Source organism: Chloroflexus sp. (assembly GCF_034434295.1).
Lineage (GTDB): Bacteria > Chloroflexota > Chloroflexia > Chloroflexales > Chloroflexaceae > Chloroflexus.
Map to the genome: position 1 here is coordinate 1 of NZ_DAOTZQ010000026.1, position 57,671 is coordinate 57,671.

Sequence of the window (57,671 nt, forward strand, 5' to 3'; positions counted from 1 at the left end):
CGGGTAGGTGTGCTCGTGTAGTGATCGGTGTGTGGATGTGTTTCCACAGGTGCGATTTGTGTGTAAGCCTGGAGAAAACTTTTACGTATCGCACAGCAAGAAGATTGTCCTATTCTGGAGTGTAGAACCTATTTCAAAAAACGTCTACGAGAAGGTATCTCGTTCGTTCGTGACCGACTCTATACGATCACACCCGGCATACCCGTGACCAGTAGAGTCAACGGCGTGCCACGCACCGGATTGTGAGCACGGCGGCTGCGGCAGCCATGCTGCCGCACTCCACACTGCGCAACACGTGCATGACGCACGGGCGAGACACTCAATCCAGCGAATGATTACACGAATGAAGCTGCTCTCCCCATACCAACGGCTTGGGAGCAGGATAGGCAGACTTTGGTGATTGGCAAGCGTTCATGCGCCTGGGTGACAGTCTGGGAGTACCTGGGATAACAGTACATGAGACGGATGCCGGTCGGTAGGATTTTCCAAACCCACCTGGTACAGCAGGTGTAAAGAGGGTTTCGGATAGTCGAGATTATCTCTTCCGCACTTTTAGCCACACGGCACAGGCATTGTCAGACGCAAAACACCACTGATACTCCTTGTCTTGCATGGTATACTCTCTAGTACAAGGAGTAGTAAAAATGCCATCAAAACAGTTGATTCAAACGTTGCAACGGCAGGCACATCCATTGGCCAATCCGCTGATCCAGCAACAGGTGCTGGCACAGGTACCGATACCTGCCTTCAATGAGACACTCCTGGCCTACGGTCTGGCCCCTTTACGGGCTGAGTCGCGCATTGACGTATTGCAGATCAATGTGGGACGACGCTGTAATCAGACCTGTCGTCATTGTCACGTTGATGCCGGCCCTGACCGCAAGGAGGTCATGCCGCCGGAGATTGTCGCCGCCTGTCTGGATGTGTTGGCGCACTGGCGGATTCCGACACTCGACATTACCGGTGGTGCGCCGGAGTTGCATCCCGCATTTACCGAGATCGTTCGTCAGGCACGTGCGCTGGGTTGCCATGTGATCGACCGCTGTAATCTGACGATTGCCCAACTGCCAAATTATCGCTATCTGCCCCGATTTTTTGCCGAACATCGGGTCGAGATCATTGCGTCGTTGCTGACCACCGATCCGGAGTCGACCGATGGTCAACGTGGTGAGGGGGTCTTTGCGCAATCGCTGGCGACGTTGCGCGAACTCAATGCGTTGGGCTACGGTATTGAGGGTAGCGGGTTGGTGCTGAACCTGATTGCAAATCCCACCGGCCCTTATCTGCCGGAAGCGCAGGAAACCCTCGAACAACGCTGGCGGCAAGAGCTGGCTACCCGTTATGGCATAGTCTTCAATCGCCTGTATACGCTCACCAATATGCCGATCAGCCGCTATCTGGCTCACTTGCAGGCCAATGGCGAGCTGGAATCATATATGCACCTGCTCGTTCAGGCGTTCAACCCGGCAACAGTGAATGGCGTGATGTGTCGCACCATGCTCTCGGTCGGTTGGGATGGGCGACTCTACGACTGTGATTTCAATCAGATGCTCGATCTCGCGCTGCCGCAGACCATTCGCGATGTGACCATCGCCGATCTGGCCGGACGCGAGATTCGCACCGCAGCACATTGTTACGCATGTACCGCAGCCGCCGGCTCCACCTGAACAGGCGCTATCGGCACGCCGTGAGCGTGCATCCAGCGCTCGTGATGATGGCTCGTCGCCCTGAGCCGGGACGGGTCAAGACCCGTTTGTGCCCGCCTTTGACCCCAGAGCAGGCAGCTACGCTGTATGAAGCGTTTCTTTATGATTTGACGGCGTTATTGCGGAGTGTACGCGGGGTACAGCCGATCATTGCGTATGCACCGGTAACCGCCGCCGATTACTTTGCCAGCCTTGCCCCTGACTTTGCTCATCGGCCACAGGTTGGCGCTGATTTGGGTGAACGGCTGGCCACCGTCACCAATGCGCTCCTGAGCGAAGGGGCACCGGCAGTGGTCGTGATCGGGAGCGATAGTCCTGATTTGCCGGTGGCCTTCATCGAACAGGCAATTGCTGAATTAACGCAAGGGGCCGATCTTGTGCTAGGGCCGGCCAGCGATGGCGGTTACTATCTGGTTGGGTTGCGCCGACCGATGCCAACCCTCTTCACCGGCGTCACCATGAGTACGCCAACCGTACTGCGTGATACGCTGGCCATTGCCGAACAACTGCGGCTACAGACCTCACTCCTGCCCCTTTGGTATGACATCGACACCTTTACTGATCTACACCGCTTGATCGCCAGTTCAGCCTCTCTGACCCACACCCGGCCACTATTGGAGCACGTGCTGGCACAGGCTGGAGGATGACGTGGTGGCAGATATATCCATCATTCCCCCACAAAACACACACTGCACACAAAGGTAGGCGCATGTTTCACGAGACATGAAGGTTGCCCCGGTTTCAATCCACTTCCGCAAGCGCAAAGCGGAGCCGGGGTACCGGTCGGTTCCATTCCGAGATAGTCTCCCCGATCACGGTACATCCCATGTAGCGATAGAAGCCGACGGCATGTGGATCAGCGTCCAACTCGATCTGCGCAATTCCATGCGCACGGCATTGGGCAACGGCATGGGTAAAGAGTATTCGCCCCACGCCCTGGCCGATCCAGGACGGGATCACCCAAAGGTCTTCGAGTATGGCCGGTGAGCTATCGACAATCAACCGATACCAGCCAATCGGCTGCCCCTGCTGATGAGCAGCAAAGACCAGATCGTGATCAATCGCCGCTGGGGTGATGATTGGCGAGGCGGCCCATTGGTTGATGAGATGGTCGGGATAGCCCCAATATCGCTTGGCAGCAACAGCAATTTGCTTGAGCAACGCTGCGTCACGCGGTTGAGCGCGTACAATGATTATTGTTGACATAGTTACTCCGGCTGAGGGGGAAAATCTGCTTTACGTGTAACACTCTACCATACTCAGATGCAAGCACGCAGGCCGTGCCTGTGACCGGTGGGTGCGAAAGCCTTACTTCTGCACGCCGAACTCTGCGACACGTGGCGCTGCAACCTGCTACCAGCGTGGACGAAGGCAATGCCCTCGCCGCCGATAATCCCAGAAACACTATCCTGCATCCGGCGCAAAACTCTTTGACAAAGCGAAGATTGTCTTGTCAAGATTGCGCAAAGAGGGCATAATACGACGAAAACCCATCGCGTAGCATAAAGGAATTGGACACGTCATGTCACCGTCAAAACTCACACACGGCCCGCAAACAGGTGAATTTATCGCCATGATGGCTCTCATGACCGCGCTGGTCGCTATGTCGATTGATCTGATGTTACCTGCCCTGGCCGATATTGGTGCCGATCTCAGCTCCCCACACGAGAACGCCAACCAGCTTGTCGTCACGATGGTCTTTCTCGGCCTGGCGATTGGTCAGCTTCTCTACGGCCCGCTGTCGGACAGCATCGGGCGGAAACCGGCGATTTACCTGGGATACGCCATATTTGGTGTTGGCTCGTTACTGGCCATCTTTGCCATCAATTTTCCCATGATGCTGATCGGGCGTCTGCTTCAGGGGTTGGGTGTGGCCGGGCCACGTGGGGTCTCAATGGCGCTCATGCGGGATCGCTTTGCCGGGCGAGCAATGGCACGGGTAATGTCATTTATCATGGTTGTCTTCATCGTGGTGCCTATCATCGCGCCGGCTATCGGCCAGGCCATCCTGTTTGTGGCTGCCTGGCGCATCATCTTCGTCATATTGTTGGTGCTGGGGATTGTATCACTGATCTGGTTTGCGCTTCGTCAGCCGGAGACACTTCCATCCGAGCGCAGAGTGCCGTTGTCGGTGCACCGAATGATTGGTGCGCTCCGCGAAGTACTGGCAAACGCCACCACACTCGGCTACACCCTCATGGCCGGAGCAGTGTCAGCCATTCTTCAGGCGTATCTCAATTCGTCACAGCAGATTTTTCAACAGCAATACGGTTTAGGCGTACTGTTTCCATTGTTTTTTGCCATCAATGCGCTGGCGATTGGTCTCGCTTCATTCGTGAATGGCCGCCTCGTCATGCGCTACGGCATGCGTCCGCTGGTAAAAGTTGCGCTGTTTGCGTTGTGCAGCATAGCCCTGCTCTTTGTTGGGATAGCTCTGCTCACCGCCGGGCAACCGCCGCTATGGATGTTGATGGCGTACCTGATCCCGTGTTTCTTCTGTCTAGGCATTCTCTTCGGCAACATGAACGCACTGGCGATGGAACCGCTCGGCCATATTGCCGGTGTAGGTTCGGCAGTGGTTGGCTCGCTTTCCACCTTCGTCGCTATTCCGCTCGGTGCGGTTATTGGGCAGGCGTACAACGGCACAGTGACTCCTCTGGCAATGGGTTTCGCAGTTCTGGCCTTGAGTGCGCTGCTCTTGATGTATTGGGCCAATCGCGATCAACCTGAGCCGGTGGTTGTTAGCGAAGAGTAGCACCTATTTCATAAAAGCTGTGCTGTCGTGCATCCAGACTGTCGCATAGACGCATGAATGCTTACCAATCACTAAGGACAGCATATCCTGCTTCCAGTCTGTCAGTGCGGCAGGAGAAGGCAATCCATTAAGCGAGTGATGGCACTGGAGATGGTCGTCAACCATGCTCCTGTCATACCGGCAGTCTGGGAGTATGTGCGTGACGAGCACATCCAGCATCTCTGTGACCAGCAGGGTGGACGGTGTAACACGCGCCTACTCGTGAGCACGGCTGGCGCGGCGGCCATGCTGCCGCACGCCAAACGACGCGCCACGATCCGCTCCTCGGCTCACGTCCCGTCTATGCACCACGTATCGTCATACCAGACAGCGGTGCGCTGCCGTGACCGGCGGCGAAACCGTTGCGCCCCGCACCTGATCGCCAGCACGGCTGGCGTGGCAGTATGGCTGCCGCACTTAAAACGACGTGCCTCGTTGTATTTTCATTAATAAAGCTATTGACATGTCTGTGCAAGGATGCTATTATGACTTTGCAAAACATTGACAGTACAGAGGCAGGAGAGCATGATGATTAAAGTAGGACGGCGCTGCCATATAGAGGGAGTAACGCCAGAGCAGGTATTCACAACTCTTTCCGATCCGGCACTGATCAGCCAGATTTTGCCTCGTGTACAGAAGACAGAGCTGTTTGATCGTGATGATGTTGCACGGCGTGCCCGTTTAGTCACCTATATGTCAATGGGTGGCTTGTTCGGCACGATCCGCTGTGAAGGTGATCTGACCTGGCAAGACAACCGCGAAATCGTCTTCACTGTGCGCACGCCGCTACCGGTCGAGACACGCTGGGTGCTAAGCCAGGCGGTCAATGGTACCGAGCTACAGGTTGTTATGGGAATTGACCTGACACCGCTTCTAGGCATGATGGCGTCGTTTGTACCGGAGAAGACCGTCGCCGATATGCTAGGTGCCGATCTTGAGACAGCACTGCGTGGCGTTGCCCGCCAGACTCGTCAGACATTAGCAGCTCGCGCCGCAGCCTAATCAATCCTGTCCCTGTCTCTGGTATAATCGCAGAGCACCACGCAATTGGTGCTCTGCGTTCTTTTTTGCCGCTCCGGCGAGTGCGTCGGGGGAGACTATGATTGACGTTGTGCAGATCGGGTTGGGATTTGTGCTCAGCATTGTGATCGGCGGTATTGCCTTTGCCCGTCGTTCACTAAGCGAAAGTGGCTGGTTGGGTGCTATATTAGTCGGGACATTGACGTTTGGTTTTGGTGGTTGGGCCTGGGGAATTACCCTGATCGTCTTTTTCGTCAGCAGTAGTCTACTCTCTCACTACAAAGAATCCCTTAAAGAACGGCGAGCAGCAGAAAAGTTTGCCAAGGGCGGCAGGCGTGATTTCTTTCAGACGATTGCCAATGGTGGGTTAGGTGCACTTTGCGCAGTTGCGTATGCCTTGAACGACCAGCCGGCGGTGTTACTGGCAGCGTTCGTTGGATTAATGGCAACGGTGACTGCCGATACCTGGGCGACCGAAGTGGGCGTACTCAGCCCGCACGAACCACGGCTGATTACGACGCGCCAGCCCGTACCACCGGGAACATCCGGCGGTGTTACCCTGATGGGTACCTCGGCGGCTGCCGCAGGTGGGCTATTGATTGGCATCACCATGTTTCTGCTAAGCAGTATCGGTGGTACGCCACCGTGGTGGATGATTCTGGCCGGCGTCCTTGGTGGTCTGGGTGGCGCATTGATCGATAGCCTGCTCGGTGCTACCGTACAGGCCATCTACGTCTATCCTGATGGGCGCGAGACTGAACGTCGAGTGGCCCGCGATGGTACTCCCAATCGCTTTTTGCGTGGCTGGCGCTGGATGGATAACGACCTGGTAAACCTGATCAGCTCAATTAGTGGCGCCCTGATCGCGGTTGTGATTGCGGCAATGATGGGGGGACTTTGACCGGCCGGTGACAGTGGGGTTGGCAAAGGATGTTTCACTACCGCTATACCATTCGCCGATACCACAACAGCGGTCGGTCAGGGCAAGAGAGAATAACGGTCGGGCCAATGATCTGGCTCTACCTGTAAAGGGGCGACACATACGTCATCTTACCCTTGCCGAACCCTGAACGTGGCGTGGTACGGATTGAGGTGGTGAACGCAGGGGATGCCACTGTAGGGGCGCATGACCGTGCGCCCCTACCCTGGACTTCTACGATAGTGTTCATTCCCTGTTTCTGGCTGATGTGACCGGTTTCATTTAGCGTCCACGTCGTAACAGCACCAGGCCGGCCCCAATCAACAGCACGGGGAATAGTAGTGAGAGATTTACCCCCAATTGCTCAAGCAGAATGATACCGCCCACACCGATCAGAATCATGCCGAGTAAACTCCAGTTACGACGACGCGACGGTGTCGTGGTCAGTTGTACTGTCTCACTGGTTGCCGGGCCGCCGATAGGCTGACCGGTAAGTGGATCGAAGCGATATGAGGGATCGGGCGCATATCCGACCCGTGCCTGCCCACTCACCTGACTCTGGCTGACAAAGGCTTCCTGCGGAGCGAAATTTGCCTCGCTACCTGTCGAGGAGAAGGGGGTCGGCGGATTCTCTCTTGGCATAATCAGCCACAGCACCAGATAGATCGGCAGGCTAATGCCATTGATGAAAAAGATCAGCACGAAGATTAAGCGCACAATGACCGGATCAACGGCGAAGTAGCGGGCCAGACCACCACACACACCGCCAATCATGCGATCTGTTCTGCTCCGGGTAAGTCGTGTCTGCATATATCGGCTCCTTCCAGCCAGGGCCAAAGAGTTGTGCCCACGTATTCTGCGAATTTGACGAAAGTTTTACCAAATAGTTGCAACCACGCCTGCTCGCTGTCACGAGATCGTATGCAGATAGCGACTCATCGCCATAGGAAACAGGCTCATGCCTGGTATCAACACACTCGTACAGGCACAACCCTGTTGTGGGCACGGCTGGTGAAGAGCAGAGGTTTTCTTCAGCACCTCATCAGTTACCCACCGTTCAGACTCCGTTCAGATTGTATTTGAGTGAACACGTCACGATACACCGGGAACGTATCGCGCCACAGCACCATCCGCACCAGACCAGGTGTCTGATGGGTGTGCAGATCATCGATGAGAGTCTGTAGTACCAGCGGTGCGGCGCGAGAGACCGGAAAACCGTAGATACCGGTGGCAATACTGGGAAAAGCGATACTGTGCAGACCATATTGACGGGCCAGCGCCAGGCTTGCGCGATAGGCGCTTATGAGCAGCCGGTCGGCTTCTGACGGTGCATAGTGGTTGAAAATAGGCCCAACCGCGTGAATGATATAGCGTACCGGTAGGGCAAAACCGGGTGTAATGCGAGCTTCGCCGGTTGGACAGGGAGCAACAGCATCACACGCCCGTTGTAGTTCAGCAGCTCCGGCAGCGCGAAAGATTGCACCGCAGACACCACCACCCTGCTGCAACTGTTCGTTAGCGGCATTGACAATCGCATCAACCTGTTGGCTCACAATATCGCCTTCGACCACCTCAAGACACGCCTGCCCAATACGTAATGATAGCGGTTCGTTCATCACCCATACTCCTCTCTGAACAGCCAGTTCTGCCGCATACCACATCAGGTACCGACAGAACTGCGAATACGGCAACAACATCCCTGCCCGTCTATCGTAGATTAGCCGTAGCAATCCTGCTATAATAGTTTTACAAGGTGCGTCAATTGTGATAGGATTCAGGATGATACAATAATACACTACAGGAGGAAAGAACCATCGAGACCGGAATGATTGCCCGCCGCATCGTCGAGCTGGTAGAAGACAAGCAGGCGCACGACATTGTCCTGCTGGACATCCGCTCGCAGACAACCATTGCCGACTACTTCATTATCTGTACCGCCGACAATGATCGGCAGATGCGAGCGATCATCGACCACATCGACGAGAAGATTTCAACCGAGCACGGGTTAAACCCGCGCTTTGAAGGGAGCGCCGATACCGGCTGGGTTGTGCTCGACTACCGCGACATTGTGGTGCACATCTTCAGCCAAAGCCAGCGTGAGTACTACCGGTTAGAACGCCTTTGGAGCAAAGCAATGCCGGTAGTCGTTGTGCAGTGAGGAAGCATATGGGCAAGGAGACTGCGCGGCGCAAAGCAGCGTCGCGACGCAAACGGTTCGTTCTGTTCGCCAGTGGCGCAGCGTTGGGCAGCGCGTTGGGCCTGATTGTTGGTTCAGTGCTGACATTCTGGATCGGCGAAGGCGCAGCGCGAGCGATTCAACGTGGTTTGCGCCGACTGGGAGGCGATGACGGACGACCGCATTTCGACCTGCTGATGCAGTAGTCAATACCAAAACGGGTAACGATGGGGTTGCCTGCGAGGAGTGCTCTCCGTTTGTCTGAGCATAGAGGCGACTCTGGCGTAGGTGTGCGCCAGAGTTGTTCATATATCTACGAGAGGAAGAGCCATGGATCTGGCAGGAAAGGTTGCGATTATCACCGGCGGCACGGGGGGATTAGGAGTTGCGGTTGTTGAACGTTTGTCAAATGCCGGCGCTACGGTTGTCGTCCCCTTCGTGAAAGAGGATGCTTTTCGGGCGCTTGCCGAACGTATGCCGGCAGTAATCGGTATACCGCTCGATCTCACCGATGAATCGGCAACCCAGGCTGCCTATCGCACGATTGCAACGACGCATGGTGGGATCGACATCTTGATCAACGCTGCTGGCGGCTTCGCCGGTGGCGAGCCGGTGCATCAGACGCCATGGGCGCTCTGGCAGGCGCAGCTTGATATAAATCTGAAGACGGCGGTGATTTCGTGTGCAGCTGCCATTCCCTACCTGATTGCCCGCGGCGGCGGGGCAATTGTGAATGTCAGCAGCCGGACTGCGACTCAGGCCGGTGCCAATCTGGCGGCCTATGCGGCGGCCAAGCGGGCGGTGCTGCAACTGACCGAAGCACTGGCGGCCGAATTACGCCCGCACGATATTACTGTCAACGCTGTATTGCCAAGTGTGATTGATACGCCGGCGAACCGCTCGGCAATGCCGAAAGCCGATTTTGGGGCCTGGGTGAAACCAGAAGAAATTGCTGCCGTCATTCACTTTCTCGTCAGCCCGGCAGCACGGATCATCAGCGGTGCCGCGATTCCGGTGTATGGGAGGGCGTAAGAGAGTTGACAACAGAGTCATCTTTCCCCTACAATCACCCGTAGCCCCGCCGCTTAGTGACCATGCTGTCAGCTCGATGTGGAAAGAGGTCAGTCATGGCACTTGATCCCCAACACCTGCTTCAGGAACTCAATGATCTGCGTCACCGTTATGCAATGCTGGTCCGGGCATTACGATTGATGATCTACGATTACGATGTGGTTAGTAGTGAGATTGTCTGGAGTGGCGAGACCGAGCATGTTTGCGGGCGGACATTGAGTGAATTGAGTGGTGGTATCGCGCAGTGGGCAGAATTGATCCATCCAGAAGATCGCGAGCGGGCGGTTGCATTACTAGGGGAAGCTGAAGCTCGCTTGAGCGAATATGATATTGAGTATCGCTTTCTCCACAAAGATGGTTCGTATGTCTGGATTCTGGATCGTGGCTATTTTCTCGCCGGCCCGGATGGGAAAGCGGTACGAATGGTCGGTATGATGCAGAATATCAGGGAGATCAAGGCCATCGAGTTCGAGCGCTTGCAGATGCAGGCAGAGATTATTGACGCGCAGGAGCGGGCCTTACGTGAATTAAGTACTCCGCTGGTGCCAATCAGTGATCGGGCCGTGGCTTTACCCCTGATCGGTACTATTGATCAGCGCCGGGCTAACCTGATTATCGAAACGTTGCTGGAAGGGGTGTCGGCACGCGGGGCTGAAATCGTGATTGTTGATATTACAGGGGTTGCGACGGTTGATACCTTTGTCGCCGATGCCTTGATTCGAGCGGCGCGAGCTGTGCGCTTACTTGGGACGCAGGTAGTATTGACAGGAATCAGTCCTGAAGTAGCGCAGACACGGGTTAGTCTTGGTGCCGATCTACGTATCTTTGAGACACGGGCTACGCTTCAAGACGGTATTGCACTGGCGATGAATGGAAGGCAACATTTTAGAGCTGGTGGACGAATGACGCGGTAATCGGGTAAGCCAGTCGTGTAGTTGTCGCACTTGTGGGGCAATGCAGTGGTACGCCTGGCAACTTGCTCCTTGCCGTCAGGCGGGCGGAAACTCTGTCTAAGAACATGCAAGCCCCTGCGGGGCTATCCACGAGCACACCCGGTCATACGGGCTGACGCCCTAGTTGACAACGTGCAAGCCTCTGCGGGGCTATGCAGTAGCACGCCCGGCCCCCACTTCTCGCCGTCAGGCCAGCCCCGGTGGGGCTTCCAGGAATCGAGGTAGGGTTGTAACCCGTCGCCTTATTGAACTCGTCGGTGCAGCATCCCACCAACCCACCGAACGCCCGGCAACTTGTCCTTTCTTAACTAATCAGGCAATGTTAACACCTGATCAGGCTCTATTTTCCCAACAATTTTGTGCTGCCGGGTGATCCGGTTTTCTGTTGGTTTTCATGACGATAATGGTTTTGCCTTAAAGCAAAAAATATTCATTTTTAGAACTAGCATGAGGTCAAAGCATTTGCTATAATGCAATCAATACCGAACACAATGAAGCTGTTCACGGTGTTATGCTGCTGAGGATTGCATCTTCGGCATTCGGCAGGCATCACTCAGTGATGATGCATTCACTGTTTCCATATTCGGGAGTAACCCATCTGCCATTGTGAGATAGGGTCGTGATAGATAATTGCAGCGCAGAGTCAATCTGACAGGAGTGTCATTGCTTACGGCGCTGACCGGTGCGCTGTGAGCTACTTGCTGTGTAGATCCTGAAGAGAATATCTTCATCACAGCAGGAGAGAGGAGAGTCGTATGTCTGATGCGAACAGAGCCGGTTCACAGCATGCGCGCACCATTATCAGCGAACTCGAACACTTTTTGCACGATTTGAAGTGCGATGATGGATTGAGCGACAATACCATCACCTCGTACCGGTGTGATCTGCGGACAGCCGGACTTGCTCTATGCCAGGAGCTGAGTGCTATCACGACGGCTGATATTCAGCAGTTCCTGGAGAGGCGTCAGGAGCAACCGGGCACGACGAACCGACGAATCGCCAGTCTGGGTCGGTTTTTTCGCTGGGCATTAGAGCGTGGCTACGTGACGCACAATCCGGTTGAACAGATTGATGGGCGTTTGCCTACCGAACATCGACCGCAACCGATTACCAACGAGGCTGAGCTACGCGCACTCGATCAGGCAATTGCTGCGGCACCACAGCCCTATCGCCTTATCTTTACAATGCTCCGTGAAATTGGCATCCGTACAGACGAGGTTTTGAACCTGAACGTCGGTGACGTGATACTTGAACCTGGACGTGAAATGCTTCTGGTTCAGGACAGTAAGAGTGGCAGCAAGCGGATGATTGTCTTGACCCCTGACGCGATGCCGCGCTCGCTGCGCGGATTGCGGTTGTGGGTGCGTGATATGGAAGATGCTGCTCCGGAGACACCGTTGTTCCGTTCCTCCCGCGGAACGCGGGTGTCGTATGATACGCTGCACCGCCGCTGGGTGGCCGTGTGCAAAGCTGCCCGTCTGATCGATATTGTTGATGGCCGCGAGCAACCCCGCTATACCTTGCACCATCTGCGTCACACTGCTGCCGCAGAACTGATCACATTCTACCCGGAACAGGTTGTGCGACGTATCCTCGGCCACCGCGATCCGCGTTCGACCCGCCGTTACAGTGAGCTGGTTCGGAATCGTTCTCATACCGCCGAACGACCGGTTAGCCTCCAGGTGCCATCACGGCGTGAGGCGATGTAGCGCCCCGACTGCGCCCGGTGATCGTTCGGATTGATACGGCGGCGTTCAGGCGCCGCCATTTGTTATTTCAAAAACTGCCGTAAGGCCTGGAAGGTTGACTCGTACCCTGGCCCACGCAGCATGTTGTGGTTGGTACCTGGAATCGTTGTCATCTGGACAAGATCGGCTGGCGCGGTAGCACGTAACTCGTCCTGGATCGCCGGTGGAATGATGGTGTAGGTAGGCTCGGCCAGGAGGATTAATACCGGTATCTGCACCCGGGCAATGCGGGGTACCAGTGTCCAATCGTCAGGTATGAGGAAGAGACCGGCTACCTGTTCGTACCTGCATTCGGCCAATGCCTGGGCTTTCCAGTAGTAATCACAGGGATGCCAGTCGGGATTCAACTCGCGTAAACGTGGGAGAGTCTCGGCGGGTGGTTGACCGACGCCAATGGTAAACTGGGGCAACAGTGAGGGTGCGACGGCTGCTTCCTGCCGAACGAGTGGATCGAGCAAGACAGCTCGCCTGATTGCGGTGCGGGCCGGGTGCTGTCCACTGATGAGAGCCAGTGTGGTTGCCCCACCCCACGAGTGGCCTACCATTGCCAGATCGGTGATCGCGAGGGCATGGATCAGGTCGCCGACAATCCCGGCGATAGTGTCCATATCGTGAGCAGGGCTGAGATCACTCTGGCCGTGACCGGGTAAATCGACAGCAATAACCCGCCAGCCGTCGGCAGCCAGGTCAGCGCCTAATCGCCAGAGAGTGACTGCGCTGCTAGTAATGCCATGACACAACAGAACGACCGGTCCGTCAGCAGGCCATTCCAGAAAGCTGGCTCGCCCATGAGTGAGCTGGATCGCCTTACGTTGCGCTGTGATGTGACATGGTTCGCCTTGCATGACTCACCTTTCTCCAATGCTTACAAAGTCAGAGAGGACGGCTTTTAACGCGGCGAGTGACGGTTCGTGGATGTACATCATATGACCAGCAGAATAGAAACTCTCGCTGATCTGGCTGCGCAATGCTGGATCGAGTGCCAGATGGCTCAGCGTATAGCGGGTGGCAAAGTAGGGAGTTGCCAGATCGTAGTATCCACTTGCCACATGTACCCGCAGAGCTGGATTCCGATGCATTGCCCGACGTAAGGTCTCGGCGACATCAACATAGCGGTTCTGATGGTCGTTGAAGCTCCACGGCCAAACCCGCTCGGTGAGGATTTCATAGGGCAGGTCACTGCTAAAGCCCAACCGCTGACGCACGTAGTCGTTTAGAGCTGCCGTGTACGGGCCAAGAATGGCTGCCAGGCTCGGATCGAACTCGACCGTTTCGCCTACTGCGTCACGGTCGCTACCGGTAAACCGGCTATCAAGCCGACCAACTGTGCGTTGCTGATCACGCAATAATTCCTTAACAAACCGATCATCGCGAATGCGTAATCGTGACCGTTCGATGTATTCTCGGCTCAGGCCGGTGTAGCGTGCCAGTTGGGTGATGATGCGCTCGGTGGCGGATGGATCAAGCTGGTCACCTTGTAACAAGGCCAGTGCATAATCGCCAAGCGCAAACGCCTCTGCTGCACGTAAGGTTGTGATCAGGTCGCGTTGTAGCTCTGGTTCGAGACGGCGATGGTAGAAAGCAGTCGCTGTGTAGGCTGGCAGGAAGAGCATGTACGGCAAGTCGTTGCCGTGATCGAACGAGAGGGTCTGAAAATGCAGTACGGCTGAAATCAGCATCAGCCCATTCAGATAGAGGCCGTGTCGCTCTTGTAGATAGCCGGCCAGACCGGCTGCCCGCGTGGTACCGTAACTCTCACCGGCCAGATATTTCGGCGACAGCCAGCGTCCATAGCGGCTCACGTAGAGGCGGATGAAATCGCCGACCGACTCGATATCTTTGCGAAAATCATGGAACTGCTTCGCGGACTCGCCGGTCACCGGGCGGCTATAGCCGGTGCTGACCGGATCGATGAAGACGAGATCACTGACATCGAGCAAAGAGTATTGATTGGGCGTCAGCCGTCCGGGTGGTGGTAAAGGCCAGCCATCCTCTTGCATCAAGACGCGGTGGGGGCCGAGCAAGCCGAGGTGTAGCCACACCGATGACGAACCTGGACCACCATTAAAGGCAAAGGTAATTGGCCGCCGACTCAGGTCGGTGACATCATCACGGGTGTAGGCGACAAAGAAGATACCGGCTCGTGCCTGTTCACCAGTACTGACACCGTCTTTCTCGGCCTCCTCCTTCATAATGATGATGCCGGTAGTCGCGGTGTACCCGATTTCCACCCCGTTAATCGTTACCGAATGACGGGTCTGAACAATCTGATCGGTAGGCGGCGCCGGTGGCGCCGGTGAGGGGGTTGTGAGTTGGTTCGTTGTTGTCATAAGGCATGCTGTCCGCTATCATCCCAAACTAATTCAGCCCGTCCAATCCGTACCAGATCACCGTCCTGCACACCGGCTGCAATCAGGGCTTCGTTAATCCCACTCGCCTCAAGGACGCGTTGAATCCGGTCGAGCGCTTCATCTTGATCGAGATTGCTCATTGCGATCAGGCGTTCAATCTTGATCCCACGCACTCGAAACGCTTCGCCTTCCCGTTCGATGGTGAAGGCATTCTCATCAACCTCTGGCAGAGGCCACTGTAGTGGTGGTTCGTCGGGATCGACCGGATCGCGCTGTGGTGGGGGATCGGCCCGTAGCAGGTCGGCAACTCGGCGCAACAGGGGTTCGATACCCGCACCGGTGGCCGCAGAGATCACGAAGAGGTCTTCAGGCGCCACCGGCAATCGTTCACGTAAGATCGGCAGATTTTCCTGGGCAGCGGGTAGATCGGCTTTATTGAGGGCCACGACCTGCTTGCGTTGGGCAAGTTCAGGCTGATAGAGGCGCAGCTCGGTGTTGATCTGCTCATAATCATCCCAGGGATAACGACCATCGACACCAGCGGCATCGATAATATGGATCAATAACCGGGTACGTTCGACATGGCGCAGAAAATCGTGGCCGAGACCCACGCCAGCATGAGCGCCCTCGATCAAACCGGGAATATCGGCTACCACAAAGCGTTGCAGGCCAACTTCGACAATACCCAGGTTCGGGGTAAGTGTGGTGAAGGGATAGGCGGCAATCTTTGGGCGGGCAGCGCTAATGACCGACAGTAGCGTCGATTTTCCGGCGTTTGGAAAACCGACCAGCCCCACATCGGCCAACATCTTTAGTTCAAGTTCAAGGGTCAACTCCTGTCCCGGTTCGCCCAATTCGGCAAGCCGCGGTGCTTGCCGAGTCGAGGTCGCGAAGTGGATGTTGCCCAACCCGCCACGTCCCCCGCGGGCGGCGAGCAGACGTTGACCGGGGCGGGCCAGATCGACACTGTACGTAACGCCGTCGATAGTTGCCCACACTACTGTGCCCGGTGGTACCGGCACATAGACATCGGTGCCGTTGCGCCCGTGCATTGCATTTTTACCACCGTGTCCCCCGTTTTCAGCAACGAACTTGCGCTGATAGCGAAAATGGAGCAGCGTGTTGTATTCAGGATCGGCGATCAGGTAGACGTGACCGCCACGACCTCCATCACCGCCGTTGGGACCGCCACGCGGAACATATTTTTCACGCCGGAATGTGGCCGCACCGTTGCCACCATTACCGGCACGTACTACAATTGTTGCCTGATCAAAGAAATCGGTTTCAGTTTTCATAGGTGTACCAAAACGGGGTGTCTTTCAGTACCCCAAATTGCGTCTCTTCTCCACCGTTAGCTTTCATTATACGTCCAGATAGTAAGGTATGCAGAGCAGGCATAGCTCTGCCAAAACAATAGCATACGTCAGGGCAGGGCGGAGGGAGTGTGTACCTGCTCAGGTTGGTTAGGGTTAACTTCGCAGGTGCCACAATGTTGGAACTGGTAAATGGGGCATAAAAAGTCCTATGCCTGAAACGAGGTTTTTTACCCTCCTTGCTTCAGGCCAGACGTTTTCAGGTGCGCGAGATAATATCTTCTAACGAAGAGCAAGCTATCTGAAAGAGCAGCAGCACATTTCACCGGTGAAGACTCAATGTGTGAGACTAGGCTTTGGTCTCGCCCTCAGTCTTCGCATCGCTGCGTGGCTCATCATCACCCTTTACCGCTTTGCGGAATTCGCGAATGCTGCTGCCGAGTGCTCCACCCAGACCCGCCAGCTTACCGGCACCAAAGATCGCAATCACAATGATCAAGATGATTAACAGTTCACCCCAGCCAAGACCGCCGAGCATAAGGTACTCCTTCCTTGTCATTGGACCAGCACTATTGGCTATACGCATTCATTATACCCCACCAGAGGGGTGTGTCAACGCTGCCCGGTACGCTTCCAGGGTCTTGATTGCTGTCTGCGTCCAGGAAAATTGTTGAGCACGCTTTAGGCCACGGATACGCAGATCTGCTCGTACATCAGGACTGGTCAGAATACGCTGCATTGCTTCAGCAAGCGCAGTGGTATCGGTCGGTGAAACCATTAACCCCGCATCACCGACTACCTCCGGTAGGCTGGATGTGTTTGAGGTGATGACGGGTGTCCCGCAGGCCATTGCTTCGAGCGGTGGCATTCCGAAGCCTTCATAGATCGACGGAAAGACGAAGACGGTAGCCGCTGCATACCACAGGGGCAATTCCTCTTCGGGAATATAACCAACGAACTTTACCCGGTCACGCAACTGCAATTGTTCGAGACGGGCAAAGATCGGTTCGTACATCCAGCCCTTTCCACCACCAATGAGGAGAGGAACGGTCGGCACATGTCGGCTCAGGAGTGCAAACGCTTCGAGTAGCGTCGTCAGATTCTTGCGCGGTTCAAGGGTTCCGACGTATAAAATAAAGTGCTCCGGCAGACTGCGGCGGACACGGAACTGATCGAGTTGATCTGGATCAGGTGGACGGAAGTGATGGCGCACGGCATTCGGTGTCACGACGACTCGTTCCGGATCAACCCCTAGTAATCCCACCACTTCGCGTTTTGTGTGCTCGGAAACGACGAGAATCCGACTGGCTCGCCGGGTACTGAGCCGGGTCGCGAGATCAAGGTAGATGCGATTGTAGGCCCGAAACGTTTGTGGAAAGCGGATGAAGGCCAGATCGTGGATGGTAATCACTGTTGGCACTGGACTGAGCAACGGTGCCACGTTAAGGCAGCCATGATAGAGGTCTGCTTTGCCGCGCAACATGAGCGGGGCAATGATCTGTTCCCATGGAATCCGGACGCGCGGGTTAATGGTTGGCAAGTGTGACGGTTTGACCACAAAGTTGGCCGGTAAGCCGAGAGCCGCCTGATCGAGGCCGCGCGTGGTGTAGACGGTGTAGCGATTCTCGCGGTCAATTTGGGCCAGGTGGAGTAAGACCTGCTCGATATAGTGAGAAACCCCGGCCCGCCGAAACGAGTGGGTATGCGCAAGCAGATGAGCGTTGATTGCGATATGCATACGATTGAGCGGTTGACTAAGGTACTACCGCAGTACTGGTCTCGTAGCGATGGTGCGGTACTAATCCCCAATCACTAAACGGAAAGTAGATGAGCCATGCCTGACCGACAACCCGATCCAGAGGTAAGGCATCCCACTCTCGCGAGTCGGAACTGTTGCCGCGATTGTCACCCATCACGAAGATACTACCGGCTGGCACCCGAACCGGTCCCTGGGCACATGGATACCCACCCAGACAATAGGTGGACGCACCACGCAAGTACGGTTCATCGAGCGGTTTGTCATTGACAAAGACTTTACCTTCACGAATCTCGATAGTGTCACCCGGCAAACCAATAACCCGTTTGATATAATCTTTACGTACATCGCGTGGATACTCAAAGACGACAATGTCACCGCGTTGGGGAGGGCGAAAAGGATATACAATACGGGGTGGAAGATCGGATTGGCCGGGAAGCAGGCGCAGTGGTGCGTTTAAATCGAAATGAAAATAGATGAGTTTGTTGACCAAAATATATTGACCGGTGTGGAGCGTTGGCTCCATACTTGAGCCTTCAATCTTGAAATTTTGCACAACACCGCGCACGATGAGAAAAACTAGCAGAATGAAGATTGCTGTTTCGAGCAATTCACGAACCACGTACCGCAGAGGGGCGCGAGGTTGACGAACCTGAGCTGTTTCCGGATCATTTGTGAGCGGTTCTGATGATGAAGGACTATTTGTCATAGCATGAACGTGGTCACTCTATGCTACACTAAGAAATAGCACATAAAGCCAAAGATGGTATGCGGAGGGAAGGTTTCCCTCCGCCACCAATGGCATTATACTCGAATGAACGGCAAATTGCCAGTCCGTAGCAATAAAGGAACGTCGATCCTATGTCATCGCTGGCCACATTAGCGCAACCGCTCGCCGATGGAACGTTTCAGTGTCTGGCATGTCAGTGGCGTTGTACATTGTCACCGGGTGAGATCGGGCACTGTCACATGCGCATCGGTCGTGAAGAAGGGATCGAATTGATCAACCACGGCATGATCAGCGGAGCAGCGATTGGCCCGGTTGAGGATTATCGTCTCTGGCACTTCTTCCCGGATACGACGGTGTTGGCGATTGGCGGATGGGGCTATGCGCTTCCTATCGATCAGCAGCGTGGTCCTTACGGCGCACTACCGAGCGAACCGACAAAGCAGCGTCGGCTTGAACCGCAACGAGCCGCCGATTTTGCGCTCGAACGACTTTGCCGCGGTGTGGTGTGGGCATTTGGTGAGCCGGCGGTCAATTTTGAATACGTGCTGGCGCTGCTGCAACTGAGCCGTGCTGCCAGCCGCTATACGGCGATTGTGACCAGCGGTATGCTAAGTTTGGAAGCCTTGAATGAACTAGGTCCGTACCTTAACGGTATTAGTCTCGATCTGCGCGGCTTTTCCGATAATGCGTACCAACGGTTGGGCGGGATAAGCGACTGGCACCACATTCTCCGTTTTGCTGAAGAGGCACAGCAGCGCTGGAAATGTCATATTGAGATTACAACCCGTATTCATCACGGTGTCAATGATCACCCCGATGAGCTGCGTGATCTGGTTGAGTGGATCAAGAAGACACTGGGCGAGGAAACGCCGTGGCATGTGCTACCAGGTGATGCCGGGAGCGAGACGGCGGCGGCAACCAAGCAGGCTCGTCGTATCGGTCACGAGGGTGGCTTGCAGTTTATTTACGGTCACGAGCCTAATCAGCCAACACGTTGTCCGTCTTGCCACGCAACGCTGATTAGTCGGCAGCACGGCGTGAGTCGGCGGGTTGGTCTCGATGGCAATCGCTGTAGTAATTGTGGTTATGCCACAAATTTGTATCTATCGATCTTTAAGGTGCATCGCACGTAAGTCGCCGTCAAACAGCGGACGCCGCTGAAGGAGCGAGTTCTGCGTTCGTAGAACCGGAAGCACCGCACCAACTATTGGTTGCATACTGTGTGTCTTGTGCTCGTTGCCTGTTTTGAATGGAGCACAGGATCAATTCCATACCCACAAGAGAGACGTGCTATGCGTAAACCCGAAATAATGAGTCCAGCCGGTTATTGGCCACAACTGTACGCTGCCATTGAAGCCGGCGCGGATGCAGTCTATTTTGGATTAACCCATTTTACGGCGCGGGCCAAGGTGGGCTTTACCCGCGGCGAATTACCTGAGGTGATGAAGACGCTGCATCGGCGTGGCGTGAAGGGGTATGTTACCTTTAACACCCTGGTGTTCGATCACGAGATACGGGCGGCTGCCAATGCCCTGGCCGAGATTGCCGCTGCCGGTACCGATGCGATCATTGTCCAGGACCTCGGCATTGCGGCTCTTGCTCACCGGATTGCGCCCGATCTTCCCATTCATGGTAGTACGCAGATGAGTATTACCAGCACTGAAGGTGTTGAACTAGCGGCTCGCTACGGCGTTTCGCGGGTTGTGCTGGCGCGCGAATTATCGCTGGCAGAGGTGGCCGCGATCCGTGCCCGCAGCTCTATCGAGCTGGAGATATTTGTCCACGGTGCGCTCTGTGTCTCGTACTCCGGCCAGTGCTTTTCCTCGGAGGCATGGGGAGGACGCAGCGCCAATCGTGGTCAGTGTGCGCAGGCTTGCCGGTTGCCGTATGAGATGATTGTCGATGGTGAACACCGACCACTGGGTGCAGCTCGGTATCTCCTCTCGCCGGGTGATCTGGCGGCAATTGATGATATGGCAACCATTGCTCGTCTGGGTGTCAGTGCGCTTAAGATTGAAGGTCGCTACAAAGATGCTGAATATGTTGCGATTACAACGAATGCCTATCGTCGAGCGCTTGATGCTGCCTGGGCAGGTTTGCCCCCCGATCTGACGGAGGCTGATCGGCTGCATCTTGAGCAGGTTTATTCGCGTGGTCTGGGGCCGCATTTCCTGCGGGGAACCAACCATCAGGCAGTCGTTGAAGGGCGGGCGCCACGTCATCGTGGTCTGCTCATGGGGCGCGTCGTACAGGTGCGGTCAGACACAATCATCGTTACGCCGGAGCCGGGACGTGAGGCAGCGCCGCTGAAACCCGGTGATGGTGTGGTCTTTGATGCCGCCGACTGGCGAAGTCCAGAGGAGCCGGAAGAGGGTGGCCGGATCGTCGCCGTGGAACCGGCAGGTGATGGTCGGCTGGCAATCCGGTTTATGAAGGGAGTGATCAATCCGCGCCGGATTCGGTTCGGTGATCTGCTCTGGCGCACGTCTGATCCGCAGACCGAACGTATCGCACGCCCCTTCGTCCAACCAGCGGCGCCGGTACGTCGGCAACCGGTACGTGTTCACGTCCAGGTATCTGCCGGTACTGCGCTTGAAATGAGGTGGACGCTTATCGACCAGCCGGCATTGTCGGTTGTTGTGCGGAGTGAAGCACCGCTCACAACTGCGCAAAATCGACCGCTTGATGAAGTGACGTTACGTGATCAACTCAGTCGACTGGGGGATACACCCTACATTCTGAGCGATCTTTCGGCGGTGATTGAAGGTAATCCCTTCGTACCGGTATCGCTACTCAACCAGTTGCGCCGTCAGGCAACAACGCAACTCGCCGAATTGCAGAGTCAACCACCCGCACTGACCATTCTCAATCCCGATCAGATCGTAGATGAGGCCCTGGCAGCCGTGAAACCGACCCCGCCATCAGCAACACCGCACCTGCACCTGTTGGTGCGTTCGCCCGAACAGCTCGCGGCAGCGATTGCCCTGCGCCCTGATAGCATCACACTCGATTACCTCGATCTTGAGGGGTTGAAACCGGCGCTGGCTCAGATTCGTGACGCCGGCATTCCCGCCCGGATCGCTGCCCCACGTGTGCTCAAGCCCGAAGACGAGCGGATCGTGCGGTTTCTGCGCAAGCTACAAACTCCGTTGCTGGTACGCTCAACCGGCTTGCTCGAACTGCTGCGCGATGATCCAACCGTAGCGTTGACCGGTGATTTCAGCCTGAACGCAGCGAATATCCTGACCGCCGATCTGCTGCTGAAACTGGGATTGCAGCGATTAACGCCCACCCACGACCTCAATGCCGAACAGATCGCGCATCTGGCGGAGCGGATTGGCGGGAGCCGGATTGAGGTGATCGCCTACCACCATCTTCCGGTCTTCCACACCGAACATTGCGTCTTCTGTCGGTTTCTGTCGAATGGTACCAGCTACAAAGATTGTGGTCGGCCCTGCGAACGGCATCAAGTGGCATTACGCGATACAAATGGACGAGAACATCCGGTAATTGCAGATGTCGGTTGTCGCAATACGGTGTTCGGTGCCGAGGCGCAGGAAGCCAGTAAATACCTTGATCGCTGGCGGGCTGCCGGGATCGGGCACTACCGCCTGGAATTTGTCCACGAGTCGGCGGCGCAGGTCACTGCTATTAGCGAAGCATTTCGGGCGTATCTCCACAACACGATCAGCGCAGTCGAGCTAGGCCGTCGCTTACGCCAGTGCTCACCGCAGGGCGTGACGGAAGGGAGTTTCTTCGTACCGGCAAACTATCAGTACATTCCACTACTGTAGAGAGGAAACGCTCATGGTCGCGAGCTTGTGGGATCAACTGGCCCGGCGTCTGGTTGATGCACTCGGTGCCCAACGCGGTGAGCTGGTCGAGATTCGTGACGAAGCGGGCAATCAACGTCTGCTGCACGCGGTGTTGCTCGCTCTGGAAAGCATTGGAGCGGAACCGCTGATTGCCATTCAGCCAGCCCAGCACATTGAACGCTTACTGGCAACGACACCGCCAGAAATGCTCGCCGAACGACATCAGCGGTATGCCGAATGGTTGAAGCACGTTGATCGCTCACTGACGCTGATCGGCGCACAACCAGACTTGCAACGGGTGGCTGATGAGTTCCTTCGTGCCTTCAGTACCACCTGTGACCGGCTTGAAATGGTGCGTGAGGAGCGGCGTATTCCACAGGTCATTGCTGCCATCCCGACCATTGGCAAAGCAGCCCAACTGGGTATCAGTCACGAAGAGCTGGAATTGCGCATGATGCCGGCGCTGCTGGTAGAACCGGCCGAACTACGTACTATCACTGAGCGGGTCATGCCGGCACTGCGTAATGCATCTACTATCACCATCGTGAGTGGGCCGGGGTACGAGTTACGACTCGACCACGGTGAGCGTCCATGGTTGTGTGATACCGGCCAACTGACTACCAGTGTCGGCGAAACAGGGGCCATCGTGATCAACCTGCCGGCGGGATCAATCTATACCACCGTCCTTGAGGAGAGCGCCGAAGGCGATCTCTTCTTGCCGGTGGCCGGCCCGGCACGCGCAGTTCATCTTCACTTTGCCGGTGGTCGCGTCACGCAGCTTGCAGCGGCCAGCGGAGCCGACCAGCTTAATGCGCTCTTCGACCGCCACAGTGGTGAACCGCGCCGGATTAGCCATATTGGTATTGGACTCAACCCGCAATTGCACCATCCTATTGGCTGGACAATCGTCGATGAGCATATTCAAGGCGCACTCTTCATTGCGTTTGGCGAGAACCGGTATATGGGCGGAGCGAATGCCTCATCGCTCAATATTGATTTTGTGATCAGTGCGGCCAGTTTACGCGTCGATGAGCGGGTGATCGTCGATCAGGGACGTTTGATCGTGTAACTGTTCGCCCGGCATGTTGTTAGACAGGAGCAATAGAGCAACAATGTTGCAACCGCACGAAATGCGTCTGGCAGGCGATCTGTTAGACTTCTTGCGCGATCCATCTACTGCTATTGCCCGCGATTTTGCTATGCAGGCGACACTCATGCGTATCGCAAGCGGTGCAACCGTTTTTGCCGAAGGCGATGAGTGTAGCTTTTTTGCGATTCTTGCCGATGGTCAGATTCGGGTGTTCAAAATTGGCGAAACCGGACGGGAGATTACGCTCTATCGGTTTGGTCGTGGTGAGAGCTGCATTCTCACTACCAGTTGTGTCTTGAGTAACCATCAGTTCCCGGCAATCGCTGTGGTTGAACGTGAGGTAACCGCCTTTCTCGTTGGTCAGGCAACCTTTCGCGATTGGATCGAGCGCTACAGCGCCTGGCGTGACTATGTCTTTCAACTGCTTTCAAGGCGGCTGGCATCGGTAATGGCGATCATTGACGAGATCGCCTTCCGGCGGGTTGATGTGCGTCTGGCTGCATTTCTGCTGCGGCAGGCTGTTGGCGATCCGCCTACACTCAATCTCACCCATCAGCAAATTGCTGCCGAGCTAGGCACGTCGCGCGAAGTCGTCAGTCGCATCCTGGCCGACTTCAATGAGGAGGGGCTTATTAGCAGCAGTCGCGGGCAAATCACGGTGTGTGATCGAACGCGCCTGTATCAGCGGAGCGAGGCGCACTGAAGCCGACCGGAAAGGAGACTGCGGTGGATGTGGCGGTGCTGACGCGGAAACTCAGTGATAATGCCAGACGGATACAGGCATTGCTTGCAGGGGTATCGCTCGCACAGGCGCGTTGGAAACCGCAACCTGCAATGTGGTCGATGCTCGAAGTGATTGGTCATCTGGCCGATGAGGAGCAGTATGATTTTCGGGTGCGCCTCGACTACACACTCCACCGTCCAGGAGAACGCTGGCCACCGATTGATCCAGAGGGTTGGGTGACAGCTCATCGCTACAACGAAGGCGATCTTACTACGACCCTGGAGCGCTTCCTTACAGCTCGTGCCGAGTCGATCCAATGGTTGCTTAGCCTGCAACAACCTGACTGGAACGCAACCTACACTGCACCATTTGGTGTTATCCGTGCGGGCGATTTGCTGGCAGCCTGGGTAGCCCACGATCTGCTGCATCTCCGTCAGTTGGTCGAGCTGCACTGGGCCTGTCTGGCGCAAGACGTTGTTCCTTTTCAGACGATCTACGCCGGTGAGTGGTGACGTTATGAGCGATGGGCGAGGTGTCTATGACAATTCGGGTGTGTCTGGCGGGTGCGACCGGATGGGCCGGTTCGGCACTTGCCCGTGCGATTGCGCAAACTGACGATATTGTGCTGAGTGCCGCGATAAGCCGCCGCGCTGCCGGCCAGTTACTGGCCGATGTGTTGAGTGAACCACGACTGACGTGTCCTGTCTACGCGACCGCTGCTGAAGCATTGACGCAGCCGTGTGATGTCTTTTTCGAGTATACCCGTCCTGATGTTGCGAAAGTCAATGTCTTGACCGCCCTGCAATACGGATGTCACGTGGTGATTGGCACTTCAGGGCTGAGTGATGACGATTATCGCGAGATTGATGCAATGGCAACAGCGCAGCAACGGGGCGTGCTGGCAGCAGGCAACTTTGCCTTGACTGCCGTCTTGCTGCAACGGTTTGCCAGCATTGCTGCCCGCTACATCGAACAGTGGGAGATCATCGATTACGCCCGCGATAGCAAACCGGACGCACCGAGCGGGACAGCGCGTGAACTGGCTGCCAGGCTGGGGCAGATTCGCTCGTCGCACCTGAGCGTACCGCTTGAGCAAACCCAGGGTATTCCTGCAACCCGTGGTGCCCGCCTAAACGGCATGCAAGTGCATTCGGTGCGTCTACCGGGCTACACAATCGGGCTGGAAATCATCTTTGGCATGCCCGACCAGCGGCTGAGCATTCGCCATGATGCCGGTGCCAGTGCCGAACCCTACGTCGCCGGAGCACTGCTGGCTATCCGGCGCGTGGGGAAGCTGGTTGGTCTGCATCGGGGACTTGATAGTGTCTTAGAGCTGTAGAACCATGAGCATATGAAGCGGGTATGCCGCTCGTGCGCATAGATGCGGTGTAGATGTACCGATAGCGCTCGCGTCTACACCAGTATCATTGCGCTCACGTTCGATTCCACTGCATCTCAAAGGCAACATCTGGTGGCAGGTCTGGGCGAGCAGCGGCAGCGATCGCTAGCTCGTGACAACGCTCATTGTCAGGTACGCCCTGATGACCGGGCACCCAGACAAACTCAACCTGATGACCCTCACACAGCAAGAGTAACTCCGCCCAGAGGTCGGCATTTTTTACCGGTTCGGTCTCGCTGCGCATCCAGTTTTGTGCCTGCCAGCGGTGTATCCAGCCTTTGCGGAAAGCATCAACGACGTAGCGCGAGTCGCTGTACAGGCGTACCGACACCGGTCGCTTAAGCGCACGCAGCCCGACAATACAGGCCATTAACTCCATACGGTTGTTGGTCGTGAGCCGAAAGCCACCGGTGAGTTCCTTGTATCGACCATTGTAGTGCAGCACAACGCCGTAACCGCCCGGCCCAGGATTGCCGAGGGCACTACCGTCGGTGTACATCATCACAATCTCGTTTGTGGAGGAAGAAGGAGCGTCGGGGGATGTTGCCGGTCGTAACAATGACTGTTGCGTGTTCTGATCCGGTTCGGCTTCAGCGTGTGGTGCATGCTCGTAGTCGGCGAGCAATTGGAGTGCCAGCGTCTGTTCGGTCGTAGGCAACGATCTTACCCACTCGTGAGCGGCGGCTATGGTTGAAAAACCTTTGTAGAGTGCGCCGGGAAAGCCGGTTACCTGAGTAGATGCACCATTCTCACCTGACCACTGCTGATAGAGACCGGGATTTCGGCCACGTACCACAAGATAGAATTGCTTTTTTTGCGCCATATACAATTGTGGTTCTGTACGTCGATACCGGCGTTACTATACCATCTTTTTTGCACGTATCTGAAACTCGCCACAAACTTCTGCGCTTCGACCCTTGACTTTCACATAAACCTTGGGTATAGTACCTATGTCGGTATTAGCACATTGTATTGCCGGTCAGGCGTGAAGGAGGTGATGCCCATGGGTAGTAGTAAGCGTATGGGTGTCACCGCTGGTGAGGCCCGCTAGGCTTTACCGAACCGGTGACCCCTTCCTCCAGTGGAGAGACGTTGCATAGCAACGTCTCGCTTTATTTATGGTGCAGAGACATCAGCGCATAATGTCAAAACTAGCACGCGATCTAAGATGTATCCCTTTGGCAACCCCTTATTCGCCGCATCCCTTTGTACGGCAATGCGAATAGACGAAAGTATCGTCTTTAGGGGCGGGTTCTGAACCCGCCCCTACGGAATCCATAATCGATTAAGATTTGATATGGGCGGTATACTAGAACCTATTTCAAAAAACATCTACTATGAAGGTATCTCATTCATTGCTACCCGATTCCTATGGTTGCGACGATCGCGCCCGGCATCCGCGTGACCAGCCGGATCAACGACGTGATCCGCACCATATCGTGAGCATGGTTGGCGCGGCAGCATGGCTGCCGCACGCCAAACCCTGCGCCACACGCATGCCAGGCGGATAAGGCACCCCATCCAGCGCGTGATAGCATGGCCTGAGCTGTGCTCTGCCAACGGGCCAGGAGACGGGTCGGCTATCGTTGCTGAGCGGGAGGAGGGAGACCAGGGGTCTGCGCTAGTGGTATAATTGGCTAGAAACAATAGCTACGGTAATTCGCTATGCTGATACCTGATCGACTTCCAGACAATCTGACCGTGCAGGGAACGAATGATGCGTACACGGTGCTCAACCTTATCGGTCGTGGAGGGATGGGAGCAGTGTACCGGGTCCGGCGGATGAGTGACGGCAGTATCTGGGCCTTGAAAGAGATGCGGCCGCTTGGCGACATCAGTGATGAAGAGCTGGCTGAAACCCAACAGCTTTTTTTGCAAGAGGCTGAACTCCTACGCTCGCTATCCTTCCCCAACTTACCGATTGTGATCGACCTCTTTGCCTACGAAGGTCGGCCAACGATGATTATGGAGTTCGTTCCCGGTAAGACGCTGGAAGCCATCCTCCGTGAAGCGAATGCCCCCATGCTTGAACAGCAGGTCATCGCGTATGGGATTCAGCTTTGTCGTGTGCTGCACTATTTGCATACGCGACAGCCACCGATTATCTACCGCGATCTGAAACCGGCAAATGTGATTCTGACGCCGGATGGTGTGTTGAAGTTGATCGATTTTGGGGTGGCACGCCGGCATAAAGTCGGCAAGACGAAAGACACGATTGCGATGGGCTCAGCCGGTTATGCCCCACCTGAGCAATACGGTCGTGGGCAAACCGATGCCGCTTCAGATGTTTATGCCCTTGGCGCGACGATGCTGCATCTGTTGACGGCCATACCACCGGTGCCGTTGCAACCTCCCCGGCGGGGAGAGATCATCAGGATCAATCGCTCGGTCACACCGGAAACAGAGGCGATAATTATTCGTGCAATGAGTCTGGAGCGCGCGAAACGCTTTGCCAGTTGTCTCGACATGGAGCAGGTACTGCATAAGTGCTTGAAGACGCCATACGTTGATCCAACGCTGCGGATGCAGCCGCTGCCGCCCCCAAAGCCGGTGCCGCCACCACCTGTTGTGCCCTCACCTGCATCAACGTTACCCGGTGCAGGCGAGGGCGTGGGAGTGGTTTGTGATCAATGTGGTCGCCTGAACAAACCGCAGGCACGGTTTTGTGCCGGTTGTGGTACACCTTTGTCTGGCAAAGACGTAATGGTAGAGCCATCACCGCGTAACCCACCGGCGCGTCTGATTCTACGCTCTCCCTATCGAACCTGGGAAGTGGTGCTAGATCGTTCGCCGATCCGGATCGGACGCCGTGATCCGCGACGGGCCCATTTTCCCGAAATCGATCTGGCAGAACACGACCGTGGGATTGCTTCCCGCCTGCATGCAATTATCGAACGACGTGGCGATCATTATATTCTCACCGATCAGAAGAGCACCAATGGGACGGAGATTAACGGTAAGCAAATTTTGCCCAATGTGCCGCAGCTTCTGCAAGCCGGTGATCGGATCAAGATCGGTGAGGTAGAGATGGAGTTTCGGTGGAACTGAAAGCACTCATTCTCCGTGCCCCCGGTATTAATCGGGATGCAGATGCGGCACTGGCCTGCGAGCTGGCCGGTGCACAGCCTGAACGAATTCACGTCAATCGGTTGATCGAGCGCTCAATTCGATTGACCGACTATGCAATGCTGGTTATTCCAGGTGGTTTCTCGTATGGCGATCATCTGGGTGCCGGTCGATTGCTGGCAGTTGATTTGATCCATCGTCTGGGCGAAGAACTCGAACGCTTTGTTGCCGATGGCCGGCCCGTCATTGGGATCTGTAACGGCTTTCAGGTGTTGGTGAAAGCCGGTTTATTGCCCGGTCCGCTGCGGCAGCCATCGCGGGTAACCCTGACCACAAACGAATCGCAGCAGTTTGAGTGTCGCTGGGTGCAGCTCGCAGCAGTGGCGAATAGTCGCTGCCGGTTTACGCAAGGTATCGAGCAGCCCATTGAAGTGCCGGTTGCCCACGGTGAAGGACGTATCGCTGTTCGGGACGAAGCAACCCTGGCCGAACTGGAAGCGAATGGCCTGGTAGCACTCCGCTATGTTGGCGAGGGGTATCCGGCGAATCCGAACGGATCACCACACGCGATTGCCGGTTTGTGTAATGCCCAGGGGAATGTACTGGGATTGATGCCGCATCCCGAAAATGCTGTGTTGCCCCATCAGCATCCACGCTGGACACGCGAACCGGCCCGGCGCGAGGGCGATGGGTTGCAGATTTTTCGCAATGCTGTGCGTTACGCCGCGTCGCTGTAACGTGTAGGCAGGAGGTGTCTTGCTGCTGGAAAGCCACCCTTAGCGGTGGATATTGCTCTTTTTATCAACCCGACGTGCAGCCGGGTGTATGTTATACCTGCTCTGGAATGTAATTCAACCTGAGAGGAAGCAGAGTGTAGTATGGTTCTCTATCCGCCTGACGATCCGTTTCTGATTAGTTTTACCCTGTTTGGCATTCCGATTGTGGTGCGCTGGTACGGCGCGATCATCATGACCGGTGCTCTGATCGCGGCGATGCTGGCTTCGCGCCGTGCCGTTGCCCGTGGCTACCATCCCGACCATGTCTGGAACCAGTTGATGCTGGGGTTGATCCTTGGCATCGCGGGAGCGCGCATTTATTATGTGGTATTTGAGTGGGAACGTTTCGCACCAGATCCGTGGAGTGCGCTGAACCTGACAACTGGCGGGATCGCCATTCACGGCGCGATTATCGGTGCATTACTCTCAACCGTGATCTACACGCGCTACGCTAAATTGCCCTACTGGGACTGGCTCGATGTCTGTGTGCCCGGTTTTCTACTGGCGCAAAGCATTGGACGCTGGGGAAACTTCTTCAACCAGGAAGCGTATGGACGACCAACAGATCTGCCCTTCGGGTTGCGGATCGATCCAGAATATCGCTTACCGCCCTACAACGATCTGTCTACATACCCGATTACAACCCTCTTTCATCCTACCTTTCTGTACGAGTCGGTCTGGAATCTGGTCGGGGTGGGAGTTCTGCTCTGGCTCGACCGGCGGTTTGGTCGTTTGGCACCACCTGAACGGCGTCGGTTGAATCCGGGTGATCTCCTGTTCTTGTACGGTATCATCTATTCGAGCGGACGGTTCTGGATTGAAGGTTTACGTATTGATAGCCTGTGTGCCAATGGGATCGGTGGTGACTGTGAGGGGAGTATTCGGGTTGCGCAACTGGTAAGTGTGACGGCAATTGTGCTGTGTGCATTTCTTCTCTACCTGAACCATCGCCGCCCCTTTGCCGGGCCGTCTACCGGGGCGCAGGTTATGGCGGCGCATTCTACGACTGAGCCGGTGCCGGAGGGAGAGGAGGTGGAAGATAAAAGAGTGGGGAGCTGAGTGAGGTGTAGATCAGGTGTGATGTCAAGTCTGGTTTCACATTATTGGTTGCTATCTACCGTCACCCTCAAGCTGTGCCTTTGAGTGCTCCATCGTGGTGGACAAGCACTGGTATTCCCTGGGAGCGCGAGCCTCCGGCTCGCTCCCTGCCTGCATCAGCGCACGGTGCCTTCGTCTTGCAAGGTGTCGCCATCCCGAACCGGCGTTCGCCAGCGGGAGACATTCGGCACCGGCATTCTCCCGCCTCCGGCAGGTTTAGGAACAGACGAAAATATGAGTTCATACAACGTTCTCCCCTCCCCTGCAGCGTGTTATGCATCACCCATAAGTCACCCAGTAGCCGGTATGATACATCAGTCGTGTCACGGGCCTGCAGGGATCGCCCTGGCCGTGCCCGCCAGGGGCGCACGGCCGTGCTCCCCTACCAATGCCGGTGCGCCATGATGGCGCCATCTCCGGATGACAATGGTAGCCGGCTGGCATCTGGTGATGTCCGCATTCTACCCCTTGCCGCGCAACCGCTCGTACAACTGCCGAAAACCCTCGCCGAGCGGACGGTAGCCGAAATGAGTGACGACCTTCGCCCGGCCATGCTCGCCAAAGCGGCGACGCAGGGCAGCATCTTCACCGAGAAGCTGTACCTTTTCGGCATAACCGGCCACATCATCACGGGCGACTAGAAACCCATTCTCGCCATCGTCAACCACTTCGGGCAGGGCAGCGATGTTAGTGGTGACGACCGGGCGCCCACAGGCCAGCGCTTCTGCCGGTGCAATCCCAAAACCCTCTAGCCGCGATGGAAAGAGCAGAATATCGCAGCTCTGGTAGGCTGCCACCAGGCCATCCCGATCCGGTGAACCGATTGGGATCATGCGGGGATGTGGCGGCCCGCTATCGCGCCCCTGAAAGCCGCCGGTGTAATACAGTATATAGTCTTCAGGCAGCCGATCCATGATCCGTGGCAGCAGATCAAAACCCTTGCGACGGGTACGATTGCCGACAAAGAGCAGACGAATCCGGCCATTTGCCGGTGGCAGACCGTCATCGCGGCGCTGCATACCCGGCGGTGGTACAAAGACATCGGTGTCAATGCCATCGTAGATGAGCACGGTATCACGACGGCCATAGGTTGCTTCGACCATGCGTTGGGTAAAACGACTGACGCACACCACTGCGTCGGCGTAGGCGATGGAAAGCCCGTCGTAGCGCGACTCGATCAGGCGGTAGAAGAGGCGCTGGGCAAATGAACTGTACGGTTGTAGCTCGGGATCGGTGGTCAGGTGATGCACGGTGGTTACCACCGGCAGGTCGTATCCGCGCAAACTGAAAGCGATACGGGATCGCCCCTGAATGACATCAAACCGTCGCACGACATCGGCAGGCAATGTATTGGGGATGAACATCGGGAGAAAATTGTACAGCTCAGGCAGCCGTAGCAGTTCAGAGGCCAGGCCGGCGCGACGGGTGGCACGGGTGATGTTCTGAATGCCGAAATCGACACCACCCCGGCCCAATGGCGAGATGTAGAGAGGTCGTAACATATTGACAATTCTCAACTCGTGCGCACCATGGCGCTATTTCAGATTGACACAGTTCACCAGTAGTCGCCGCAGAATGGTGGCAAGCCATCGAGTGCCTGTTTGAGCAGTGTCAATGCCTGCCGGTTCGGTGCGGCGAGGAGACCGAAAGCAGCCGCTGTGCGTGGACGGAGATAGCGGCTAAGAAGCTGGCTGAGGGTGGCAGCGGTACAGGCAAGATCGGCCTCGCCTGCTCCAAGTCGGGTGACCTCTGCCCGGCCATTATCCCACGCGATCTGATAGCGTCCGGCATTGTCGGGCAGCCAGTCATCGCTGATCTGGATGGTTAGACGCCCGTTGCCAACCGGTGCGAAGGGATAGTCGCTCAACAGACGTGTGACATCGAGTACGCGCTGCATGAAGAGTGGGATAACAGATGTAGGGGCTGGTGCCGGCAGCAGCGCATTCAATGGTGCATCAATAGGCGTTGGTATCTCAGCCGCCACAATCTGATCGGCATGCCGGGCGATGAAGACAAAGAGCTGGGCGCGGGCGACCGGATCGAGGGCCACAATGTCTCGACACACCAGCCGATCACCCTGCTCGTTCCGTTCAAGACGATAGATCAGGTATGAACGGCCACGTCCCTGTTCGTCACGCCAGATGAAGGCGTGGTACGGATCACCGCTCCAGGTGTGCAGCACATCCACCTGCCACCAGTCGTGATCGCGTACCAGGGGGCCATACCGTCCACGCAGAGCGCCGCGGTAGATAGTATCGAGTTCAGCGATATGGGCAGCGGTTGCGGCAACGTATGTACCGGGGGCGGCAGCAAACGATTGCAGATGATCAGGCGACGCCTGAACCAGCCGGCGTTCACCGGTCAGTGCCCAGCCCAGGCGCTGGTAGAAGGTGTGACGGAAGGGATAGAGAAGCGCCAGCACAGCCCCGCGTTCGCGCAGTTCAGCACAAGCGTGGCGCAGCAATTGTTCAGCGTAGCCTCGTCGGCGATGTTGCGGCCATGTCGCTACACTGCCAATTGCGCCAACCGCCAGCTCTCCGTATCCGGCCTGCATCTGAAACGGCATGATCTGCAACTGCGCGACAGGTTCGCCATCAACAAACAGACCGCGCAGTTGGGCAATGACCGCCGGGGTATAGCGACCACGATGATACTGGCGGGCGAACGCATAGCTATCGAGTGCCCAGAATTGCTCGAATTCTGCTGGCGAGAGTACGCGATAGTCAATCATGAGCGTGGCTTTTCAACCAGAATGAAATAACTACCACACCGCATCCAGCCAAACAGCCAGAGGTCGAGTTCCATCAAGAGCGTTACGGCCAGCAATGCATAATAGACCGGCCCCTTCTTGCGTAGCCGACTGCGCATACGCTGGCGTGCCCGAATTTCACGCGCTGCACCAGCGCTGACTCGGGTGGGGATCGCTTCAGACGCCGAACGGCCCCGACTCCGCCCGATCAGTGCCTCTCCCAGCTTCATCAAGACGTGTTCAACAAAGGTCGTGAACAGGCTATTCCAGAAGATGACCTTTACAGGTCGCAGGCCGGCACGTTCAAACGCCGCCAGCACATCTTCCCAGGTCTCCAGGGCTTTGATATGGTCTGACTTGCGGAGCTTCTCGCGCTCGAAGTCGTACACACCTGCTTTGACGAAGAGGCGACCCAGATAACGACTAACATCAATCAGCGGTTGGATCGGTGATCGTTCGCGGGTATTCGAGAAGGCCAGCATCCGCCCACCCGGACGTAGCACACGGGCCGTTTCAGCCAGATAAGTATCGATGACTGGTAACGGAAAGTGTTCGAGAATGTCAATCGCAAACACCTTATCGAAACTGTTATCGGCGAACGGTAACAGTCGCGAGTCGGCCTTCGCCAGGGTGACGGTATGCACCGCCTCATCGGCGAAGAGTGTGGCCGGATCGGAACCAACCATCAACCCGACATACCTCGCGTTCCAGACCGCATGTTTGGCTGTGCCACACCCGTTATCGAGCACAATATCGTTCTTCTGCCAGCGCATCAGTCGGCGCAGTGTGCGATCACGCACACCAGCGGCCAGCAGAGGTGGCGCCAGTTCCCGGTAGTCCAGCTCGGCAGCCAGTTGCTCTCCGTCGCTGACATACTTTGATACGTAATCGAACTCTGCCCCTCGTGGCATCAAGTCGATATAGCCATCGCAAAACGGGTAGAGCGTCTGACAGCGCGGGCAACGTACCCCGTTGGCTTCAACCACCAACGGACGTACCCGGCAGGTTGGGCATTGTAACAGTGAAAAGATACGTTGGTTAATCATGGTGATGGTGGAATCCAGCGCCGTTGGATTTCGGCGGCAAGGATGCTATCGAAGAGCAAGAGAAAGAGACCTTGAACCAGAATGCCGGCCCCCATACCCCGACGGTCGGTGCGTTCACCTGCCTGCCGGATGAGCCACAGACCACTCCCGATGTAGAGGAGGTCGAGACCGGCATTGATCAGCAAGATATTTCGTAACCGTTCGGCAGCGGTGTGGGCTTCGTTTTCATCAATATCACCGAGCGCGAGGTCTTCGGCCTTGAGCAGTGCCTGTCGGCGCCCGGCTATAGCCAACAGCCAGTCAACAGCACCCCAGCCTATGGCCTGAAGCCCAAAGTGCCGCCAGAAACCGGGAATGAGCACCAGAATCGCACCGCCGATGACGCTCCCAAGCCCCCATTGGGCCAGTGGCTTGAGGGCGTGGTACTGAAAAGAAAAGAAGTTGTTATTCATCATCGCATCTTACCCGAATGATCCGAGTACTCGTAGCAGTCGGCATTAGTATACACGGGATGGGCCAGGTTGTGGGCAGAGCATGGGGTGTTGATTCGTCAAGTGACAGAACGGGACACGGATGGACGCGGGTCTGGCGGATACACGCGGATGTTCTGGAAGGGTTGGTGATATGTAACCTGACGCTCTGCACCACTAAGTATTTGTGGTTATCGTGACAGGATACGGATGGACGCGGGTCTGGCGGATATACACGGATGTTCTGTAAGTGTTGGTGATCCGTAACCTGACGCTACGTATCATGAGAAAGAGGGGAGAACGCATAGGTGTGGAAGGGTGGGCATTGCCCCGCGTGTCATGCATTGTATCTTAACCCAAGTTCTCACCTATGCTGTGAGCAAGCCACGGAGTCTGACTGCCAGGATGAACAGCACGATGCTGCGCATAGCGCCGTGCAGCGTAACTGTCTGAACCATGGGGTAGCAGCCGGTGCCTATGGACGCGCTACTTCATGCCTTAAGGTGGCAACTCGGGTTATGACCATCCTCAGGTATTCTCCGTGCCTCTGTGGTGGATAATGACATCCCCGTGACCAGCAGGGTCAACAGCGTGACACGCACCCGACACGAAGCACGGCTGGTGCGGCATCCATACTGTCGCACTCCATACCGCATGCCACGCGCCTGACGAGCGGGCAAGGCAACCAATCCAGCGCGAGATGGCATCGAAGATGGTCTTCAAGCCCTCGTCACTACCATACCGGTAGCCTGGGAGCAGGCTTCGCTGTTGTTGGTGATTGGCAAGCGTTCATGCGTCCGTGCGGCTGTCTGGGATCACGACAGCACGGCTTTTATGAAATAAGTTCTAAGCAACGGCACGCCCGGCACCCACCCTCTGCCGCCAGGTCAGCACCGCAGGGGCTTTGACGCATTGAGGCAGGGTTTTAACCCGCCGACTCTTCAACCCGCCGACACCATCCAGGCGTGCTCCTACGCCAGCCATATTTCCCACAATCCCCACCCCAGTGTGATGCTACCGGTAATGGTGAGAACGGCAATCCAGATTACATCGGTATTGATCCAGGCCCGGCGCAGTACTTCAAGCCCCATGATCCAGTACACGACCAGTGCCGCCGCAACCATGGCAAGAAACATGCCGGTAGTATGAACACCGGTCGCCAGCAAGGCTACTCCCAGCGACTCGCTCAGGGCCGGACTATGATGAGCGTGACCGGCGTGTAGCGCATGCGAGGTTGGTGTCATCATTGCCAGCAATGGTGCGACCATCAGGCCGGCACCATGGGCCGTTGCCATCAGGAACGACCACGAGACGAGCTGCCACCAATTGGCCCGAAAACGGGTTCGTGGATGGCGAAAACGTACTAGCAGCCGCCATCCGCTGAACAACAGGAGCGCTACTCCGGTCAACACGAGCAATAGGTCGGTAGGTAGTGTTTGTCCCAGAAGGGCAACGACAATCGCTGCCACGCCAATTGCCGCCGCATGACCGAGTGCAATCGGGCCGAAGGCGTACAGCACAGCCTGCAAACGCTGTTCTTGTAATCCCAGCCCGACGGCAAACAACCAGCCCATCGCAGGGTTTATGCCGTGAAACATGCCCAGCGCAAATAGCGATATCCAGATCAAGGTCGTTGTCTGATCCACCGGCAGAGTCCTTATGCTGATATGTCTTTACGGGATGATGCTACAAACCGGTTGTTGTATTGCTGCGTGCCGAAGTATCGCTCCGGCACGCCTGTGCCACGAGCTCCTCACAATGACGGTGGTGATCGCATTCCCAAGACTTCAATCATGGGAAGCAGTACGAATCGCTCGATGCGTCACCACCCTGAAGCCGGATTTGGTGTACCCGCTGATCACCGAAATCGACAAAGAAATTGGGATCGAATTGCATGCCACCGTCGGGATTGACATCTACCTTGACCATCCAGCCCTTGATCCCGTCTGGATAAAATTGCTCGTCCCACGCCCGGTATAGCGAATTGGTGAAGTAGACTCGGCGGCCATCGCGGCTGATTTCCACCATTTGCGGCCCACCGTTGAGTTCGGCTGCGGCCGCCGGGTGCCCGGCCCGCCGAACAATGCCACCAATCTGTACCGTGCCGGTCAGATGGGGGTTGAACGGATCAGATACATCGTACTGGCGAAGTTCACCAGTGCCCCAACACGAGACGTACAGGAAGCGGTCATCGACACTCAGATTTATGTCGGTAACGAGTGGTGGTACTGCCTTGAACGGTTTCAGGATCGCGGGAAGCTGGTCTTCGGCCGCCGGTTCGGCCGGAATGTCGATCACCTTCTTCAGATTCCAGGAACCGTTGTCGCGATACCACAGCCAGATGGAAGCCGAAAGGTCTTTCAGGCTCACCACACAGTTCATGAAGCCATAGGCTTTGGTCGGGTCGTGGGCCGGGCGCAACTCCAGCGCCATCTGGTGTTCGGTGCCCAGGTCGAGGGTCTGCAAATGACGGCGGCGGTAGAGGTCCCATACGTGGAGGCGATGGCCGTATTTACCGGCCAATAGCTCGTCGCCGAGTACACCGCTTTCGACCATACGTGGAGTGCCCCATTCACTGGTGAGCAGGGTGTCATAACCGAGGTGCCACCAAAAGTCGTAATGCAAATACTGATCGCCACGGTCGATTTCCCAACGGCCAAGTACTTCCAGGTTGTCGTGATCGAGGATGAAAATGCCGCCAGGACCTTCCCCCTCTGGTGAACCCAGTGCCGAGACGTAGATGCCATCTGGCCCACAGTGAACGGTATGCGGACGAGCATACCCGGTGCGTTCGGCAAGTTCATTTGGATCGATAACTTTCACGACTTTCGGTTGGGTAGGGTCTGGTTTCGTGTCGAGAATGGTAATATGCGAGCTGCGAATATCCGGCACAACCAGATACCGGCGCTCGACATGGGGGTGTGGTGCATTTGGGCAGAGCATTGAGCTGCACGCATTCCAGCCAAAATGGTGGAGTTCACCGCCAGTGTAGGGCATGTCGGTGGCTCCAACGACTTGACCAAATGTGCTCGACTGACTATCGACATCCACGACACACATTGCATCGGGCTTGCCGTTTGCCATCGGGTTGAGACGCACCACATAGGCCAGTTTCTCGGCTGGAGACTTAACCGCCATCCGTGGTGACGGGTAGAATGTGGGGTCTGGACGCCAGGTGACCATGCAAACCTCCTTTGTAGACTACGCTGTCTGATACAGTTGATGGTTTGGGATGCGTTTTTAAACAGACACCTGGTACCGGTGTCGCGCCAGGCGAGTTTGTACAGTCTGAAACGCCAGTAGTATGGAGAGGGCTGCTACCGATAATCGAACTATATAACGTGTATCAGGCAGAGTCAAGAGGTTGAGAGAGTGTTGTTCGTGGAATGTAGCACGGTGCTGTCGGTGATGCAAAAGGGCACGGACGGAAACGATGCTTCGCTGCGTACTCAGGTGCGGTGGCAGAGTGATGATCGGAGAGCGTGTTATGCTTGCGCTACTCCTGGCAGTGATTGGCGACACGCCCCCACCCTACCCCGCCCCCGCTGGGGGCAGGAAGCGGCGGTGACGGATGGCGCTCGCAGTCGTGGGTCGGTTGGGTGCGCCGGAGGCGTGCACTCCCAGCGTGCAGGTGATGGCGGTGCGCGAGAGGCGCACGCTCCCGGCTTTCCCAGGGGATACTGGCGCTTGTTCACTATACTTGCATCGACAATAGAGACTCTCTCCACCTGTATGCCGGTGGGAAGCATCTGGCCTTGCTATAGCGGTATACCTGCATCCGCTACCGTAATAACCATCCCCGCCAAAGCTGAGCAAAAATCATGGTGAGTTCCCGCAAACGACGCCAGCGCATTTGGGCCTGGCGCCAGGGTGGGGCAATCTGGCTCTCAAGATGGTCTAGGTGCAGTTTCAGGATGGTGCGGAACAGGCGATGACCGGATCGCGCTGCTGATGGTACGTAGCGTCCTGCCCAGTCGAGGAGATCGGCGTGGGCTTCGCGTGCTGCAGCCAGCGCCTGCTGCTGGCGAGCCAGGGGCGCCCGACGGGCCTGGAGGACGGCGACTTCTTGTCGAGCAGCGAAGAACCGTAGTAACAGCCTGCTATGCGTCCATTCGGCCAGGTCGGCGGCAAGTGCAGATGACTCAGGCGTGGCAGTGGCGGGGGGCAGCAAGGCTTCGCCGGTAGCGATAACATCCAGCGCGGTGTGCAGGATCGATAGGCGCTGTTCGCAGTACGGCGATGGAATGTCGTAGCCGTCAAGAACGTCACGGGGTGGTTGTGAAATTGGGTCACGACGACGACCGGGGTGTTGGCGTTGAACTTCTGCCGGGGTGATGTCGAGTACCTGTTGCCAGGCTTCTTCAAGCGCTGTATACACTTGATCGAGCAGGGTTGGGTTGGCCGGAGAGCGGATCGTCGCGTATTGATGACGAAGTTCTGACGGGTCTTGGTGGGGATACCAGGCGAGGGCAGCGAAGGTGTGTGGGTTGGGGCCGGGAGCCAGCCAGGGTCGGTCGCCGGTAAGCAGGGCATGGACGCCGGTCACGCCCCAGTCGTGATAGGTGCGGAGATCGGCAGCGATGGTGTTGCCAAGAGGTGGCAGGGCTGATTTGAACAGAATCCCATCGAGGTAGTACTCGAAGACGCTGACTCCTGCGGGAAATAGTTCGCGGATAGCCGCAATTTGTTCGGCAAGCGTGCCGTTGATCGGGTGAGTGGACGTGCCAACGCCGGCAGCATACGAACGCATGCGCGGCGCAATGAGGACCTCGACATTCGTTGCCGGGATAATCTGTTGTGGCCGGGCCATGGTGTCGTGGTAGGCCAGAAAGCTGATCCGAGCGGTTGGATTGATCGCAGCCAGTTCGTTGGCCATCACATTCACCAGCAATAGCGACTGATCGGCAGGGCTGAGCCGCGCACATTGTGGGCACAGGCACCAGCCGCCACTCAGACGATCAACCGGCCAGAGGTGATAGACCGCCGCATCGGGTTCGGCCAGAAAAAAGGATCGCGCCCATTCCCGAACCAGTGCTTGGGTGGTATGGTTGGTTGGACAGGGGTTGCCATCAGATACGCGACGACGACCGTTGAAACGGAAGAGTTCCGGTTGGCGGCGAAAACGTTTACGTGGAATAGCGTCGGTGAGGTGATGCCCCCCGATTTCCAGTCGTAACCCCCGCTCGCGGATCAATGGCAAGAGGCGGTTGCGCTGTTGTTGCCACGAGCGTAGACGGCAGGCACCGAGCGGCATCCCCTGATCGCCGATAGTGTGAATGAAGATGGTGTTGAGGCGGGCACGTGCTGCCCACTCAATCCATGCTTCAGCCTGAGCCAGAAATATATCGTGGCCGATGACCAGACCCCGGCGGGCGAATGCCGGTTGCCCGGCGAATGTCGCTTCTGGTAGGGCAATCTGATCAGGGCAAGGTACTCGCTTGTTGATAACGCCAGGGCCGACCCATAGCCATCCCCAGCTTTCGAGCAGATGATACACGGCGTAGAGTAATCCGGTTGGGCCTTCCCCGACTAACACGAGACCATGTTCGTCGGCGAAGCGAACGAAACCGTCGCCGTCCGCACCGTGACGCAGGCTGATCCGGTGATTGTGAGCCTGACCAACAAGTGGGAGTGGCGGGTCACCCATTCGTTGTATGGCTTGACGTAATTCATGGGCGGCGAATTGGGCTGTCGGATGATCGCTAAGGAGTTCGATGGCCCAACCTGGTGAGAGAAAATGTTTCATACGTATCCGGCGAGCTTATACCAGTTCATTGCGTTGTTTGCCGCTATTATAACGTCAGTTCGTTTAGAGCCTCGATCACGCGACTTTCGTTTACCGGTACGTCGTTCAGCGCAGCAGGCGTGTGGTGGTTGTGTCGCCGGTTGCCCTGGTTTAGGATTAAAGCTGACATAACATTTTCAAGACGAATGGGATGTTCTGATATGCGATTGTTTGCGTACCACCTGCGGTGTGCAGATGGCGAGTCGCTCTGTCCGGCCCGCGTTCCGAGCAGCACCCTGGCAAGAGTGCTGGTCTGTGGGGCACTGGTGATGAAGCAGAACATCGTGAAGCGACTGACAATACCTTCTATCTCCTATTTCCTATCTCCTCAGATCGAGATCGCGGCTGGTGCGGCAGCATGGCTGCTGCACGCCAAATGATGCGATGCGGGTAATCCAGGCTGGAAACAATAGCTATGCCGGCACGGCATACGACGGTGAGGGCAGCGGCAACGCAGTTCTTCGAGTCTGTGTGGTCAGTGCCGGCGTGATGGTGTGCGCACGAGCGATGATGTTGAGGAAACCAGATGTGTTCCGACCGGTAGCGCAACCGCTGATCCCTGCGCTGGTTCACGAGCGCGGCTGGTGCGGCGGTCACGCTGCCGCACGCCAAACGATGCGAGGCGGGTAATCCTCTCCGGAATGGTATCCTCTCCGAAACGTGATCCCACTGCGTGTGTCGCGGCAATACTGGTTTGGTACGTCCACACTCAGGGGTGGTGCCAGGGTAATGGTTGGATCACGGTTTATGACCGCTATGACGCCAGATTTAATATGATACAGTAGAACACCGTGAAGCAACTGACAATACTTCCTTCTTCCTATCTCCTCCCATGTGACCAAAAATTAGTTGCATAGTGGACAAATTTGCCGTAAGCGGCTACAATTGCACACAGCCGTCATTTCCCGCTGCGCAGCACATGGAAAAGTATCAGACAACATGGCGGTGATGGCAGAGTTCCTGGTATCATACCAGTACAAGCGGACATCGTTCATCAAAATGATGATGTGGGGGTATCATGCTACGGTTTGAACATGAGATCCTGTTCACGCCTTGCCCGGAACGTATTGCGCGCCTTCGCGAACTTGCCTACAACCTCTGGTGGACATGGCATCCCGAAGCGCAAGACCTTTATCGCTCCATTGATCCGGAGCTATGGGAGCTGGTGTATCACAATCCGGTCGACTTTTTGCGCGATGTGCGTCAGCGTAAGCTGGAAGCAGCAGCAAATGATCCGGCCTATTTGAAGCGGTACGATGCGGTGCTCAAGAGCTTCGATAGCTACATGAGCGCGAAGAAGACCTGGTTTAGCAAAAACTATCCCGACGCCAAAGGCACCCTGATTGCGTATTTCAGTGCCGAGTTTGGTCTGCACGAGAGTCTGCCTATCTATTCGGGTGGTCTGGGGATTCTGTCGGGTGATCACATCAAAGAAGCCAGCGATATGGGTATTCCGCTGGTCGGGGTTGGTTTTATCTATCCACAAGGTTATTTCCGCCAGCGCCTCGATCAGAGCGGCTGGCAGTTTGCTGAGTACAACAAGCTCAATTTCGCCGATGTCCCGGCGTTACCGGCACTTGATCCTGAAGGTCGGGAAGTGGTGGTTGAGGTTGAGTTGCCGGGACGCACCATCTACGCGAAGGTCTACAAGTTTCAGGTGGGCCGTACAGAGCTGTTGTTGATGGATACCGACATCCATCCCAATAGTCCGCAAGACCGTGAGCTTTCGGCCCGGCTTTACGGTGGCGATCAAGAGATGCGTATCTCGCAAGAGCTGGTATTGGGTGTTGGTGGGGTGCGCGCATTACGCCAGCTCGGTTACAAACCGACCGTCTGGCACATGAACGAAGGCCATTCGGCGTTTCTGGTGCTTGAGTTGTGCCGTGAGCTGGTGGCGCAGGGCTATAGCTTCGAGCAGGCGATGGAGCAGGTGAAAGCGCATTGTGTCTTCACCACCCACACACCGGTGCCTGCCGGTAATGACGCCTTTCCCTTGCCGATGATTGAGAAGTTCTTCTGGAGCTTCTGGCCGCAATTGAACCTGACTCGTGATGAGTTTATGAGTCTGGCGCTGCAAGAGCAGCAGTGGGGGCCGACGTTTGCGATGACTGCGTTAGCCTTGCGGTTTTCGGCCTTCCACAATGGGGTGAGTAAACTTCACGGTCACGTTGCACGTGGGATGTGGCAATGGCTCTACCCCGGTCGCAGCCAGGATGAAGTGCCGATTACCTCGATTACCAACGGTGTGCATACCGCGACCTGGCTGGCGCCTGAAATGCGCACGCTCTACAATTCGTATCTCGGCAAGAATTGGGAAGACAATCTCGATGATCCACAGCTCTGGCGGAAGGTGTACCAGATTCCTGACGAGACCTTCTGGCGTACTCGCCAGAAACTGAAGAGCGATCTGATCGCTTTCAGTCGGCAGCGTCTCCAACAGCATTATATGCGACTGGGCATTCCGGCGCCGGTCTGGCCGGTGCTCGAAGAGAACATTTTGACCATCGGTTTTGCCCGGCGGTTTGCGACCTACAAGCGTGCAACGCTGCTGTTCAAAGATGTTGAGCGGCTGAAGTACATTCTCAACCGACCCGGCAAGCCAATCCAGATCATCTTTGCCGGGAAGGCTCACCCGAAGGATGATCCGGGCAAGCACTTTATTCAGGACGTGTATCGCATGGCGATGCAGCCGGGGCTGGCGGGGCGGATCATTTTCCTCGAAGAGTACGATATAGCGGTTGGACGGGCGCTGGTGCAGGGGGTCGATGTCTGGCTTAACAACCCGCGACGGCCATACGAGGCGAGTGGTACCAGTGGAATGAAAGCGAGCCTCAACGGTGCGCCCAATTGTTCGGTGCTCGATGGCTGGTGGCCGGAAGCGTACAACGGTCGTAACGGTTGGGCCATCGGTGACGAGCAAGAGTACGCCAGTCAGGAGGAGCAAGACTGGAACGATGCGCAATCGCTGTACCATCTGCTCGAACACGAGATTGCCCCCCGTTTCTACGACAATCGGGATGCGAATGGGATTCCGGTTGAGTGGGTGCAGATTTGTAAGGAGGCTATTGCAACGGTAGCGCCACTCTTTAGCACGCGCCGAATGCTGGCCGACTATCTGCGCGAGATGTATATGCCGGTGGCAGTGCAGGATACGCCAACCGGAGCGTAGCGATAAGACTGGCACGATGCTGGTGCATTGCCGATTGCGTTGAGGGGTTCGTCGTGCAATCTGGAATACCAACCAATTCAATGGCGAACTGGCAGCATCGTGTCCACCCGCTTGAAGTCTACCGGCGGCTGGTGAGCCATTTTGGGGTCCTCTACGGCCCGGATGCTCATCAGCCGTGGTGGCCGATTATCAGCTCCAACCCACAGCTCGAAATTGTAATCGGTGCCGTGCTGGTGCAGCAGACGCGCTGGGAGACGGTTGAAGGTGCGATTGAGCGTCTCTATCAGGCCGGACTGATTGATCTGCACGCACTCGCCCAGGCAACGGTCGCCGATGTTGCTGAATTGATCTACCCCTGTGCCTTCTATCGTCAGAAAGCTGCTGGATTGATTGCCCTCGCCCGTGCGATTGGTGAACGCTACGGCGACGTTGCTACAATGTTGCGCCGCCCGACGGCAATGCTGCGCCGTGAATTGCTGACGTTGCCGCGCATCGGCCCGGAGACAGCAGATGTGATTATGCTCTATGCTGGCGATCATCCACTGTTTGTAGTAGATGCCTACACCCGGCGGATTTTTGCGCGCCTGGCACCTGACGAGATCGCCTGGGAGCGCGCCAGTTATCATCAGGTTCAACACATCATTGCGGCTGCGCTGCCGTCTGATCCCCAATTACTGGCCGATTTCCATGCCCAACTCAACGAGCTGGCTGTTCGTTATTGCCTGAGCCGACCGCGGTGCGATGGCCCGCCGGCCCGCCGGGTCTATTCACGACAGCCAGGCCGGAACAGTTTTCTTGATCGGCACGATGGTTGTCCATTACGCTCTATGTGTGCGTGGTATCAGGGCCATCGCCAGTTGTCGTAACGTGAACGGCTATGTCAACATCACCACTGACCGTTTTCCTGGTGTTTTTACGCCTCGGTCTGACGTCATTTGGGGGGCCGGTGGCTCATTTAGGTTATTTTCGGGCGGATCTGGTCGAGCGGCGGCGCTGGCTCGATGAAGCGATGTATGCCGACCTGATTGCACTGTGCCAGTTTTTGCCGGGGCCAGCCAGCAGTCAGGTAGGGATCGCGATTGGTACGATACGAGCGGGTTTGTTGGGCGGATTAGCGGCCTGGCTGGGATTTACGTTGCCATCCGCCTTGCTCATGATCGCTTTTGCTTACGGCATTACGCTTTTGGGTGATGTGGCCAGCAGTGGCTGGTTGCATGGCTTGAAAGTGGTGGTTGTGGCAGTGGTGGCACAGGCGGTCTGGCAGATGGGGCAGCGGCTGTGTCCGGATCGGTTGCGGGCGAGTATGGCTATTATTGCCGCCGTGATTCTGTTGATCTGGTCAGATGCTCTTGTGCAATTATTGGTGATTGGAGTCGGCGGGCTGATCGGGTGGCGCCTGCTCCAGTTCCCAACGAACAGCAATTCTGTCATCAAATCACCGATTATGTCACGTGCCGGTATGCTGTTCGGTATGCTCTTTGCCGTCTTACTGGCCGGTTCGTTGTTCATCACCTCGTTCAGTGTTCATCCAACGCTGACACTGCTGGCGGGTATGATACGCACCGGCTCTCTGGTATTCGGCGGCGGACACGTGGTACTGCCGCTCCTGGAGCCGGTTGTTGTTGGTAGCGATTTCATGAGTGCCGAGACCTTTATCGCTGGTTATGGTGCTGCGCAGGCCGTGCCAGGCCCATTGTTGAGTTTTAGTGCGTATCTGGGTGCAGTGGCATCAGCATACCCCACCGGTTGGCTTGGCGGCATATTGGCCCTCGTTGCTATCTTTCTGCCCTCGTTTTTGCTGGTGTGGGCAGCATTACCCTTCTGGGCGACCTTACGCGCCCGGCCCGATGCGCAGGCCGCTCTGGCCGGGGTAAATGCGGCCGTTGTGGGGATTTTGCTGGCAGCACTGTATCAGCCGGTGATAACCAGTGCGATCCGTGGCCCCGCTGATGTGGCGCTGGCACTGAGTGCCTTTGCCGCGCTACACCTCTGGCGCGTACCACCGTGGGCAGTGGTGCTCCTCTGCGCACTGATCGGTGGTTTCGGATGGACTGACCAGTAATCAATCAGGCCAGCGCATCAGATCGGCCACCTCGCTCTGCCCAACCGGATGCTGGCCGCGCTCAATAGCTTCGCGAAGCCGTGTAATCCGGTCTGCTGATGGTGTTGAGGTTTGCCGATCGAGCCAGCGATTGAGCGCCTCGACGTACAGCATTGTCAGATCGGTCGGTTCGGTGGCAAGTGGAATCAATTCGACCAGTGTTGCCTGTAAGCGCCCTCGTGCAGCCGGCCAGTCGATGACATCGGGCATCGCCTGGATGGCGTCGAGGAGACGGGTGGCACGGGCGCAGACTTCTTGTCGTTCGGAGGGAGGTGGTGGAGGTGGCGTCGGTGGTGACGCGAGAGATGGCGACTTTTCAACCACATTGTTACCGCTAAGTATGGTTGTGATGCGCTCGAAGCCGTCCTTTAGCAACTGTTCCATCTCACGACTGTAGTGCAGCCAGGCGCCGATCTGCATACCGGCGGGATCGGGAATATCGCGGTTGCGCCCGGCCAGTTCGCTGAGCGAGTAAATGGTGGCCTGCGGATAGCGACTGCGCAGCACGCGGGCAATCCCGCTATCGACTGCGATAAGCAGGTGAGCAGTATGCGCCAGATCATCGGTCAACGAACGGGCCACGTGGTCGTCGAGGGTCAGGCCCATGACAGCAAGCGCATCGCGGGCTGCCGGCTGAAGCGGATCGTCATCGTGGCCGACAACACCGGCGGACGCGATGTGCCACGTGTGACCTCGTTCCTGAGCCAGACGACGCAGTAAAGCCACCGCAATCGGCGCCCGGCCCGTATCGGCAGCGCCGATGATCAGAATAACCGGTGTTGGAGAAGGGTGAACCTGCTGCATACTCATGTGTCATTCCCTCTCTACCTGCACGCTTGTTGCATTGTAGCATAACGTCAGTTTGGCTTGGCCGATGGTGAAATAAGTTTACTGACACTCCGCAATGGCAGTGGCTACCGTCATCTGACGTCGAAAAGGTCCGCATACCCACACTCAGGCTAACCCTTTGCACCAGAAAAAATACTCACGTCGCCTCTACACACTACCCTCTCCCTCCTTTCCTTGCACGACAATAAAGGGGAGCCAGCCCTCAATTACACACTTCCACTCACGTCTGATCTGCACCGTACAGCCCCCCTCTTCCCCCATCTAACTATTCTATTTCCTCCTTCCTCCCCCCTCTTGACCAACTCAGCGACTTATGGTATGTTGCTGCTGTTCCCGTATCAATGGCGATAAGGGAAGTTTATGTTCATACACCCGGTTGTGTATGAGCTCCGCAACAGGACCATGCTCGTCCTGTTTCTCGTCACAGGCACTGTGACGATGTGATTCCGTGTTGAATGGCGTTCGTCCCCTGTTTGGACGACGCCCGGAGGGACAACTGCATGCCGATGCATTCGACGTGCCGGCGGTGCGCTTTGCTCGCACCACTCTGGCTTATCGCCGTAATGCTCTCGCTACTCGCGCAACCAACACCGCTTTTCGCTGCTCCCTCACTCGTGCTACCTACTCCCCCCGGCGAACCATGGCGGATTATTCAAGGGTATGCCTGCGGTACCCATAATGGTTGGGATCGCTATTCCCTCGATCTGGCACAGGTAAATGGTCCGACGTATGATGCACCAATTCGCGCTGCGGCGAGTGGTGCGCTATGGCATTGGGAAGCGCGTAGCGGTACCATCATTCTTTCCCATGGCAACAACTTTTTCACGATGTATACACACCTGAGCCGACCGGTCACTACTGAACGTGGTCGGTTTTTTGCAGTTGGTGAGGTGTTAGGGTATGCCGGTGATCGGGGTTCACCCGGCATTCCTCACCTGCACTTCACCGCCTTTACGGCCGGTGCGAATGGTTGGAGTGGCCGGCAATCCATTCCGCTCACCTTTGCTGAAGGCTACGATTTGCCGGAGATCGGTGGCTGCAATCAGCACGGAGGCAAGGTCCTGACCGCAATGGCATTGCAGGTTCCAATCATCACCTTTACCAGTGCTGCATTGCCGGGTGGATGGTACAGTGTCGATCATCAGATCGATTTTAGTGTGGCCTGGGGTGGTGGTGGTCTGAGCCAGGCGTGGAATGTGGAACCTCCCGCCGATACGCCAATGTTCCCCGGCGCATCTGATGGCTATGCACGGCTGGCCGATATGGGGGAGGGCTGGCATACGCTTTACGTGCGGGCCTGGGGACCTGATGGTCGGCAAACGCTGGCCAGTTATGGGCCGCTCGGTTTTGACTACTCACCACCTGTGCTGAACGTAACTCCTGCCGAATTACGCATCGTGCAGGCGCTACCGACCGTGGTAAACTGGCCGGTAGCAGAGGATGCGCTATCCGGTGTGTCCGGCTATCGCATCTATCTTGGCCCGGACCCGACCGGCGAAAGTGAGTGGTTTGTTACTGAACCAACGCTGACGTTGCCCACCCTGGCACCCGGTGTCTACGTCTTGCGGGTCAAACCGATTGACAATGCCGGCAATATTGGTGAGTGGCAGACCGTGATGACGATCCGGGTTGAATAGGACCGGTCTGGACACCAGGGAAACGGAGAGGGGCGATACCGGTATCGCCCCCTCCTGATTAGCTGGATGTGTGGGCAGGTGGTTCTGAAGTCCCAGACGCACTTCTGCGCTATCTGGCCGAGCACATGCACCTCAGTCACCATCCGGTGACGACGTGGTACCGATCTTCCCCACCATTGGCGGTACACAGGGTCTGGTGTTTGTCTACGGTGATGACTTGTTGTAACAGGTTCCGACCATCACCGCCGCACAACCACTGGCGTACCGACCGGTGCCCACTCGTAGAGCCATGCTGCCGCTTTGAGCGGTAGATTGACGCAGCCGTGGCTACGGCGGACACCGGTACCAAACTGGTTGTGCCAGTATGTTCCGTGCAGGGCGACACCACCAACAATGTACATGGCATGAGGAACACGCGGTACAACCCAGCATTCGCCACCGGCGCAACCGCGCATGGTCTGTTCGCGGACTTTGGCGTAAATGAAGAAGGTACCAACCGGCGTATTAAAGCCATCGCGTCCGGTTGAGACCGGTGCATCGAAGATGATGCGCTCCCCTTCAACCGCGTATAACCACTGGTCGCTGAGATCGACCACGATCAACTTGCCGCTACGGAGTGCCGGTTGGGGAGGAGGTGCTGTAGCTGGTCGGGCGGTGGGTGCTGGGGTTGGCGCGGGAACGGGAGATGGTGAAGCTGGTACCGGCGCCTGTGGTTGTCCACTGGCATCAACCGGTAGCGCATTTCCGGCGGGAACCGGACGCAGATCGATGCCGCGTAAGCGAGCCAGGGCACGGCCCAAATCGCCGATCTGAATCGCCTGTTCGGGAGTAGCCGGACGTGGGTTCACCTCAAGCCGGGCGCGTTCAAAATACTGCACTTGCCGCAGTGCACCACCGACGTATTCCCAGTGCGGTTCGCTAATTGGCAACCCAAACACCTCGGTCGCCCCGTGTGCTTCCCAGAAGGCGAGAAAAGGTGGGCCAAGGGTGTAGCCGGTCTCGGCGAAAAAGCGACGATTGGGATTCTCGCGAGCAGCGGCTGAGGGTGGGGGAAATGATTTGCCCAGCGCAGCGATATACTCGGCACCTACTCGTCCGCGCAAGACCGCGTTGTTGTAGGCTGGATGCAGTTCCAGGCGACCGCGCTCGAAATATTGCACGGTGAGATCGCCTTCGCGCAAGGGGGCGCTGATAGGCTGACCGAGCGTTAATGCCCCTGCGCTTGATCGCCAGACCGACAGAAAGCCATACGTGTCATCGAGCCGCTGACCGGTGGCTACAAAATAGAGCGCACTGCTTTGGGCTTGCGCCGGCACGACTGCCAGGGCCAATATGACTGCCAGCACCCAGCTCACATATCGCATCATCGCCTCGCTTCGTTCCAGGCCGGATCGTGATTGTATTATACGGTACGGCAAGCCATGGTACCATAGGGAATGTGGGCATCATCAACTATCGAGATGATCGTGCAATTGCCGATGGAATGCGTTGCTATAATACGGGCAACAAATACAGATAACCCAAGTTGCGGTCTTTATCACCACAGAGGCACGGAGGGCCCAGAGGATTGGGTATAATCTGAGTTGCTACCTTGAGGCGTGAGGTAGCATGTCGATGGAAACTGGATGCTACCCACACGGTTCATACAGGTGCATTGCACGATGTTGTGCGCAGCGTCGTGCAGTTCATACGGTAGTTAGCATCGCGTGGCCTGCTCACAGCGTAGGTAGTAACTTGGGTTACAGATAAGGAGCAACTATGTTAGCCGATTTACAAGACACCCTGGAAACAGTTCGTTCGCGCTATATCGACTTACGGAGGCATCTTTGACCTGGCAGCAAAACAGGCTGAGATTGAGCAGTTAGAAGCCAGGGCAGCCGACCCTGATCTATGGAATACACCGCGTGTTGCGCAGGAGATCATGCAACGGCTCACCCGCCTGAAAGAAGAGGTGACGGCGTGGAATGATCTTGAACGGCGCATCGCCAGTGCCGCCGAACTCATCGAACTGGCCGAGCTGGAAGGTGATGAGTCGCTGACCGCCGATCTGGACGCGGAAATACAGGCCATCCAGCGTGAAGTGGCGCAGCGTGAGCTGGAAATCCTGCTGAGTGGCCCTTACGATGACCGTGATGCCTTTCTTTCGGTGCAGGCCGGCATGGGTGGGACAGACGCTCAAGACTGGGCGGCGATGCTCTTGCGCATGTACACGCGCTGGGCCGAACGGCGTGGGTATACTGTCAACCTGATCGACATGAGCGAAGGCGAAGAGGCAGGAATCAAGAGTGCGACAATCGAAATTCGTGGCTCTTACGCCTACGGCTACGCTCGCGCCGAGGCTGGTGTCCATCGCCTGATCCGCCTATCGCCGTTCAACGCTGCGCACACCCGCCAGACCAGCTTTGCGCGCGTCGAGGTGATGCCAGAAGTTGATGATGCGCCTGAAGTAGAGATCAAACCGGAAGATCTGCGCATTGATGTCTTCCGCAGCGGTGGTCATGGCGGGCAAGGCGTGAACACCACCGACTCGGCGGTTCGCATTACTCACCTGCCAACCGGGATTGTGGTTACCTGTCAGAATGAACGTTCGCAGCTACAGAACCGCGAACTGGCCATGCGCGTATTACGGGCGCGACTGCTTGAACGTGAATTGCAGCGTCAGGCCGAAGAACGTGCCCGACTCCGGGGTGAATATCGCGAGGCCGCATTCGGTAATCAGATGCGAACCTATTACCTCCATCCTTCGACGCTAGTCAAAGATCATCGAACCGACTACGAAACGAGCAACGTACAGGCAGTGCTTGATGGCGAGATCGATCCGTTTATTGAAGCCTTCCTACGGGCAAACGTGCGGGAGACATAATGGAAATCAAATATACGCCGTGGCGCATGCGCTATATCAAGCGGGGTGAGACGCCGGATGCGGGATGCGTGTTCTGTGCAATGGCAACTGCCGACGGCACCAATGATGCCGAACGTCTGGTACTCTACCGTGGTCAATATTGTTTTGTGGTGATGAACCTCTACCCATACAACACGGCACACTTGATGGTAGTGCCCTACCTCCATGTTGCCGATCTCGCCATGCTGGATCGAGCAGTTGCCAATGAATTATTTTACATAACTCAGCAGAGTGTCGGAATTTTGCAAACCGAATACGCACCGCACGGCTTCAACCTTGGTATGAATCTGGGGCGAGTGGCGGGGGCCGGTATCGCCGATCACCTGCATATGCACATCGTGCCACGCTGGAATGGCGATACCAACTTTATGCCGGTGATTGGCGATACAAAGCTGATCCCGGAAGCACTTGATGAGACCTACGCCCGACTCCGGCCACATTTTGCTGCACTCAGCTTAGCGTCCGCTCAATCAGCTCAACCAGATGCTGCACCTCGAACGGCTTCTGAATAATCACTGCGCCTTCAGCCTCAAGATCGGCAAACCATGGCTTGCGGTTGAGCGCAGTGATCAAAAAGATCGGAATGCCATCATCTTGCAGGCGTTCCTTAATGCGCTGGAAGGTTTCGACACCGTCCATGTTCGGCATCATGATGTCGCTGATAACCAGACTGGGTGAGAGATGCTCGAGCATGCGCAGACCTTCGAGGCCGTCGCGGGCCAGCACAACATCGTAACCGGCATTGCGCAGGGCGATGGAGAGGATATTCTGAAGGCTGAGATCATCGTCGATGATAAAGATAGTACCCTTATTCGCTGGCATATCGATGTCCTTACCGGTTCTGAAAGAACTGCGCCGGGATAATGCGAAAGTGGATTGGCGTCGCGTTGAGCGCCATTATACCAGAGAGTAGACAGTGAGTTTGCATGTTTAAGGAGCGTGACATGAATCTGGCAGTACCGGCTATATTGGCCGAATATCCCTTCCACTACCGGATTGAGGTGCGGTTTCGCGATCTTGATGCGCTAGGCCATGTGAATAATGCGGTGTACGCCACCTACTTTGAGTCGGCACGGATCGCGTACTATCAACGTCTGGTGGGTGGTTCACTCGACCGGTTGGGGATCATTCTGGCGGAATTGACGATTAGCTACAAGGCACCAGCCCATTTTGGTGACGAGTTACTGGTTGGCGTGCGGGTGAGCCGGATTGGCGGTAAGAGTTTTACGATGGACTACGCCATTGCTCGTGTGGGTGATGGTGCCTTAATCGCAACCGGGCAATCGGTGCTGGTAGCCTACGACTACGCCGCCGGTCGTAGTGTGCCGGTCAGCGATGAATTCCGTGCGCGGGTAGCGGAGTTGCAGGGTGAGGTGGGGTGAGTGACATCAAGCCTGGTATCATAGCAGCCATGACACACCGGCCAATTATTTCCTGATACTGCACCTGAACGATGCACCATTGGACGTCAGCGCTGGCATGATGGAGGGGCACGGTATGCCGTGCCCCTCTTGCCACGTTGACGGCGACTCACCGAGGTAGGTGGGAGAGTAGAAGTCTGCGCTGGGTAAGCTAAAAATGGTGTCAGTGCTATTCTGTCCGCCCCTGAAACCCGATGTGGAGATTGTACTTGCCGATTCGGGGGACGTTCCCCTGATCATCGGTAAGCAGGGTGCGATGCAGGATGGTACGCTCGCACAAGAGACACCTCTATCATTTATCACCGCCTGACCAGTGGCAGGAAGATCCGTCGATCCAACGTCAATATGGGTCCGCGAACTACATTACCAACGGACACGCGCACCGGCAACACGACTGTCTGCAACGGCTAGCCGCCGCCTGGGTCTGCGGTGATGGTGACAGTGGCTGTGTACACATTGCCCTCACTGAATGTGGTGGGGTTAGCAGTCAGGGTGAGCGTGACCGGTGTGGTGCCACTGCCTGCACTCAAACTAAGCCACGAACGATCACTACTCGCCGTCCAGGTCAGGCTTCCGCTGCCGGCATTGATCACACTGACCACCGCCGATTGTAGCGCCGTCGTGCCCGGCGCGAGGTGCCAGTTTACCTGATCCGGACCCACTGAGAGATATGGCACCGGCAGTTGCAGGTCGTCGTCCACAACCACAACCACGCTGGCACTGGCCGTCATTCCTCGACCGTTCGTGGCCGTTAGCGTGATCGTGTTCGTGCCCACCAGCAAATCTGTCACCGAAAGTAACGGACCGGTGCCCAGGACCTGCCCGCGCTGGTTGCGCCAGACGAGCGACGCGCCATCCAACCAGCCATCCTGCAGATCGAAGGCTTCGCCGCTGAAATTGACGAGCTGTCCGTACCGGATGTGCAGGCCGGTTACCGGGTTGAGTATGGTTACACGCGGAGGCTTGTTTGCCACAGTGAACGGTGTGGTATCAGCTTGCGCCGTGTGGCCACCATCAGATACAACCACGCGCAGTACGGCACCGCCGCCGCTGAACGCCACCTGACCAGATGTCGGCGTTCGAGGCGGTGCAGTTGTTCGTAACCCGCACGCGGCAACACCGGCCAGCGTTCGTTGTAGACACTGCCAACGCCGGGAACGTGGCGGATATTCGTACCGGCTCCAGGGCATCCCACTGGCCATCGAGCTGGCGGCGGCGACCCTGCGCCGCATGTCGGTGGCGGAGCTGGCCGTCGCACTGCGCAGCCAGACAGGCTGGGTTGAAATGGTTCAGACCTCAGCGTGCGATCTGCCGCCCCACCAGCGCACACTGTCCAATGCCATTGCCTGGAGCTATGACCTGCTCGACCCAGACTCCCGCGCATGCTTGAGGCATCTCGCCGTTTTTGTCGGTTCCTTCACTCTGGACGCTGCGGCTGCGGTCTGTACAGGAGCTACCGATGCGTCCGGTCGTGCCCTGGCGCAGTCGTGGTTGACGACCCTGACCAATCACAGTCTGGTTACACCTGAGCCTGATCGGTGGCGGTTGCTGGAGATGATCCGTGAGTTTGCCTGGAACCAGATGACTACGGTGGAGCGCACCCAGGCCCAGGAGCGACATGCACGTTACTTTCGCGACTTACTGGCACAGTCAGCGGGCCAACCAGAAGCTATCGAACAGGATCACGACAACTATCTGGCTGCACTCCACAGGTCGATTGAACAGGTGGAAACTGCGGCTGCGCTCCAGATGTGCTCTGCGCTGGCCTGGTTCCGGGAGACGCACGGCTATGTGCGCGAGGGTCAGGCGCTGATCCGTCGTAGTCTGGCAATGCAGGTGCCGGTGGATGCCGACCAGCGTATCAACCTGCTGTTCAAGGCGGTGAACCTGTCGTGGCAGTGCTACGATTTCACCAGCGCCGACGAGTTTGCCCGCCAGGCCATCGCTATCGCGCAGGCGGAACAACCGGCACGGCTGGCTGCGCTGTTCAACCTGGTGGGGCGCATAAACATCGAGCGTGGGGAGTTTAGCCAGGCAGAAACAGCGTTGCAGCGCAGCAAGGTGCTGGCGCACCAGCGGCCTGATCTGCTCAACCCCGGTTTCCCTACGCTGCAATTGGGCGAGGTAGCCTGGGCACAGGGCGACCTGGTCACAGCACAGGCGCTGTTCGACGAAGCCGCTGCCTTGCTGCCCGACGCCGGGCCGGATCTGGCGCGTGCCATCCTGCACACCGATCGGGCCGAGATCGCTCTGGCGCACGGCGATACGACGACTGCACGGCGGGAACTGCTGCTGGCGCTGCCTCACGTCCGCATGCATGAGCGCCGGGTATGCTTCTGGCTGGTCACGCTGGCCGGTTGGCTACTGGCCAGTAGCGCTCAGGATAATGCTGTCCTGAGCGCGCAGTGCCTGGCCGCCGAGGAGGGGTTGGGTGAGCGCGGTGGACCACTCTCGCCCATCTACCGGACGCTGATCGCTCAACGCCGGCAACGTGCGCGTGAGCGGATTGACGCCGCGCAGTGGTCAGCCCTCTGGCGCACCGCACGCACGTGGATGCCGCAACAGGCGCTTACGTGCGCCGAAACCTGGCTGAACCGCTGAGATGTACGTTCCTGTGAGGCAAACAGACCTGACACGCCATCTACCACCCTTGCACCAGCATCTGCGTGGTGCGGAACGCCTCCTTTTCGGTGAGCCGGCCCCTGGGCTGGGGAAAACGGTCGCCGTACCGACGCGGTCGACCACGGCCCGTCGCTGGTGGTGGCAGCAGACACAGACGGCGATTGCAGGCGGTGCGCACGATCAGCGTGACCAGCTCCGCCACCCCGCGCCACAGCACCACCGTGGCACAGGCACCATCGGCCAGCGCCATCCCCTGCCGGGGTGCCCGTCCGGCCACAGCGTGCTGCTGCCGCACCCAGCCGATGTGCGCCAATCCAGCTCTCCATTCTTTCGCCGCTGGTTCGGCTCGTTTCGGAAAGACTAGCAGGAGGTGCAGTGGGATCATGTCCAGCCCCTCATAAAAAAAGCCAAAGGCCAGGTGCGGCAGCCATGCTCATGATCCAGTGCGTGTCACGCTGTTGAAGCTGCTGGTCACGGCGATGCTATGGGTGCTCGTCGCATTCATAGAGTCTGTCAGGAATGAAGGAGATTACTGCTCGTAAATATTTTTTGAAATAGATTCAAGTAATGTCAGTCCTACCTTTGCGAAAGATGCATGAACCCCTGCCGAATAATATCCGCCATAAGCTGGCGACGTTGCTCCAGGAACGTGAAATAGTCCATGGTGTACCACTGTTCAGACAGGGCGTGAAAGCGATACATCTCTTGCAGTTCGGCTGGGGAAAACTGTGTTTCATATTGCGGTGCGTATACAGTCGGTGGCTGGTCACTGATATCGATGTTATCGTGCCATTCGACCAGCGCATAGTTGGCTACCTGGTTGACGTCGCGCTGTTCGGTGATCTTCTGGCGTGCCAGATATTTACGCGGAAAGAGATGATGTCGCTCCAATGCTTCTTTCCTGGCCTGGGTATTGGGGTCTAACAGATCGCGGATCTTCATACGCGAGTAGAGGACCGGCCCATCCAGAATACACAGGGCAGCAATGTAGGCAGACTGACCGGTACTGCGAGCTGAGGCAGTGGCCAGATTGTTGGGTAGCGTGACCTTCCAGTAATCTGGAGTAAACACTGCATGAATTTCCTGCTCTAAAGCACGGATAAAATCGTCGGGATTGGTGTAATCACGCAGCAGCGCCAGGTCCAGACTCATTCGAGACTCAGGTGATCCGGTATAGCGTCCGGTCAGTGAACTCATAAAGAACCAGCGGGCCATCAGATTCCGTAAAGTGGAGAGATCGAGCTGAAAATCACGTTTGCCGATCAGCCAGAAGGCATAGGTATACGTCAGAGCCGTTTCAGAGGTAATCATTTTCGGATGGATAAAGCCGGCTCGTTTGACCACCTTGAGAAATTCATGCCAGTGTTGCAGGTCCAACACATAGGCTTGCGCTTCTTTCAGTACTGTGAACTGTTCATCACGCCGTTCAACAGAAAACTCGCCACTCTGCAGGTCTTTACCCCGTAAAATAGACATGCTCGAGTCGCGCACGGCGAAAGGCCAGAGCTACATCCACGCGCAGTAGCTGGTCGGGTGCAGGCCGGAAGTACAGGTTGTAGGGAGAAGGCTGCCTATCAGCGGGTTGTTCTCTGGTCTTGCGGGCAAAATCTTCCGGTTCTTTGCGCCCCTCGTCCCAAAAGACAGACATAAGCGTCAGGACAAAGTCGGCCTGGTTGAGAGTGCGGCCACGGCTGTTTATGCGCACAAAGATTTCCGACACCTGCTCTTCATTGGCATTGAGCGAAATTTCCAGCGCGGTCATTGGATAGTTGCTGAGGTTGACAACACGCTGAATAGCGACGGGAATGCGTTTGCGGGTGTCAGCATCCAATTCGTGACGCCTGGTCTGGCGTTCTAAAAATTCGGAAACAAAGGCGTATTGGTCAAATTCAGGTTGCCAGAGAATACTGATGTCAGCAATCCAGGATGGATCGCGCTCGATGGCAGTGTTAGTGACTTCAAAGCGATCCTCGAGAGGTGAAAAGGCGATTCTGATGTATCGTTGCTGGAACTCCTGATCAATAATAGGCTCGCCTCTCATCACTGCATACAGGGCAGTGAGGCGTTGCTGACCATCAACAATGAGCAGGTGAGGCACCTTCTGTTTACCATGCACACCGATGGTGCGGTGTTCACCAGGATAACCGTTCTCCCAAAAGAGCAGGGTGCCGATGGGGTAGCCGCGATACATAGAATCGAATAAGTCGCGAACACGAGTGGTATTCCACACGAAGGGGCGCTGGATGTCAGGTAAGCCAATCTCGCCGATAGCGATGTCTTCCAGCAGTTTGCTGACAGAATAATCAACTTTTTTGAACAGCAGGTTGCTCATAATGGCTACCCCTCCTCGATGTAAACAACGAAATCATGTGGCAGGCGAACATTGGCTATCATCAGACAGTGCGATAGTGCCCC

Annotated in this window: 50 protein-coding genes and 1 pseudogene; 28 read left to right on the forward strand and 23 right to left on the reverse strand. The window is 56.6% G+C overall.

All coding sequences use genetic code 11. The annotated features are described in order from the left end of the window. The first annotated feature begins 644 nt into the window (after positions 1-644). Positions 645-1,667, forward strand: a complete 1,023-nt coding sequence (gene arsS / locus VAE57_RS04360; protein ID WP_322820680.1) for an arsenosugar biosynthesis radical SAM (seleno)protein ArsS — start codon at positions 645-647, stop codon at positions 1,665-1,667. Positions 1,668-1,711: 44 nt separating this feature from the next. Further along, positions 1,712-2,353 (forward strand): TIGR04282 family arsenosugar biosynthesis glycosyltransferase, encoded by a 642-nt coding sequence (locus VAE57_RS04365; RefSeq protein ID WP_322820681.1) that lies wholly within the window; start codon positions 1,712-1,714, stop codon positions 2,351-2,353. A gap of 94 nt (positions 2,354-2,447) precedes the next feature. On the opposite strand, the gene VAE57_RS04370 is transcribed toward VAE57_RS04365, so the two are convergent. Continuing rightward, positions 2,448-2,912 carry a GNAT family N-acetyltransferase gene (locus tag VAE57_RS04370; protein WP_322820682.1) on the reverse strand — a complete coding sequence of 155 codons (465 nt, stop codon included), beginning with the start codon at positions 2,910-2,912 and terminating at the stop codon, positions 2,448-2,450. 316 nt (positions 2,913-3,228) lie between these two features. Here VAE57_RS04370 and VAE57_RS04375 point away from each other — a divergent pair, with 316 nt between their 5' ends. From VAE57_RS04375 to VAE57_RS04385, 3 genes are all read left to right on the forward strand, one after another. Beyond that, positions 3,229-4,461: a multidrug effflux MFS transporter gene (locus VAE57_RS04375; RefSeq protein ID WP_322820683.1), complete on the forward strand. Its 1,233-nt coding sequence runs from the start codon at positions 3,229-3,231 to the stop codon at positions 4,459-4,461. A gap of 564 nt (positions 4,462-5,025) precedes the next feature. Continuing rightward, the gene (locus VAE57_RS04380) at positions 5,026-5,502 is read left to right on the forward strand and encodes an SRPBCC family protein (protein ID WP_322820684.1); all 477 of its coding nucleotides are present in this window, start codon (positions 5,026-5,028) and stop codon (positions 5,500-5,502) included. 97 nt (positions 5,503-5,599) lie between these two features. Continuing rightward, positions 5,600-6,421 carry a DUF92 domain-containing protein gene (locus VAE57_RS04385; protein ID WP_322820685.1) on the forward strand — a complete coding sequence of 274 codons (822 nt, stop codon included), beginning with the start codon at positions 5,600-5,602 and terminating at the stop codon, positions 6,419-6,421. Positions 6,422-6,721: 300 nt separating this feature from the next. Here the strand turns inward: VAE57_RS04385 and VAE57_RS04390 are convergent, their stop codons facing one another. Then, positions 6,722-7,249 (reverse strand): PspC domain-containing protein, encoded by a 528-nt coding sequence (locus VAE57_RS04390; protein ID WP_012257178.1) that lies wholly within the window; start codon positions 7,247-7,249, stop codon positions 6,722-6,724. A gap of 236 nt (positions 7,250-7,485) precedes the next feature. Continuing rightward, positions 7,486-8,055 carry a macro domain-containing protein gene (locus VAE57_RS04395; RefSeq protein ID WP_322820686.1) on the reverse strand — a complete coding sequence of 190 codons (570 nt, stop codon included), beginning with the start codon at positions 8,053-8,055 and terminating at the stop codon, positions 7,486-7,488. Positions 8,056-8,264: 209 nt separating this feature from the next. Between VAE57_RS04395 and rsfS the strand changes: the two genes are divergently transcribed. The 5 genes from rsfS to VAE57_RS04420 all read left to right on the forward strand — a co-directional run bounded on the left by rsfS (position 8,265) and on the right by VAE57_RS04420 (position 12,348). Continuing rightward, positions 8,265-8,597, forward strand: a complete 333-nt coding sequence (gene rsfS / locus VAE57_RS04400) for a ribosome silencing factor (protein ID WP_287156726.1) — start codon at positions 8,265-8,267, stop codon at positions 8,595-8,597. A gap of 8 nt (positions 8,598-8,605) precedes the next feature. After that, on the forward strand, positions 8,606-8,821 hold the full coding sequence (locus VAE57_RS04405; RefSeq protein ID WP_012257175.1) for a hypothetical protein: 216 nt from the start codon (positions 8,606-8,608) through the stop codon (positions 8,819-8,821). A gap of 124 nt (positions 8,822-8,945) precedes the next feature. Beyond that, entirely contained in the window at positions 8,946-9,647 is a 702-nt protein-coding gene (locus VAE57_RS04410; protein WP_322820687.1) for an SDR family NAD(P)-dependent oxidoreductase, read from the forward strand. Between the two features lie 95 nt (positions 9,648-9,742). Beyond that, positions 9,743-10,600 (forward strand): PAS domain-containing protein, encoded by an 858-nt coding sequence (locus tag VAE57_RS04415; RefSeq protein ID WP_322820688.1) that lies wholly within the window; start codon positions 9,743-9,745, stop codon positions 10,598-10,600. Between the two features lie 794 nt (positions 10,601-11,394). Then, the gene (locus VAE57_RS04420; protein ID WP_322820689.1) at positions 11,395-12,348 is read left to right on the forward strand and encodes a tyrosine-type recombinase/integrase; all 954 of its coding nucleotides are present in this window, start codon (positions 11,395-11,397) and stop codon (positions 12,346-12,348) included. Positions 12,349-12,410: 62 nt separating this feature from the next. Here the strand turns inward: VAE57_RS04420 and VAE57_RS04425 are convergent, their stop codons facing one another. The 6 genes from VAE57_RS04425 to lepB all read right to left on the reverse strand — a co-directional run bounded on the left by VAE57_RS04425 (position 12,411) and on the right by lepB (position 18,516). Then, positions 12,411-13,232, reverse strand: coding sequence for an alpha/beta fold hydrolase (locus tag VAE57_RS04425; RefSeq protein ID WP_322820690.1), 822 nt, complete (start codon positions 13,230-13,232; stop codon positions 12,411-12,413). Positions 13,233-13,235: 3 nt separating this feature from the next. Further along, a complete protein-coding gene (locus tag VAE57_RS04430) occupies positions 13,236-14,717 on the reverse strand; it encodes a S10 family peptidase (RefSeq protein WP_322820691.1) in 1,482 nt (493 codons plus the stop codon). Further along, complete coding sequence (gene obgE / locus VAE57_RS04435) at positions 14,714-16,033, reverse strand: GTPase ObgE (RefSeq protein WP_322820692.1); 1,320 nt, start codon at positions 16,031-16,033, stop codon at positions 14,714-14,716. The genes VAE57_RS04430 and obgE overlap by 4 nt, the downstream gene beginning before the upstream one ends. Positions 16,034-16,400: 367 nt before the next feature. After that, positions 16,401-16,589 (reverse strand): twin-arginine translocase TatA/TatE family subunit, encoded by a 189-nt coding sequence (gene tatA / locus VAE57_RS04440; protein ID WP_322820693.1) that lies wholly within the window; start codon positions 16,587-16,589, stop codon positions 16,401-16,403. A 51-nt stretch (positions 16,590-16,640) separates the two neighbouring features. After that, positions 16,641-17,789: a glycosyltransferase family 1 protein gene (locus VAE57_RS04445; protein ID WP_322820694.1), complete on the reverse strand. Its 1,149-nt coding sequence runs from the start codon at positions 17,787-17,789 to the stop codon at positions 16,641-16,643. Positions 17,790-17,805: 16 nt separating this feature from the next. Continuing rightward, positions 17,806-18,516 carry a signal peptidase I gene (gene lepB, locus VAE57_RS04450; RefSeq protein WP_322820695.1) on the reverse strand — a complete coding sequence of 237 codons (711 nt, stop codon included), beginning with the start codon at positions 18,514-18,516 and terminating at the stop codon, positions 17,806-17,808. 152 nt (positions 18,517-18,668) lie between these two features. Between lepB and VAE57_RS04455 the strand changes: the two genes are divergently transcribed. The 6 genes from VAE57_RS04455 (at position 18,669) to dapB (ending at position 25,505) form a co-directional block, all read left to right on the forward strand. After that, entirely contained in the window at positions 18,669-19,670 is a 1,002-nt protein-coding gene (locus VAE57_RS04455) for a radical SAM protein (protein ID WP_322820696.1), read from the forward strand. A 159-nt stretch (positions 19,671-19,829) separates the two neighbouring features. Next, positions 19,830-22,331: a U32 family peptidase gene (locus VAE57_RS04460; protein ID WP_322820697.1), complete on the forward strand. Its 2,502-nt coding sequence runs from the start codon at positions 19,830-19,832 to the stop codon at positions 22,329-22,331. Positions 22,332-22,344: 13 nt separating this feature from the next. Continuing rightward, complete coding sequence (locus VAE57_RS04465; RefSeq protein WP_322820698.1) at positions 22,345-23,421, forward strand: aminopeptidase; 1,077 nt, start codon at positions 22,345-22,347, stop codon at positions 23,419-23,421. Between the two features lie 43 nt (positions 23,422-23,464). Further along, on the forward strand, positions 23,465-24,145 hold the full coding sequence (locus VAE57_RS04470; protein ID WP_322820699.1) for a Crp/Fnr family transcriptional regulator: 681 nt from the start codon (positions 23,465-23,467) through the stop codon (positions 24,143-24,145). 23 nt (positions 24,146-24,168) lie between these two features. Further along, positions 24,169-24,678, forward strand: a complete 510-nt coding sequence (locus VAE57_RS04475) for a DinB family protein (protein WP_322820700.1) — start codon at positions 24,169-24,171, stop codon at positions 24,676-24,678. A gap of 26 nt (positions 24,679-24,704) precedes the next feature. Continuing rightward, positions 24,705-25,505 (forward strand): 4-hydroxy-tetrahydrodipicolinate reductase, encoded by an 801-nt coding sequence (dapB, locus tag VAE57_RS04480; RefSeq protein ID WP_322820701.1) that lies wholly within the window; start codon positions 24,705-24,707, stop codon positions 25,503-25,505. A gap of 94 nt (positions 25,506-25,599) precedes the next feature. On the opposite strand, the gene rnhA is transcribed toward dapB, so the two are convergent. After that, entirely contained in the window at positions 25,600-26,388 is a 789-nt protein-coding gene (gene rnhA, locus VAE57_RS04485) for a ribonuclease HI (protein WP_322820702.1), read from the reverse strand. 842 nt (positions 26,389-27,230) lie between these two features. Here rnhA and VAE57_RS04490 point away from each other — a divergent pair. The 3 genes from VAE57_RS04490 to lgt all read left to right on the forward strand — a co-directional run bounded on the left by VAE57_RS04490 (position 27,231) and on the right by lgt (position 30,466). Then, positions 27,231-28,613, forward strand: a complete 1,383-nt coding sequence (locus VAE57_RS04490; RefSeq protein WP_322820703.1) for a protein kinase domain-containing protein — start codon at positions 27,231-27,233, stop codon at positions 28,611-28,613. Further along, positions 28,604-29,368 carry a phosphoribosylformylglycinamidine synthase I gene (purQ, locus tag VAE57_RS04495; protein ID WP_322820704.1) on the forward strand — a complete coding sequence of 255 codons (765 nt, stop codon included), beginning with the start codon at positions 28,604-28,606 and terminating at the stop codon, positions 29,366-29,368. The genes VAE57_RS04490 and purQ overlap by 10 nt, the downstream gene beginning before the upstream one ends. Before the next feature lie 141 nt (positions 29,369-29,509). Further along, positions 29,510-30,466: a prolipoprotein diacylglyceryl transferase gene (gene lgt, locus VAE57_RS04500; RefSeq protein WP_322820705.1), complete on the forward strand. Its 957-nt coding sequence runs from the start codon at positions 29,510-29,512 to the stop codon at positions 30,464-30,466. A gap of 500 nt (positions 30,467-30,966) precedes the next feature. Here lgt and VAE57_RS04505 read toward each other — a convergent pair whose 3' ends face one another. The 7 genes from VAE57_RS04505 to VAE57_RS04535 all read right to left on the reverse strand — a co-directional run bounded on the left by VAE57_RS04505 (position 30,967) and on the right by VAE57_RS04535 (position 40,516). Further along, positions 30,967-32,007: a glycosyltransferase family 4 protein gene (locus tag VAE57_RS04505; RefSeq protein ID WP_322820706.1), complete on the reverse strand. Its 1,041-nt coding sequence runs from the start codon at positions 32,005-32,007 to the stop codon at positions 30,967-30,969. Between the two features lie 53 nt (positions 32,008-32,060). Further along, positions 32,061-33,236 carry a GNAT family N-acetyltransferase gene (gene eis, locus VAE57_RS04510; protein WP_322820707.1) on the reverse strand — a complete coding sequence of 392 codons (1,176 nt, stop codon included), beginning with the start codon at positions 33,234-33,236 and terminating at the stop codon, positions 32,061-32,063. Next, the gene (locus VAE57_RS04515) at positions 33,233-34,300 is read right to left on the reverse strand and encodes a class I SAM-dependent methyltransferase (RefSeq protein WP_322820708.1); all 1,068 of its coding nucleotides are present in this window, start codon (positions 34,298-34,300) and stop codon (positions 33,233-33,235) included. Before VAE57_RS04515 ends, eis begins: the two co-directional genes overlap by 4 nt. Next, positions 34,297-34,752 carry a DUF6992 family protein gene (locus VAE57_RS04520; protein WP_322820709.1) on the reverse strand — a complete coding sequence of 152 codons (456 nt, stop codon included), beginning with the start codon at positions 34,750-34,752 and terminating at the stop codon, positions 34,297-34,299. The genes VAE57_RS04515 and VAE57_RS04520 overlap by 4 nt, the downstream gene beginning before the upstream one ends. A 989-nt stretch (positions 34,753-35,741) precedes the next feature. Beyond that, positions 35,742-36,416, reverse strand: coding sequence for a hypothetical protein (locus VAE57_RS04525; RefSeq protein WP_322820710.1), 675 nt, complete (start codon positions 36,414-36,416; stop codon positions 35,742-35,744). A 145-nt stretch (positions 36,417-36,561) separates the two neighbouring features. Next, positions 36,562-37,953 (reverse strand): selenium-binding protein SBP56-related protein, encoded by a 1,392-nt coding sequence (locus VAE57_RS04530; protein WP_322820711.1) that lies wholly within the window; start codon positions 37,951-37,953, stop codon positions 36,562-36,564. A gap of 598 nt (positions 37,954-38,551) precedes the next feature. Continuing rightward, positions 38,552-40,516, reverse strand: a complete 1,965-nt coding sequence (locus VAE57_RS04535) for a DUF4838 domain-containing protein (RefSeq protein WP_322820712.1) — start codon at positions 40,514-40,516, stop codon at positions 38,552-38,554. 200 nt (positions 40,517-40,716) lie between these two features. Between VAE57_RS04535 and VAE57_RS04540 the strand changes: the two genes are divergently transcribed. From VAE57_RS04540 to chrA, 4 genes are all read left to right on the forward strand, one after another. Next, positions 40,717-40,935 carry a hypothetical protein gene (locus tag VAE57_RS04540; protein WP_322820713.1) on the forward strand — a complete coding sequence of 73 codons (219 nt, stop codon included), beginning with the start codon at positions 40,717-40,719 and terminating at the stop codon, positions 40,933-40,935. Between the two features lie 638 nt (positions 40,936-41,573). After that, on the forward strand, positions 41,574-43,724 hold the full coding sequence (glgP, locus tag VAE57_RS04545) for an alpha-glucan family phosphorylase (RefSeq protein WP_322820714.1): 2,151 nt from the start codon (positions 41,574-41,576) through the stop codon (positions 43,722-43,724). A gap of 53 nt (positions 43,725-43,777) precedes the next feature. Further along, positions 43,778-44,590, forward strand: coding sequence for a Fe-S cluster assembly protein HesB (locus VAE57_RS04550; protein WP_322820715.1), 813 nt, complete (start codon positions 43,778-43,780; stop codon positions 44,588-44,590). Between the two features lie 11 nt (positions 44,591-44,601). After that, positions 44,602-45,786 carry a chromate efflux transporter gene (gene chrA / locus VAE57_RS04555; protein ID WP_322820716.1) on the forward strand — a complete coding sequence of 395 codons (1,185 nt, stop codon included), beginning with the start codon at positions 44,602-44,604 and terminating at the stop codon, positions 45,784-45,786. On the opposite strand, the gene VAE57_RS04560 is transcribed toward chrA, so the two are convergent. After that, on the reverse strand, positions 45,787-46,635 hold the full coding sequence (locus tag VAE57_RS04560; RefSeq protein ID WP_322820717.1) for a low molecular weight phosphatase family protein: 849 nt from the start codon (positions 46,633-46,635) through the stop codon (positions 45,787-45,789). It abuts the gene before it with no gap. Positions 46,636-47,174: 539 nt separating this feature from the next. On the opposite strand from VAE57_RS04560, the gene VAE57_RS04565 reads away from it, so the two are divergent. Next, positions 47,175-48,311, forward strand: coding sequence for a M23 family metallopeptidase (locus VAE57_RS04565; protein WP_322820718.1), 1,137 nt, complete (start codon positions 47,175-47,177; stop codon positions 48,309-48,311). 239 nt (positions 48,312-48,550) lie between these two features. On the opposite strand, the gene VAE57_RS04570 is transcribed toward VAE57_RS04565, so the two are convergent. After that, on the reverse strand, positions 48,551-49,678 hold the full coding sequence (locus tag VAE57_RS04570; protein ID WP_322820719.1) for a L,D-transpeptidase: 1,128 nt from the start codon (positions 49,676-49,678) through the stop codon (positions 48,551-48,553). Between the two features lie 391 nt (positions 49,679-50,069). On the opposite strand from VAE57_RS04570, the gene prfB reads away from it, so the two are divergent. Continuing rightward, a protein-coding gene (gene prfB, locus VAE57_RS04575; protein WP_322820720.1) for a peptide chain release factor 2 occupies positions 50,070-51,174 on the forward strand; the annotation gives its coding sequence in 2 pieces (ribosomal slippage) (positions 50,070-50,138 and positions 50,140-51,174; 1,104 coding nt in all). Further along, positions 51,174-51,725, forward strand: a complete 552-nt coding sequence (locus tag VAE57_RS04580; RefSeq protein ID WP_322820721.1) for an HIT domain-containing protein — start codon at positions 51,174-51,176, stop codon at positions 51,723-51,725. The genes prfB and VAE57_RS04580 overlap by 1 nt, the downstream gene beginning before the upstream one ends. On the opposite strand, the gene VAE57_RS04585 is transcribed toward VAE57_RS04580, so the two are convergent. Next, complete coding sequence (locus VAE57_RS04585) at positions 51,664-52,035, reverse strand: response regulator (RefSeq protein WP_322820722.1); 372 nt, start codon at positions 52,033-52,035, stop codon at positions 51,664-51,666. The two genes, VAE57_RS04580 and VAE57_RS04585, sit on opposite strands and share 62 nt — an antisense overlap. 122 nt (positions 52,036-52,157) lie before the next feature. On the opposite strand from VAE57_RS04585, the gene VAE57_RS04590 reads away from it, so the two are divergent. Next, positions 52,158-52,595, forward strand: coding sequence for a thioesterase family protein (locus VAE57_RS04590; protein WP_322820723.1), 438 nt, complete (start codon positions 52,158-52,160; stop codon positions 52,593-52,595). Between the two features lie 446 nt (positions 52,596-53,041). Here the strand turns inward: VAE57_RS04590 and VAE57_RS04595 are convergent, their stop codons facing one another. Then, positions 53,042-53,866 (reverse strand): BACON domain-containing protein, encoded by an 825-nt coding sequence (locus VAE57_RS04595; protein WP_322820724.1) that lies wholly within the window; start codon positions 53,864-53,866, stop codon positions 53,042-53,044. On the opposite strand from VAE57_RS04595, the gene VAE57_RS04600 reads away from it, so the two are divergent. Continuing rightward, positions 53,865-55,235: a hypothetical protein gene (locus VAE57_RS04600; RefSeq protein WP_322820725.1), complete on the forward strand. Its 1,371-nt coding sequence runs from the start codon at positions 53,865-53,867 to the stop codon at positions 55,233-55,235. The two genes, VAE57_RS04595 and VAE57_RS04600, sit on opposite strands and share 2 nt — an antisense overlap. Positions 55,236-55,275: 40 nt before the next feature. Here VAE57_RS04600 and VAE57_RS04605 read toward each other — a convergent pair whose 3' ends face one another. Together VAE57_RS04605 and VAE57_RS18765 are read right to left on the reverse strand one after the other, a co-directional pair. Beyond that, positions 55,276-55,641 carry a transposase gene (locus VAE57_RS04605; protein ID WP_322820726.1) on the reverse strand — a complete coding sequence of 122 codons (366 nt, stop codon included), beginning with the start codon at positions 55,639-55,641 and terminating at the stop codon, positions 55,276-55,278. A 191-nt stretch (positions 55,642-55,832) separates the two neighbouring features. Then, positions 55,833-57,588, reverse strand: a pseudogene (locus VAE57_RS18765) (GmrSD restriction endonuclease domain-containing protein). Positions 57,589-57,671 lie beyond the last annotated feature (83 nt).

Bases quoted from the DNA above. Each gene is read 5' to 3' on its own strand.
- VAE57_RS04535 (WP_322820712.1), bottom strand. From the start codon at position 40,516: ATGAAACATTTTCTCTCACCAGGTTGGGCCATCGAACTCCTTAGCGAT.
- glgP (WP_322820714.1), top strand. From the start codon at position 41,574: ATGCTACGGTTTGAACATGAGATCCTGTTCACGCCTTGCCCGGAACGT.
- VAE57_RS04470 (WP_322820699.1), top strand. From the start codon at position 23,465: ATGTTGCAACCGCACGAAATGCGTCTGGCAGGCGATCTGTTAGACTTC.
- VAE57_RS04395 (WP_322820686.1), bottom strand. From the start codon at position 8,055: ATGAACGAACCGCTATCATTACGTATTGGGCAGGCGTGTCTTGAGGTG.
- VAE57_RS04515 (WP_322820708.1), bottom strand. From the start codon at position 34,300: ATGATTAACCAACGTATCTTTTCACTGTTACAATGCCCAACCTGCCGG.
- VAE57_RS04365 (WP_322820681.1), top strand. From the start codon at position 1,712: ATGATGGCTCGTCGCCCTGAGCCGGGACGGGTCAAGACCCGTTTGTGC.
- VAE57_RS04415 (WP_322820688.1), top strand. From the start codon at position 9,743: ATGGCACTTGATCCCCAACACCTGCTTCAGGAACTCAATGATCTGCGT.
- VAE57_RS04580 (WP_322820721.1), top strand. From the start codon at position 51,174: ATGGAAATCAAATATACGCCGTGGCGCATGCGCTATATCAAGCGGGGT.
- chrA (WP_322820716.1), top strand. From the start codon at position 44,602: ATGTCAACATCACCACTGACCGTTTTCCTGGTGTTTTTACGCCTCGGT.
- VAE57_RS04380 (WP_322820684.1), top strand. From the start codon at position 5,026: ATGATGATTAAAGTAGGACGGCGCTGCCATATAGAGGGAGTAACGCCA.
- arsS (WP_322820680.1), top strand. From the start codon at position 645: ATGCCATCAAAACAGTTGATTCAAACGTTGCAACGGCAGGCACATCCA.
- VAE57_RS04375 (WP_322820683.1), top strand. From the start codon at position 3,229: ATGTCACCGTCAAAACTCACACACGGCCCGCAAACAGGTGAATTTATC.
- VAE57_RS04420 (WP_322820689.1), top strand. From the start codon at position 11,395: ATGTCTGATGCGAACAGAGCCGGTTCACAGCATGCGCGCACCATTATC.
- VAE57_RS04445 (WP_322820694.1), bottom strand. From the start codon at position 17,789: ATGCATATCGCAATCAACGCTCATCTGCTTGCGCATACCCACTCGTTT.
- VAE57_RS04490 (WP_322820703.1), top strand. From the start codon at position 27,231: ATGCTGATACCTGATCGACTTCCAGACAATCTGACCGTGCAGGGAACG.
- dapB (WP_322820701.1), top strand. From the start codon at position 24,705: ATGACAATTCGGGTGTGTCTGGCGGGTGCGACCGGATGGGCCGGTTCG.
- VAE57_RS04430 (WP_322820691.1), bottom strand. From the start codon at position 14,717: ATGACAACAACGAACCAACTCACAACCCCCTCACCGGCGCCACCGGCG.
- VAE57_RS04590 (WP_322820723.1), top strand. From the start codon at position 52,158: ATGAATCTGGCAGTACCGGCTATATTGGCCGAATATCCCTTCCACTAC.
- tatA (WP_322820693.1), bottom strand. From the start codon at position 16,589: ATGCTCGGCGGTCTTGGCTGGGGTGAACTGTTAATCATCTTGATCATT.
- VAE57_RS04585 (WP_322820722.1), bottom strand. From the start codon at position 52,035: ATGCCAGCGAATAAGGGTACTATCTTTATCATCGACGATGATCTCAGC.
- rsfS (WP_287156726.1), top strand. From the start codon at position 8,265: ATGATTGCCCGCCGCATCGTCGAGCTGGTAGAAGACAAGCAGGCGCAC.
- obgE (WP_322820692.1), bottom strand. From the start codon at position 16,033: ATGAAAACTGAAACCGATTTCTTTGATCAGGCAACAATTGTAGTACGT.
- VAE57_RS04455 (WP_322820696.1), top strand. From the start codon at position 18,669: ATGTCATCGCTGGCCACATTAGCGCAACCGCTCGCCGATGGAACGTTT.
- VAE57_RS04370 (WP_322820682.1), bottom strand. From the start codon at position 2,912: ATGTCAACAATAATCATTGTACGCGCTCAACCGCGTGACGCAGCGTTG.
- VAE57_RS04605 (WP_322820726.1), bottom strand. From the start codon at position 55,641: ATGATCCCACTGCACCTCCTGCTAGTCTTTCCGAAACGAGCCGAACCA.
- VAE57_RS04410 (WP_322820687.1), top strand. From the start codon at position 8,946: ATGGATCTGGCAGGAAAGGTTGCGATTATCACCGGCGGCACGGGGGGA.
- VAE57_RS04560 (WP_322820717.1), bottom strand. From the start codon at position 46,635: ATGAGTATGCAGCAGGTTCACCCTTCTCCAACACCGGTTATTCTGATC.
- rnhA (WP_322820702.1), bottom strand. From the start codon at position 26,388: ATGGCGCAAAAAAAGCAATTCTATCTTGTGGTACGTGGCCGAAATCCC.
- lgt (WP_322820705.1), top strand. From the start codon at position 29,510: ATGGTTCTCTATCCGCCTGACGATCCGTTTCTGATTAGTTTTACCCTG.
- VAE57_RS04530 (WP_322820711.1), bottom strand. From the start codon at position 37,953: ATGGTCACCTGGCGTCCAGACCCCACATTCTACCCGTCACCACGGATG.
- VAE57_RS04565 (WP_322820718.1), top strand. From the start codon at position 47,175: ATGCCGATGCATTCGACGTGCCGGCGGTGCGCTTTGCTCGCACCACTC.
- VAE57_RS04390 (WP_012257178.1), bottom strand. From the start codon at position 7,249: ATGCAGACACGACTTACCCGGAGCAGAACAGATCGCATGATTGGCGGT.
- lepB (WP_322820695.1), bottom strand. From the start codon at position 18,516: ATGACAAATAGTCCTTCATCATCAGAACCGCTCACAAATGATCCGGAA.
- VAE57_RS04540 (WP_322820713.1), top strand. From the start codon at position 40,717: ATGCGATTGTTTGCGTACCACCTGCGGTGTGCAGATGGCGAGTCGCTC.
- VAE57_RS04465 (WP_322820698.1), top strand. From the start codon at position 22,345: ATGGTCGCGAGCTTGTGGGATCAACTGGCCCGGCGTCTGGTTGATGCA.
- VAE57_RS04425 (WP_322820690.1), bottom strand. From the start codon at position 13,232: ATGCAAGGCGAACCATGTCACATCACAGCGCAACGTAAGGCGATCCAG.
- VAE57_RS04520 (WP_322820709.1), bottom strand. From the start codon at position 34,752: ATGAATAACAACTTCTTTTCTTTTCAGTACCACGCCCTCAAGCCACTG.
- VAE57_RS04405 (WP_012257175.1), top strand. From the start codon at position 8,606: ATGGGCAAGGAGACTGCGCGGCGCAAAGCAGCGTCGCGACGCAAACGG.
- eis (WP_322820707.1), bottom strand. From the start codon at position 33,236: ATGATTGACTATCGCGTACTCTCGCCAGCAGAATTCGAGCAATTCTGG.
- VAE57_RS04600 (WP_322820725.1), top strand. From the start codon at position 53,865: ATGTCGGTGGCGGAGCTGGCCGTCGCACTGCGCAGCCAGACAGGCTGG.
- VAE57_RS04595 (WP_322820724.1), bottom strand. From the start codon at position 53,866: ATGCGGCGCAGGGTCGCCGCCGCCAGCTCGATGGCCAGTGGGATGCCC.
- VAE57_RS04505 (WP_322820706.1), bottom strand. From the start codon at position 32,007: ATGTTACGACCTCTCTACATCTCGCCATTGGGCCGGGGTGGTGTCGAT.
- VAE57_RS04460 (WP_322820697.1), top strand. From the start codon at position 19,830: ATGCGTAAACCCGAAATAATGAGTCCAGCCGGTTATTGGCCACAACTG.
- VAE57_RS04570 (WP_322820719.1), bottom strand. From the start codon at position 49,678: ATGATGCGATATGTGAGCTGGGTGCTGGCAGTCATATTGGCCCTGGCA.
- VAE57_RS04385 (WP_322820685.1), top strand. From the start codon at position 5,600: ATGATTGACGTTGTGCAGATCGGGTTGGGATTTGTGCTCAGCATTGTG.